This window comes from Streptomyces sp. NPDC046887 (genome assembly GCF_040644755.1).
GTDB classification, from domain to species: Bacteria; Actinomycetota; Actinomycetes; order Streptomycetales; family Streptomycetaceae; genus Streptomyces; species Streptomyces lichenis.
This window is the reverse complement of sequence record NZ_JBEYXH010000008.1, coordinates 56,327-113,997: the sequence shown is the minus strand read 5'-3', so window position 1 is coordinate 113,997 and position 57,671 is coordinate 56,327. Positions and strand designations below refer to the sequence as shown.

General features: G+C 72.5%; 42 protein-coding genes, 1 tRNA gene and 1 pseudogene (2 of these 44 running past the window's edge). 15 read left to right on the top strand and 29 right to left on the bottom strand.

Going from position 1 to position 57,671, the window contains the following annotated elements; all coding sequences use genetic code 11:
* Nucleotides 1-1,925 carry the 3' portion of a DEAD/DEAH box helicase family protein gene (locus ABZ945_RS11040; protein WP_361266935.1) on the top strand. The gene continues 1,219 nt to the left of window position 1, outside the view, so only the last 1,925 of its 3,144 coding nucleotides appear in the window; its start codon lies off the left edge, out of view; its stop codon occupies nucleotides 1,923-1,925.
* Between the two features lie 71 nt (nucleotides 1,926-1,996).
* Entirely contained in the window at nucleotides 1,997-3,598 is a 1,602-nt protein-coding gene (locus ABZ945_RS11035) for a serine/threonine-protein kinase (RefSeq protein ID WP_361266933.1), read from the top strand.
* Nucleotides 3,599-4,228: 630 nt separating this feature from the next.
* On the opposite strand, the gene ABZ945_RS11030 is transcribed toward ABZ945_RS11035, so the two are convergent.
* The 11 genes from ABZ945_RS11030 to ABZ945_RS10980 form a co-directional block, all read right to left on the bottom strand.
* A tRNA-Thr gene (locus ABZ945_RS11030) sits at nucleotides 4,229-4,302 on the bottom strand.
* 105 nt (nucleotides 4,303-4,407) lie between these two features.
* Nucleotides 4,408-5,955, bottom strand: a complete 1,548-nt coding sequence (locus tag ABZ945_RS11025; protein WP_361266931.1) for an alpha/beta hydrolase — start codon at nucleotides 5,953-5,955, stop codon at nucleotides 4,408-4,410.
* Between the two features lie 161 nt (nucleotides 5,956-6,116).
* A complete protein-coding gene (locus tag ABZ945_RS11020; protein ID WP_361266929.1) occupies nucleotides 6,117-7,322 on the bottom strand; it encodes a DNA polymerase III subunit delta' in 1,206 nt (401 codons plus the stop codon).
* A gap of 108 nt (nucleotides 7,323-7,430) precedes the next feature.
* The gene (tmk, locus tag ABZ945_RS11015) at nucleotides 7,431-10,919 is read right to left on the bottom strand and encodes a dTMP kinase (protein ID WP_361266927.1); all 3,489 of its coding nucleotides are present in this window, start codon (nucleotides 10,917-10,919) and stop codon (nucleotides 7,431-7,433) included.
* A 225-nt stretch (nucleotides 10,920-11,144) separates the two neighbouring features.
* On the bottom strand, nucleotides 11,145-14,027 hold the full coding sequence (gene topA / locus ABZ945_RS11010; RefSeq protein WP_361266925.1) for a type I DNA topoisomerase: 2,883 nt from the start codon (nucleotides 14,025-14,027) through the stop codon (nucleotides 11,145-11,147).
* A 627-nt stretch (nucleotides 14,028-14,654) separates the two neighbouring features.
* Nucleotides 14,655-14,852 carry a hypothetical protein gene (locus tag ABZ945_RS11005; RefSeq protein WP_361266923.1) on the bottom strand — a complete coding sequence of 66 codons (198 nt, stop codon included), beginning with the start codon at nucleotides 14,850-14,852 and terminating at the stop codon, nucleotides 14,655-14,657.
* 218 nt (nucleotides 14,853-15,070) lie between these two features.
* Nucleotides 15,071-16,624, bottom strand: coding sequence for a methyltransferase (locus ABZ945_RS11000; protein ID WP_361266921.1), 1,554 nt, complete (start codon nucleotides 16,622-16,624; stop codon nucleotides 15,071-15,073).
* Nucleotides 16,625-16,960: 336 nt separating this feature from the next.
* Nucleotides 16,961-17,638, bottom strand: a complete 678-nt coding sequence (locus tag ABZ945_RS10995) for a small secreted protein (protein WP_361266919.1) — start codon at nucleotides 17,636-17,638, stop codon at nucleotides 16,961-16,963.
* Between the two features lie 118 nt (nucleotides 17,639-17,756).
* Nucleotides 17,757-20,213, bottom strand: a complete 2,457-nt coding sequence (locus ABZ945_RS10990) for a sodium-translocating pyrophosphatase (RefSeq protein ID WP_361266917.1) — start codon at nucleotides 20,211-20,213, stop codon at nucleotides 17,757-17,759.
* Nucleotides 20,214-20,547: 334 nt separating this feature from the next.
* On the bottom strand, nucleotides 20,548-21,054 hold the full coding sequence (locus ABZ945_RS10985; protein ID WP_361266915.1) for an ATP-binding protein: 507 nt from the start codon (nucleotides 21,052-21,054) through the stop codon (nucleotides 20,548-20,550).
* A gap of 324 nt (nucleotides 21,055-21,378) precedes the next feature.
* A complete protein-coding gene (locus ABZ945_RS10980) occupies nucleotides 21,379-21,732 on the bottom strand; it encodes an STAS domain-containing protein (protein ID WP_003967428.1) in 354 nt (117 codons plus the stop codon).
* Nucleotides 21,733-21,812: 80 nt separating this feature from the next.
* Here ABZ945_RS10980 and ABZ945_RS10975 point away from each other — a divergent pair, with 80 nt between their 5' ends.
* Nucleotides 21,813-24,278, top strand: coding sequence for a DEAD/DEAH box helicase (locus tag ABZ945_RS10975; protein ID WP_361266912.1), 2,466 nt, complete (start codon nucleotides 21,813-21,815; stop codon nucleotides 24,276-24,278).
* A 102-nt stretch (nucleotides 24,279-24,380) separates the two neighbouring features.
* Here the strand turns inward: ABZ945_RS10975 and ABZ945_RS10970 are convergent.
* The 7 genes and pseudogenes from ABZ945_RS10970 to ssd all read right to left on the bottom strand — a co-directional run.
* Nucleotides 24,381-24,716 (bottom strand): annotated as a pseudogene (locus tag ABZ945_RS10970) (Rv3654c family TadE-like protein); the annotation flags it as partial.
* A complete protein-coding gene (locus tag ABZ945_RS10965; RefSeq protein WP_361266910.1) occupies nucleotides 24,713-25,066 on the bottom strand; it encodes a TadE family type IV pilus minor pilin in 354 nt (117 codons plus the stop codon). The pseudogene ABZ945_RS10970 and the gene ABZ945_RS10965, both read right to left, overlap by 4 nt.
* A complete protein-coding gene (locus ABZ945_RS10960; RefSeq protein WP_361267135.1) occupies nucleotides 25,053-25,295 on the bottom strand; it encodes a DUF4244 domain-containing protein in 243 nt (80 codons plus the stop codon). The genes ABZ945_RS10965 and ABZ945_RS10960 overlap by 14 nt, the downstream gene beginning before the upstream one ends.
* Before the next feature lie 92 nt (nucleotides 25,296-25,387).
* Entirely contained in the window at nucleotides 25,388-26,170 is a 783-nt protein-coding gene (locus tag ABZ945_RS10955) for a type II secretion system F family protein (protein WP_361266908.1), read from the bottom strand.
* A complete protein-coding gene (locus tag ABZ945_RS10950) occupies nucleotides 26,167-27,015 on the bottom strand; it encodes a type II secretion system F family protein (RefSeq protein WP_361266906.1) in 849 nt (282 codons plus the stop codon). Before ABZ945_RS10950 ends, ABZ945_RS10955 begins: the two co-directional genes overlap by 4 nt.
* 83 nt (nucleotides 27,016-27,098) lie before the next feature.
* Entirely contained in the window at nucleotides 27,099-28,250 is a 1,152-nt protein-coding gene (locus ABZ945_RS10945) for a TadA family conjugal transfer-associated ATPase (RefSeq protein WP_361266904.1), read from the bottom strand.
* Entirely contained in the window at nucleotides 28,247-29,356 is a 1,110-nt protein-coding gene (ssd, locus tag ABZ945_RS10940) for a septum site-determining protein Ssd (RefSeq protein WP_361266902.1), read from the bottom strand. Before ssd ends, ABZ945_RS10945 begins: the two co-directional genes overlap by 4 nt.
* Before the next feature lie 623 nt (nucleotides 29,357-29,979).
* Here ssd and ABZ945_RS10935 point away from each other — a divergent pair.
* On the top strand, nucleotides 29,980-30,810 hold the full coding sequence (locus ABZ945_RS10935) for an HAD family hydrolase (RefSeq protein WP_361266900.1): 831 nt from the start codon (nucleotides 29,980-29,982) through the stop codon (nucleotides 30,808-30,810).
* 451 nt (nucleotides 30,811-31,261) lie between these two features.
* On the opposite strand, the gene ABZ945_RS10930 is transcribed toward ABZ945_RS10935, so the two are convergent.
* The gene (locus ABZ945_RS10930) at nucleotides 31,262-32,137 is read right to left on the bottom strand and encodes an oxidoreductase (RefSeq protein ID WP_361266898.1); all 876 of its coding nucleotides are present in this window, start codon (nucleotides 32,135-32,137) and stop codon (nucleotides 31,262-31,264) included.
* 175 nt (nucleotides 32,138-32,312) lie between these two features.
* Here ABZ945_RS10930 and ABZ945_RS10925 point away from each other — a divergent pair, with 175 nt between their 5' ends.
* Entirely contained in the window at nucleotides 32,313-33,362 is a 1,050-nt protein-coding gene (locus ABZ945_RS10925; RefSeq protein WP_361266896.1) for an ATP-binding protein, read from the top strand.
* A 79-nt stretch (nucleotides 33,363-33,441) separates the two neighbouring features.
* On the opposite strand, the gene ABZ945_RS10920 is transcribed toward ABZ945_RS10925, so the two are convergent.
* Nucleotides 33,442-34,737, bottom strand: coding sequence for a hypothetical protein (locus ABZ945_RS10920; protein WP_361266894.1), 1,296 nt, complete (start codon nucleotides 34,735-34,737; stop codon nucleotides 33,442-33,444).
* A gap of 515 nt (nucleotides 34,738-35,252) precedes the next feature.
* Between ABZ945_RS10920 and ABZ945_RS10915 the strand changes: the two genes are divergently transcribed.
* The 5 genes from ABZ945_RS10915 to ABZ945_RS10895 all read left to right on the top strand — a co-directional run bounded on the left by ABZ945_RS10915 (nucleotide 35,253) and on the right by ABZ945_RS10895 (nucleotide 43,615).
* Nucleotides 35,253-37,766, top strand: a complete 2,514-nt coding sequence (locus ABZ945_RS10915) for a SulP family inorganic anion transporter (RefSeq protein WP_361266892.1) — start codon at nucleotides 35,253-35,255, stop codon at nucleotides 37,764-37,766.
* A 249-nt stretch (nucleotides 37,767-38,015) separates the two neighbouring features.
* Entirely contained in the window at nucleotides 38,016-39,971 is a 1,956-nt protein-coding gene (acs, locus tag ABZ945_RS10910) for an acetate--CoA ligase (RefSeq protein ID WP_361266890.1), read from the top strand.
* Nucleotides 39,972-40,397: 426 nt separating this feature from the next.
* A complete protein-coding gene (nhaA, locus tag ABZ945_RS10905) occupies nucleotides 40,398-41,882 on the top strand; it encodes a Na+/H+ antiporter NhaA (protein WP_361267133.1) in 1,485 nt (494 codons plus the stop codon).
* Between the two features lie 150 nt (nucleotides 41,883-42,032).
* The gene (locus ABZ945_RS10900; protein ID WP_361266888.1) at nucleotides 42,033-42,647 is read left to right on the top strand and encodes a phage holin family protein; all 615 of its coding nucleotides are present in this window, start codon (nucleotides 42,033-42,035) and stop codon (nucleotides 42,645-42,647) included.
* Complete coding sequence (locus ABZ945_RS10895; RefSeq protein ID WP_361266886.1) at nucleotides 42,644-43,615, top strand: alpha/beta hydrolase; 972 nt, start codon at nucleotides 42,644-42,646, stop codon at nucleotides 43,613-43,615. The genes ABZ945_RS10900 and ABZ945_RS10895 overlap by 4 nt, the downstream gene beginning before the upstream one ends.
* A 353-nt stretch (nucleotides 43,616-43,968) precedes the next feature.
* Here the strand turns inward: ABZ945_RS10895 and ABZ945_RS10890 are convergent, their stop codons facing one another.
* The 3 genes from ABZ945_RS10890 to nth form a co-directional block, all read right to left on the bottom strand.
* Entirely contained in the window at nucleotides 43,969-45,168 is a 1,200-nt protein-coding gene (locus ABZ945_RS10890; protein WP_361266884.1) for a MarP family serine protease, read from the bottom strand.
* A gap of 84 nt (nucleotides 45,169-45,252) precedes the next feature.
* Nucleotides 45,253-45,930, bottom strand: coding sequence for a CoA pyrophosphatase (locus ABZ945_RS10885; RefSeq protein ID WP_361266882.1), 678 nt, complete (start codon nucleotides 45,928-45,930; stop codon nucleotides 45,253-45,255).
* 356 nt (nucleotides 45,931-46,286) lie between these two features.
* Nucleotides 46,287-47,276 (bottom strand): endonuclease III, encoded by a 990-nt coding sequence (gene nth, locus ABZ945_RS10880; protein ID WP_361267131.1) that lies wholly within the window; start codon nucleotides 47,274-47,276, stop codon nucleotides 46,287-46,289.
* Between the two features lie 625 nt (nucleotides 47,277-47,901).
* On the opposite strand from nth, the gene ABZ945_RS10875 reads away from it, so the two are divergent.
* Entirely contained in the window at nucleotides 47,902-48,576 is a 675-nt protein-coding gene (locus ABZ945_RS10875; protein ID WP_248633424.1) for a Crp/Fnr family transcriptional regulator, read from the top strand.
* A 122-nt stretch (nucleotides 48,577-48,698) separates the two neighbouring features.
* Here ABZ945_RS10875 and ABZ945_RS10870 read toward each other — a convergent pair whose 3' ends face one another.
* The 4 genes from ABZ945_RS10870 to ABZ945_RS10855 all read right to left on the bottom strand — a co-directional run bounded on the left by ABZ945_RS10870 (nucleotide 48,699) and on the right by ABZ945_RS10855 (nucleotide 51,200).
* Nucleotides 48,699-49,529, bottom strand: coding sequence for an MBL fold metallo-hydrolase (locus tag ABZ945_RS10870; RefSeq protein ID WP_361266880.1), 831 nt, complete (start codon nucleotides 49,527-49,529; stop codon nucleotides 48,699-48,701).
* A complete protein-coding gene (locus tag ABZ945_RS10865) occupies nucleotides 49,526-50,431 on the bottom strand; it encodes an NUDIX hydrolase (protein ID WP_361266878.1) in 906 nt (301 codons plus the stop codon). Before ABZ945_RS10865 ends, ABZ945_RS10870 begins: the two co-directional genes overlap by 4 nt.
* A gap of 143 nt (nucleotides 50,432-50,574) precedes the next feature.
* Nucleotides 50,575-51,045: a RidA family protein gene (locus tag ABZ945_RS10860; protein WP_361266876.1), complete on the bottom strand. Its 471-nt coding sequence runs from the start codon at nucleotides 51,043-51,045 to the stop codon at nucleotides 50,575-50,577.
* Nucleotides 51,042-51,200 (bottom strand): DUF4177 domain-containing protein, encoded by a 159-nt coding sequence (locus ABZ945_RS10855; RefSeq protein ID WP_003967454.1) that lies wholly within the window; start codon nucleotides 51,198-51,200, stop codon nucleotides 51,042-51,044. The genes ABZ945_RS10860 and ABZ945_RS10855 overlap by 4 nt, the downstream gene beginning before the upstream one ends.
* Nucleotides 51,201-51,323: 123 nt before the next feature.
* Between ABZ945_RS10855 and ABZ945_RS10850 the strand changes: the two genes are divergently transcribed.
* On the top strand, nucleotides 51,324-52,289 hold the full coding sequence (locus ABZ945_RS10850) for an ArsA-related P-loop ATPase (protein ID WP_361266874.1): 966 nt from the start codon (nucleotides 51,324-51,326) through the stop codon (nucleotides 52,287-52,289).
* A 5-nt stretch (nucleotides 52,290-52,294) separates the two neighbouring features.
* Nucleotides 52,295-53,503 carry an ArsA family ATPase gene (locus ABZ945_RS10845; RefSeq protein ID WP_361267129.1) on the top strand — a complete coding sequence of 403 codons (1,209 nt, stop codon included), beginning with the start codon at nucleotides 52,295-52,297 and terminating at the stop codon, nucleotides 53,501-53,503.
* A gap of 17 nt (nucleotides 53,504-53,520) precedes the next feature.
* On the opposite strand, the gene ABZ945_RS10840 is transcribed toward ABZ945_RS10845, so the two are convergent.
* Complete coding sequence (locus tag ABZ945_RS10840; protein ID WP_181160367.1) at nucleotides 53,521-53,865, bottom strand: WhiB family transcriptional regulator; 345 nt, start codon at nucleotides 53,863-53,865, stop codon at nucleotides 53,521-53,523.
* 777 nt (nucleotides 53,866-54,642) lie between these two features.
* Here ABZ945_RS10840 and ABZ945_RS10835 point away from each other — a divergent pair.
* The gene (locus tag ABZ945_RS10835) at nucleotides 54,643-56,988 is read left to right on the top strand and encodes a transglycosylase domain-containing protein (RefSeq protein WP_361266872.1); all 2,346 of its coding nucleotides are present in this window, start codon (nucleotides 54,643-54,645) and stop codon (nucleotides 56,986-56,988) included.
* Between the two features lie 96 nt (nucleotides 56,989-57,084).
* On the opposite strand, the gene ABZ945_RS10830 is transcribed toward ABZ945_RS10835, so the two are convergent.
* Complete coding sequence (locus tag ABZ945_RS10830) at nucleotides 57,085-57,549, bottom strand: GatB/YqeY domain-containing protein (RefSeq protein WP_361266870.1); 465 nt, start codon at nucleotides 57,547-57,549, stop codon at nucleotides 57,085-57,087.
* A 78-nt stretch (nucleotides 57,550-57,627) separates the two neighbouring features.
* Between ABZ945_RS10830 and ABZ945_RS10825 the strand changes: the two genes are divergently transcribed.
* Nucleotides 57,628-57,671 carry the beginning of a metallophosphoesterase gene (locus ABZ945_RS10825; RefSeq protein WP_361266868.1) on the top strand. Its footprint extends 898 nt past the window's final position, so the window shows 44 of its 942 coding nt (coding positions 1-44); its start codon is at nucleotides 57,628-57,630; its stop codon lies beyond the right edge, outside the window.

The window sequence follows — 57,671 nt, the reverse complement described above, 5'->3', positions numbered from 1 at the left end:
CCGACATGGGCCTGTCCGGCAAGCGCTACGCAGTCCTCATCGATGAGGCTCACTCCTCACAGGGCAGCGAATCGGCGATCAGAATCAAGCAGGCGCTCGGTTCCAATGTTCCCGCTCGCGAGGAGAACGAGGACCCCGTGGAGTACATGACACGGGTACGCGGCAAGCAGCCAAACCTGTCCTACTTCGCCTTCACCGCCACCCCGAAGTCGCCCACCCTCAAGCTTTTCGGCACCTTCGACCCGGACCGCGTGAATCAGCGCACCGGCGAGCAGGGCATGTACGTGCCGTTCCACATCTACTCGATGCGACAGGCGATCGACGAGGGCTATATCCTCGACGTGCTCGCCAACTACATCACATACAACACAAAGTGGCGCCTGCGTAACGCCGCCGTCGAGCAGGCCGAGTCGGCCATCTCGAATCCTGATGTCGACGAGAGGAAAGCCACGGCCAAACTCGTCCGCTACGCAGAGCAGCACCCAAAGTCCCTGGAACAGAAGGCGCGACTGATCGTCGACGATTTCCGGGAGAACATCACCGGGCGGCTCGGTGGCCGGGCCAAGGCGATGGTCGTCACCAGCAGCCGTCAGCACGCACTCGACCTATACCAGGCGATCCGCGCATACGTCACCCTGCGCGGGTACAAGGACTGCGGCGCTCTCGTCGCGTTCTCCGGGCAGCTCAAGGACGACGCCGGCCTTGAGTTCACGGAGGCCCAACTCAACGGCTTCCCCGAGGGACAGTTGCCGGACAGGTTCGGCTACACCAAGGCGGACGATCCGCAGGCAGTCGCGCGCGCGCGGGAGGAGTACCGGCTTCTGGTCGTCGCAGAGAAGTACCAGACCGGCTTCGACCAGCCGCTGTTGTGCGCAATGTACGTCGACAAGCCGCTGACCGGTGTCGCGGCCGTGCAGACACTGTCCCGGCTCAACCGCATCCAACCGCTCAAGTCGCAGGATGACGTGCATATCCTCGACTTCGTCAACGAGGCCGCCGACATCCAGGCCGCCTTTGAGGACTGGTTCGAGACGACCATCACCGAGCCGAGTGACCCGAACCTCCTTTACACCAAGCAGCACGAGGTGATGGGGTACGGCCTCCTCGCCGCATCGGAGATGGAAGCCTTCATCCGCGTATTGTCCGCAGCAGGCCCCGGCCGAATGCCGGACGCCGCCGAGCGCAGGCTCCACGCCGAACTCCACGAATACCTCAAGCCCGCCTTGGACCGTTTCAACGCCCTGGAAACAGACAACGAACGCGAAGGCTTCCGGGGGGCGCTGCAGGACTACGTACGCGCCTACAGCCTCATCGCCCAGATCGTCGACTGGGGCGACCGGGATCTGGAACGCCTGTACCAGTACGGCAGGATCCTGCTCATCCGCCTGCCGGGACGCCCTTCCACGTCGGTCGACATAGGTGACGCCGACCTGAGCCACTTCCGCCTGGAGTTCACCGGACGGCACAACGTATCACTCTCCACCGTTGGCGATCGCGACGTCCGGGGGCACGCCTCCGACGGCGGGGGCTATCGGGAACCTGAGGTGAAGCCCCTCTCCGAGGTCATCGAGCAGCTCAACGAACGTTTCGGACTCGACCTAAGCACCTCTGATCAGATTCTTGTCTACCAGCAGGTCGTCGGCCTGGTCGAGGACACCTCGATGCAGCAGATCGCGCTCATGAACGACGAGGCCCGCTTCGGACAGGTCGCCGATGACCGCCTCGACGACATCGTCGCGGAGAACGCCGAACGCAACACCGACTTCATGAAGTTGTACTTCGACAACAACGAGTTCCAAAAGGCGATCAAGGAAGCGGCGCGCAAGCGCGCCTACCGGATCATCACCGAACCGGCACGGGATGAAGCCCTCGCGAAACTTCGCAGTGAGATGCGTCGTGAAACCGGAGGCCGGGCGATCGAGTAGTAATCGCTGTAACAGACAGGCAGCGGGGCAGGCTGAGCCGTAAGCTCCGAACTCAGTGGCAGGAGTGGGGCATGACGGACGGTACAGAGCAGCCAGCCGAAAGACCTCTGCTCGCAGGACGCTACCGCGTGGACGGTTCGATCGGCCGCGGGGGCATGAGCGAGGTCTTCCACGGCTATGACGAACGGCTGGACCGGCGCGTCGCCATCAAGGTGCTCCGCCCGTCGTCGCCGGCTGCGATCCCGGCTTCGCCGGACAGTCCAGAAGCAGCAGAGATCCTTGACGGTCTGGAACGCGACCGTAAGCGGTTCCTACGCGAGATCCGCACCACGGCGCAGCTGGAGCATCCCGGGATCCCAGCGGTCTACGACACAGGGGTTGAAACCGTCCCGGATGGCAGCGCGCAGCTGTGGCTCGTCATGCAGTTGTTGCGCGGCTCGACACTGGAATCGGTACTCGACCGAACGGATTACGACACCGCAGCGCCGAACGTGGCATGGGCAGCGTCAATCGCGGCCCAGATTGCAGCAGTACTGGCCGATGTCCACCGAGTTGACATCGTTCACCGCGACATCAAGCCCTCCAACGTGATCCTCGTCAACGGCGGCCTGGTCAAGGTCCTAGACTTCGGCATTGCCATCCTGCGCGGCGCCGGCGCGCTGCCACGTCTGACTCAGATCGACAAGACCGTCGGGACCCCGCCCTACATGTCGCCTGAGCAGTGTCTCGGCAAGGCGGTGACCTTCGCCTCGGACATCTACTCGCTCGGCTGCTTGCTCTACGAGCTGCTCACTGGCGACGTGCCCTTTCATGGGACCGACAGCATGCCGCTGCGGGCCCATCACCTGCAGACACCCGCCCCCTCCGTCCAGAGCCGACGGGCCGACATACCAGGTGCTCTTAGCGCGCTCCTGTCGTCAATGCTCGCGAAGGAACCACGTGAGAGGCCCCCCGCGGAGGCGGTCTACGAGGCGCTGCTGCCCCTAGCATCGACTCCGAGCGATTCCCCTACAGGCGGCGACGAGAATCAGGATCCGACGCGTCCATTCCGTCGCCCCCTCCTCGCCCCGGCCAGGCAGCGGGAGCAGCCCACGAGCCGAGGAAAGCTCAGCGACGCCGAGGCCGAGGAACTGCAGGCGAACGTGAGGGTGCTGCTGGACAACGATCATCCCTCCGAGGCCATCCGGCTGCTCGAGGACGGTGTCGCCCGCGCCGCCCACGATCCGTTCCTGGACCTGCGCCTGCGGCACTTCCTCGCCGCCGCACTTTTCTACGCCGGCGAGTACACCCGTGCCGCCACACTTTTCGAGGTCGTCGGTCGTGCCTACCGCAAGCATCTGACCTCGACCGACTCATACGTCCTTGACTGCGCCTACCACGCAGGCCACGCGTATGCGGAGGTCGACAAACCGGATAAGTCGCTGCCCCAACTCCGCTTCTACGTGCAGAACGCCGACGCCTCAGCGAGCCGCGATACGGCAGACCAAATCCGCGAGTCGCGCTTCGTCATCGCCCAGATGCTCGCCGCCTCGGAACACCTAGACGAAGCTCTTGCGGAACTCGAAGCCGTTCGCCCACTTCTGACCGCCGCCTTCGGTAGCGACTCGACCCAGGTACGTAACCTAGATAAACAAATCCACCGGCTGTCGGAACACATGCAGAGGGGACACTGAACCGCCCCAAACAGTGAGCCGTTTCCAAGCTGGCCTGGCGGGCCCAGAGTTGGACAGTTCTGTATAAGGACGAAACGCCTGGTAGACAGGCTCTCAACCGAGATCACCGTGTCCACCAAGAGCACGACTGAACGTGAGGCTGCAGGAGATCGGGACGCAGTGGCGACACTTTGCCGCCGCACGTCGGACATGGCTCACTCTCGTTCATCTACGGTGCTGTGACTCCTACGCCCAGCTCGCCGCGGGTATCGCAACCGTCTCTCGCTGCATAACCGCCTCCGGGGTAGGCCAGCTCTTGAGGCTTGTGAGAACTGGCCAGTCTCGACGCCGCCGATTCCCCAGCGGAGGAGAGACGCACTTCACCATCATCAGGACGGCAGCGGTAGACCTTGGCGGAGCGCCAAGCGCGCCTGTCCGCCGGTTGTCCACCGCGACCCACTGCACGACCCGACCAACTGTCCTAGACAGAGAAACAGCAGGCCAGAGGCCACTTCGTCCGCAGGGTCGAGAAAGCGTCACCTGCGACCTACGCATTGAAATGCGTAGGTCGCAGGTGACCGATTGGCCCGGTTTTCAAGACTCACGAATACAAGAAACCCCAGGTCAGAAACCTGACCTGGGGTTAATCTGAGCCGCCTTCGGGATTCGAACCCGAGACCTACGCATTACGAGTGCGTTGCTCTGGCCAACTGAGCTAAGGCGGCATGCCGCGCGGACCGCGTTGCGGCGCAGCAGCCTGGCCAAGTTTACACACGTCCGGAGGGTGGTCCGTACGCCCTCCGGACGGGGTGGCCGGGCGGTGAGGTGGGTCAGGTGCAGCGCTTGCCGGAGGTGGGGGCGGTGCCGTCGAGGAGGTAGGTGTTGATCGCTGTGTCGATGCAGTCGCTGCCGCGGCCGTAGGCGGTGTGGCCGTCGCCGTCGTAGGTGAGAAGGGTGCCGGAGGAGAGCTGGGAGGCGAGGGAGCGGGCCCACTTGTAGGGGGTCGCGGGGTCGCGGGTGGTGCCGACCACGACGATCGGGGGTGCGCCCTCGGCGGTGATGCGGTGGGGGGAGCCGGTGGCCTTGACCGGCCAGTAGGCGCAGCTCAGTGAGGCCCAGGCCAGGCCCTTGCCGAAGACCGGGGAGGCCTTCTCGAAGGAGGGCGCGGCCTTGGTGACGGCCTCGGTGGTGCGGTACGCGGGGGGCTGGTCGAGGCAGTTCACGGCGGCGTTGGCGTACATCAGGTTGGAGTAGGAGCCGTCCGCGTCGCGCTCGTAGTAGGAGTCGGCGAGGCCGAGGAGGGCGGCGCCGTCGCCGCGCATGGCCTGGCCGAGGGCGTCGCGGAGCTGGGGCCAGGCGCCCTCGTCGTACATGGCGGCCAGCACACCGGTGGTGGCGAGGGCCTCGCCGAGCGGGCGGGCCTCGCCGGTGGCGACGGGGCGGCGGTCGAGTTCGGCGAAGAAGCTCTTGAGGCGGGTGGCGGCCTGGGCGGGCGTGCCGGTGCCGAGGGGGCAGTCGGGGCGGGCGACGCAGTCCGCGGCGAAGGCCTGGAAGGCGGTCTCGAAGCCGGCGGTCTGGTCGCGGTTGAGCTCGGCGGTGGGGAGTGAGGGGTCCATGGCACCGTCGAGGACGAGCCGGCCCGCCCGGTCGGGGAACAGCTCGGCGTAGGTCGCGCCGAGGAAGGTGCCGTAGGAGGCGCCCACGTAGTTCAGCCGACGGTCGCCGAGGACACCGCGCAGGATGTCCATGTCCCGGGCGGTCTCGACGGTGGAGACATGGGGGAGGACGCGGGCGGAGCGGGTCTTGCAGCCTGCGGCGAAGTCCTTGAAGGCGGTGGTGAGGCGGTCGGTCTCGCGGGAGTCGTCCGGGGTCTGGTCGACCTGGGTGTACGTGTCCATCTGCGGCCCGGTGAGGCACTGCACCGGCTCGCTGCGGGCCACCCCGCGGGGGTCGACGGCCACCATGTCGTAGCGGGCCCGCACCGGGGCGGGGTAGCCGATCCCCGCGTACTGCTGGAGGTAGCCGACCGCCGATCCGCCCGGCCCGCCGGGGTTGACCAGCAGCGAGCCGAGCCGCTTGCCGGGGCCGGTGGCCTTGACTCTGGAGACCGCCAGTTTGATCTGCTCGCCGCCCGGCTCGGCGTAGTCGAGCGGCGCCCGCAGGGTGGCGCACTCGAAGCCGGGCACTCCGCAGGCCCGCCAGGAGAGCCGCTGGCCGTAGTAGGGCTTCATCTCCTTTGCCGAGGGCGACGACGCGGAGGAGCCGGACGCGGCGGCGGACGCCATGGAGGACGCCCCTCCGTCCGTGCATCCGGAGACGAGGAGTCCGAGGGTCGCGAGCGCGACGGCGGACGGCTGGAGGAGACGCCTGGGGTCCATCCCCGGAGCGTATCCGCGTCTTGTCGGTTTGTTCCTCTTCGTACTCGTTCGGGTGAGTGGTGGGGTGATTGTCCGTTGATGGGATGAGTGATGGGATGAGTGATGGGGTGAGTAGTCCGGTGGGGACCCGGGCGCCCGGGTCCGGCTGGAGGCGACGCTGGTCAGCCGGCGCGCAGGGCCATGGTCATCGCCTCCACCGCGAGCAGCGGGGCCACGTTCCGGTCGAGGGCGTCCCGGCAGGCGAGAATGGCCTCGATCCGGCGGAGGGTCTGCTCGGGGGCGGAGTCCCGGGCGGTCCGGTCGATGGCGTCGTGGAGGTCGACATTGGCGAGGGCGCCGTGGGAACCGAATTGGAGGGTGAGCACGTCGCGGTAGAAGCCGGTCAGGTCGCTGAGCGCGAGGTCGAGGCTGTCGCGCTGGGTACGGGCCTTGCGGCGCTTCTGCTTCTCCTCCAGCTCCTTCATCACGCCGGCCGTACCGCGCGGCATCCGGCCGCCCTGGGCCGCGCCGAGGGCCGCCTTCAGCTCCTCGGTCTCCTTGGCGTCGACCTCCTCGGCGGCCTGCTGGGCGTCCTCGGCCGCCGCGTCGACCAGCTCCTGGGCCGCCCTGAGCGCCGCCCCGACGTCCGCCACCCGGAGCGGCAGCTTCAGCACGGTGGCCCGGCGGGCGCGGGCCCGCTCGTCGGTGGCCAGCTTGCGGGCCCGGCCGATGTGGCCCTGGGTGGCCCGGGCCGCGAAGTGCGCCGCCTCCGGCTCCACCCCGTCCCGCCGGACCAGCATGTCCGCGACCGCGTCCATGGACGGCGTGCGCAGGGTGAGCGCCCGGCAGCGGGATCGGATCGTCGGCAGTACGTCCTCGATGGACGGGGCGCAGAGGAGCCAGACCGTACGGGGGGCCGGCTCCTCCACCGCCTTCAGCACCGCGTTGGCCGACTTCTCGTTCAGCCGCTCGGCGTCCTCGACCAGGATGATCTGCCAGCGCCCGTTGGCGGGTGAGGTGAACGACTTGCGGACGGTGTCCCGCATGGCGTCGACCAGGATCTGCGAGCCGACCGCCGCCACCGTGCTGACATCGGCATGGGTGCCGACCACCGCCGTGTGGCAGCCCTCGCAGAAGCCGCAGCCCGGCTCCCCGCCGAGCGCCCGGTCGGGGCTGACGCACTGCAGCGCCGCGGCGAACGCCCGGGCGGCAGTGGTCCGCCCGGCGCCCGGCGGCCCGGTGAACAGCCAGGCGTGCGTCATCTTCGATGCCTCGGGCGGCTCCTCGCCCCGGGACTCGGCGGTGACGAGCGCGTCGGCGTCGCGCGCGGCAGCGCCGAGCTGGGCCCGGACGTGGTCCTGGCCGATCAGGTCGTCCCACACGGTCATGGGTCACCGCCTCGCGGAATGGTGGTGGATGGCGGCTTCCATTGTGCGGGAGGGGTCTGACAGCGGGGGACGGCCGGGATCGGGCGGGTGAGCGGAGGAGGTCCGGGCTCAGTGGGCGCGGCCGCCTTGGCCCTTCTCCTCGTCCTCGTCGTGGGGGCCGAGCAGCTCGTCGGCGAGGGTCGGAAGGTCGTCCAGCGGGGTCTCCTCGGCCCAGTCCGAGCGCCGCCGCGGCCGCCCCTGCTCGTCCAGCTGGGGAAGCTCCCGGGTGCGCTCGTTGCCGGCGGGGTCGGGGGAGCCCGGACGGCCACCGGTGCTCGTACCGCTGGAGGGTCGGGCGGAGGTGCCCGACGCGCCGCGGGTGCCCTTGCGGGCGGAACCCGGGCCTCCGGTGCCGGGGGGCGGGTCCTTGCGGAAGAAGTCCTGGGGGACCCGGTCGGCCGGGTCGCCGCCGGACGGCTCCCCGCCCGGTCGGCGGCGCGGCTCCTCACGGCGTACCGGAGCCGCGTCCTCGGTGACCGGGGGCAGCACCGCGGTCTCGTCCACGTCCCGGGCGTCCGCGCCCCTGGTGGCCCAGCGGCCCCGCTCGTCGCGTACCCGCGGCAGCTTGGCGGTCTCGTCCACGGCGCCGCGACCGGTCTCCTCGTCACGGACCGGGCGGAGGATCGCCGTGTCGTCGTCGGAGCGGGAGGCGGTGGGGGTGTCGGTGTCGCGGATGGGGCGCAGGAGGGTCGTGTCGTCGTCGGCGCGCTGCTCGCCGGCGGGCGGGATGGCGTCTTCCTCGTCCTTGCGGAGGCTGTACGGGGGGACCGGCACCTCCTGGGTGACCTCGTTCGGCCGGACGACCGGCGTGGGCACCGTCAGCTCGGCGGCGGACGCCTCGGCCTCCTCCGCCTCGCGGCGGCGCCGCTCCTCCTCCGCCGCCCGGGCCTCGGCCTCCTCGGCCTCCCGGCGGCGGGCCTCCGCCTCGGCCTCCCGGCGGCGGGCCTCCGCCTCCGCCTCGCGGCGGGCCTCCTCGGCGCGGAGCAGCGCCTCCTCGGCCTTGCGCTGCTTCTCCAGGCGGCGCTCCTCGGCCTCAGCCCGCAGCCGCTCCTGCTCCTCCTTGAGGGCGCGCAGCCGCTCCTGCTCCTCCAGCCGGGCCTTCGCCTCGGCCTCCAGCCGGCGGCGCTCCTCCTCGGCGAGCCGGCGGGCCTCCTCCGCCTGGCGGGCGGCCTCGGCCTCGGCGCGCTGACGGGCCTCTTCCTCCTCGCGCCGCTTGCGCTCGGCCTCACGGCGGCGGGCCTCTTCCTCCTCGCGGCGCTTGCGCTCCTCCTCCTCGGCGCGCAGCTTCGCCAGCTGCTCCTGGCGCTCCCGCTCCAGCCGCTCCTCCTCGGCCTTGCGGGCGGCCTCCTCCTCGGCCTTGCGGCGGGCTTCCTCCTCCGCCTTGCGCCGGGCCTCCGCGATGGCCTCCTTCTCGGCCTCGGAGAGCGGAAGCATCCGGTCCAGCCGGTGGCGGACCACGGTGGTGACGGACTCCGGCTCCTGGCCGGCGTCCACCACCAGATAGCGGCCGGGGTCGGCGGCGGCCAGGGTCAGGAAGCCGGAGCGCACCCGGCGGTGGAACTCGGCCGGCTCGGACTCCAGCCGGTCCGGCGCCTCGGTGAACCGCTCGCGGGCCGTCTCCGGGGAGACGTCCAGCAGGACGGTGAGGTGCGGGACCAGGCCGCCGGTGGCCCAGCGGGAGATGCGGGCGATCTCGGTCGGCGACAGATCGCGGCCGGCGCCCTGGTAGGCGACGGAGGAGTCGATGTACCGGTCGGAGATGACGATCGCGCCGCGCTCCAGGGCCGGGCGGACCAGCGAGTCCACGTGCTCGGCGCGGTCGGCGGCGTACAGCAGGGCCTCGGCGCGGTGCGAGAGGCCGGCGGAGGAGACGTCCAGCAGGATCGAGCGGAGCCGCTTGCCGATGGGCGTGGCGCCCGGCTCGCGGGTGACCACCACCTCGTGGCCCTTGCCCCGGATCCACTCGGCCAGCGCCTCGACCTGGGTGGACTTGCCCGCTCCGTCGCCGCCCTCCAGGGCGATGAAGAAGCCGGTCGTGGCCGTGGCCTGGACCGGGTCGGCGCCGCGCAGGGCGTCCCGCAGGTCGTGCCGCAGCGGTACGCCGGAACGGTCGTCGGTCTTGGCCAGCAGGAGCGCCGCCAGCGGCAGCAGCAGCGCGCCGACCAGCATCAGGGTGAACCCGGCCCCGCCGTGAGCGAAGACGAAGTCGCCGTTGGCCAGCCGGTGCGGCCCGATCGCGGCGGCCAGCAGCGGGGCGGCGATCGCGCCGAGGGCGACGGCCACCCGGACCACCGCCTGGAGGTGCTCGGTCAGCCGCGGCCGGCGGAAGTCCTCGGCCTCCTGGTCCAGCAGGGTGTGCCCGGTGTTGGCGGCCACCCCGGCCGCGAACCCGGCGGCCAGCGCCAGGAACAGCACCGTCGCCAGGTCCGGCACCAGGCCCATGGCCAGCAGCGCCACCCCGGTGGCGGCGAGCGCCAGGGCCAGCAGCCGGCGGCGGGACAGCGCCGGGACGATCTCGGGGGCGCGGCGGATGCCCAGCCCCGTACCGCCGGTCAGGGCGAGCACCAGCAAGGCGTAGGCGACCGGGCCGCCGCCGAGGTCGCCGCCGTGCAGCGCGGCGACGGCCGCCGCGGCGGCGATGGCGCCGGCCACCGCGCCGCAGGCCAGGACGAGCAGGGGTATGGCCCCGGTGCGCCCGCGGTCGGCGCCGCCGCCCGACGACGGGCGGCGCAGCCCCTCCAGCGGGGAGCGCGGCCGGGGCGTCTGGATGCCGGGCAGCTGGAGGAAGTAGAGGACGGAGACCGAGGCCGCGAAGAGCCCGGCCGCCACATACGAGCCCAGGGCCGCCTGGTGGCTGGTGAACCACTCGACGCCGGTGCCCAGCAGATTGCCGATCAGGGTGGCGAGCAGCAGGGCGAGGGCCGCGGCGGGCACCACCGCGAAGCCGGTGCGCAGCGACAGCCGGCGCAGGGCGTCCAGATGGTCGGGCAGTGGGCGCACCGCGGCGCCCTCCAGCGGCGGGGCGGGCAGCAGTGCGGGCGCGGCGCTCTCCCGGGCGACCGTCCACACCCGCTCGGCGGCTCCGGCGACGAAGACGGTGGCCAGGAGGTAGACCATCGCGGTGTCACCGACCCAGTCGGTCCACAGCGGGGCGATGATCAGCAGCGCCACGCGCAGTCCGTCCGCGCCGATCATGGTCCAGCGCCGGTCCAGCGGTCCGCCGGGCGCGGTGAAGGTCGTCAGCGGACCGAGCAGCACCGCGCCGAACAGCACGGTGGCGACCACCCGGGCCCCGAAGACCGCCGCCACGGCGAAGGCGGCGCCCCGGTAGCCGCCGCCGAAGGTGCCCGCGGCACCGGTCGCCTGGAGCGCCAGCAGGACCAGGACGAGCATGGCGAGGGCGTCGCCGATGCCGCCGACGAGCTGCGCGCTCCACAACCGCCGGATCGGCGGGGTGCGCAACAGGGCCCGTACGGCGCGCTCGCGGGAGTCCGCGGCAAGTGCGGCGTCGGAGTCTGAGGTGGGGCTCAAGACCGTTGGCTGCTCGGCTCGCGTCATCCCATCAGCCTATCCGGGACGGCTGACAGCCAGTCCTCCCCATCCGGATCGTTCGAACGAACGCCCGGGGAGCCAACCTCGGCAGGGCATACGGGGCCGTACGCGGGCCCCGCGCCTCCGGAGCCGACCGTACGCGGAAGGGGCGGTACGCGGAGGCCGTACGCGGAAGGGGCGGCCCCGTTTCCGGAGCCGCCCCTTCCGCGCGTACGAGACTGAGACCGGTGGTCAGTCCTCCGAGGAGGCCGTCTTCGCGGTGGCGGTCTTCGCGGCGGTGGTCTTCGCGGTGGCGGTCTTCTTCGCCGCCGTGGTCTTCTTGGCCGCCGTCGTCGTCTTCTTGGCGGCGGTCTTCTTGGTCGCGGCGGTCTTGGCCGCCGTGGCCGTCTTCTTCGCGGGCGCCTTCTTGGCCGGCGCCTTCTTCGCCGCCTTCTTGGCGGTCTTCTTCGCGGGGCCCTTGGCCCGCTTCTCCGCCAGCAGCTCGAAGCCGCGCTCGGGCGTCAGCGTCTCCACGCTGTCGCCGGTCCGCAGAGTGGCGTTGGTCTCGCCGTCGGTGACATACGGGCCGAAGCGGCCGTCCTTGACCACCACCGGCTTCTCGCTGACCGGGTCGTTGCCCAGCTCCTTCAGCGGCGGCTTGGCGGCGGCCCGGCCGCGCTGCTTGGGCTGGGCGTAGATCGCCAGCGCCTCGTCCAGGGTGATGGTGAAGAGCTGGCTCTCCTCGGTCAGGGACCGGGAGTCGGTGCCCTTCTTGAGGTACGGGCCGTAGCGGCCGTTCTGCGCGGTGATCTCCACGCCCTCGGCGTCGGTGCCGACCACCCGCGGCAGCGACATCAGCCGCAGCGCGTCGTCCAGGGTCACCGTGTCCAGGGACATCGACTTGAAGAGCGAGGCGGTGCGCGGCTTGACCGCGTTCTTGCCGGTCTTCGGGGTGCCCTCGGGCAGGATCTCGGTGACGTACGGGCCGTAGCGGCCGTCCTTGGCGACGATCTGGTGGCCGCTGACCGGGTCGGTGCCCAGCTCGAAGTCGCCGCTCGGCTTGGCGAGCAGCTCCTCCGCGTAGGCCACGGTCAGCTCGTCGGGCGCCAGGTCCTCCGGGACGTCGGCGCGCTGGTGGCCCTCGGAGTCCTTCTCACCGCGCTCGACATACGGGCCGTAGCGGCCGACCCGCAGCATGATGCCCTCGCCGACCGGGAAGGACGAGATCTCCCGGGCGTCGATCGCGCCCAGGTCGGTGACCAGCTCCTTCAGCCCGCCGAGGTGGTCGCCGTCGCCGTTCCCGGCGTCCGCGGCCGCGGCCCCGGCGACCGTCGCGGCGCCCTCGCCGAAGTAGAACCGCTTCAGCCACGGCACCGCCTGCGCCTCACCGCGGGCGATGCGGTCGAGGTCGTCCTCCATCCGGGCCGTGAAGTCGTAGTCGACGAGCCGGCCGAAGTGCTTCTCCAGCAGGTTGACCACGGCGAAGGAGAGGAAGGACGGGACCAGCGCGGTGCCCTTCTTGAAGACGTAGCCGCGCTCCAGGATGGTGCCGAGGATCGAGGCGTACGTGGAGGGGCGGCCGATCTCGCGCTCCTCCAGCTCCTTGACCAGCGAGGCCTCGGTGTAGCGGGCCGGCGGCTTGGTGGCGTGTCCGTCCACGGTGATCTGCTCGGCCGACAGCGGGTCGCCCTCGGCGACCTGCGGCAGCCGGCGCTCGCGGTCGTCCAGCTCCGCGTTGGGGTCGTCGGCCCCCTCCACGTACGCCTTCATGAAGCCGTGGAAGGTGATCGTCTTGCCGGAGGCGCTGAACTCGGCGTCCCGGCCGTCGGCGGCCCGGCCGCCGATCCGCACGGTGACCGAGTTGCCGACCGCGTCCTTCATCTGGGAGGCGACGGTCCGCTTCCAGATCAGCTCGTAGAGCCGGAACTGGTCGCCGGTCAGCCCGGTCTGGGCCGGGGTGCGGAAGCGGTCGCCGGACGGGCGGATCGCCTCGTGCGCCTCCTGCGCGTTCTTGACCTTGCCGGCGTAGACGCGCGGCGCGGAGGGCAGGTAGTCGGCCCCGTACAGCTGGGTGACCTGCGCGCGGGCGGCGGTGACCGCGGTGTCGGACAGCACGGTGGAGTCCGTACGCATATAGGTGATGAAGCCGTTCTCGTACAGCTTCTGCGCGATCTGCATGGTCGCCTTCGCCCCGAAGCCGAGCTTCCGGCTCGCCTCCTGCTGGAGCGTGGTGGTGCGGAACGGCGCGTACGGGGAGCGGCGGTACGGCTTGGACTCGACCGAGCGGACCGCGAAGGAGGTGTCGGCGAGCGCGGCGGCCAGCGCGCGGGCGTTCGCCTCGTCCAGGTGCAGCACCTGGTCGGACTTGAGCCGGCCGTCCGGGCCGAAGTCGCGGCCCTGGGCGATCCGCCGGCCGTCGACCGAGGCGAGGCGGGCGGTGAGGGTCGCCGGGTCGGTCGGGTCACCGGCGCGGCCGGTGCCAAAGGTGCCGGTGAGGTCCCAGTACTCGGCGGAGCGGAACGCGATCCGCTCGCGCTCCCGCTCGACCACCAGCCGGGTGGCGACGGACTGCACCCGGCCGGCCGACAGCCGGGGCATGACCTTCTTCCAGAGCACCGGCGAGACCTCGTAGCCGTAGAGGCGGTCGAGGATGCGGCGGGTCTCCTGGGCGTCGACCATCCGCTTGTTCAGCTCGCGCGGGTTGGCGACGGCGGCCTGGATCGCGTCCTTGGTGATCTCGTGGAAGACCATCCGGTGGACCGGGACCTTGGGCTTGAGGACCTCCAGCAGGTGCCAGGCGATCGCCTCGCCCTCGCGGTCCTCATCGGTGGCGAGGAAGAGCTCGTCGGACTCGGCCAGCTGCTCCTTGAGCTTGCGGACCTGGGCCTTCTTGTCGGAGTTGACGACATACACCGGCTGGAAGTCGTGCTCGACGTCCACCCCGAGCCGCCGAACCTCCCCGGTGTACTTCTCGGGCACCTCGGCGGCACCGTTCGGGAGGTCGCGGATGTGTCCGACGCTCGCTTCGACGACATAGCCGGGCCCGAGATAGCCCTTGATCGTCTTCGCCTTGGCAGGCGACTCGACGATGACGAGTCGGCGGCCGCCGTTCGCGGTCTCGCTGGTCGGGGACAACTTCGCTCTTCTCTCCGGTCGACACTCTGGGGCACGTGCGGCGCGGTGCGATCACCTCAGCGGTGCGCTCACCTCACCGCACTGCTGGCCGCACGGCTGCGGCGCTGTGCGGTGGCGCCGCCGCGTACGGCTCCGTGCGGTGGCGCCGCCCGCGTACGGCTCCTGCTGTGCGCGGGCACTGCCGTCGGCTCACGGTGGTCAAGCCGTACGCCGACGCGGCTGTCGCTGCGGAGTGTGACGGTACAACCCGCCCCCGTGTCAAACGGCAAAAGCCCGCAACGGCCACTCGAACGGTAACCCGACTCCGGGCATTCCTGCCGCCCGGACTCCCTTCTCGTCACCTTCCGACCGGCCTCGGATCGCCCTCGGGCGGTCTCTGGACTGCGGATCCGATCATTTTGGCCGCCTCGGGCCGGTGGCTCGGGTAGTGTCCCGGGTCCGTCCGCCACCCGGGCCGATGGGAGCCGGTGGGGGTCGCTGGGAGCTGCCGGGAGCGGGGCCGGGCGTGCGAGCTGGTCGGAGAGGGGCGAGCTGGTCAGGGAGGGGCGGGCGCGGGCCGGCGGTAGCCGGTGAGTGCTGATGCGGTGTACGGGGTGGTGGGGCGAAGGGTACTGGTGGCGGCCGCGGTCAGATCCGGCCGAAGCACCAGACGCCGAGGATCATGAAGGCCGCGCCGAGACTGGCCGCGAAGGTGGCGGCGGCGGCCGGCCGCACCCCGTAGACGACCGGGGCGCGGTGCAGTACCCGGGCGCCCGTCCACAGCAGCAGACCCGCCCCGAAGAGGCTGAACGCCGTGCCGGCGAAGATGGCCGGTCCGCTCTCCATGCCGTACCCCGTTCCTCGATGACCCTAGGGTTGCCCCGAGGGCGAGGCTGACACCTCAGGGCGTCGAGGGCGCGAATTGCGCGTGAACGGCACGGGGGTCCCGGCCGGACTTCACCCGCCCGGAGCCGGGAGCGACGGGGCGCCGGTGGGGTGAAACCCGATGGCCTGAGGCCCGGTCAGGGCGCGGTGGTGGTGCGGGCGGCGGCAGCCGGCGGCGGTCAGGGCGCTGGGGTGGTCGCGGCCGGTTCCAGGAAGCCCTCCTCCACCAGCAGCCGGATCGCCTGGGGCGTACGGTCGCGGAGCAGCACCGGGTCCTCGCCCATCAGCTGGGCGATCGCGTCCAGGATGCGGCCCGCACTCAGCGTCCCGTCGCACACGCCCGCGAAGCCCGCGCCCACCGCGTCCACCCTGGTGGCGCGCCGCATACCGCGGTTCTGACGGAGTAGTACATGCTCCGGATCCTCCGCGCCGGGCAGCCCGACCTGCTCCTGCACCACCTCGGCGGCCAGCACGAAGTGGTCGCCGAGCAGGGCGGCGTCGTCCTGGGTGCGCAGATAGTCCTGGCGGGCGAAGTGCGCCCGCACCACCTCGCCGAGCGGCTGCTCCACCGGGTGCGGCCACTCCTCGATGGTGATCGAGGGCTGCTCGGCGGCCGCCGCGCTCCGGCGCAGGGTGATCCAGCCGAAGCCGACGGCCCTGGTCCCGCGCGCCTCGAACTCGTCCAGCCACTCCTCGTACCGCGCGGTGTACCGCTCCGGATCGCCCTGGTGGTCCCCGGCGTCCCGCAGCCACAGCTCGGCGTACTGCGTGACGTCCTGCACCTCGCGCTGGACGATCCAGGCGTCGCAGCCGCGCGGCACCCAGGAGCGCAGCCGCTCCTGCCAGTCCTCGCCCGCCACATGCTGCCAGTTGGCCAGGAAGTGGGCGTACCCCCCTTCGTTGAGCCGGTCGCCGGCCTGCTGGACCAGGGTCCGGCACAGCTCGTCGCCGCCCATGCCGCCGTCCCGGTAGGTGAGCCGGGCGCCGGGCGAGATCACGAACGGCGGGTTGGAGACGATCAGGTCGTATGTCTCGGACTCCACCGGCTCGAAGAGGGAGCCGGTGCGCAGCTCGGCCTCGGGTGCGCCGGAGAGCGCGAGGGTGAGCCGGGTGAAGGCGAGCGCGCGGGGGTTCAGATCGGTGGCCGTGACCCGGGTGGCGTGCTGGGCGGCGTGCAGGGCCTGGATGCCGGAGCCGGCGCCCAGGTCGAGCGCGGAGCCGACCGGCGTACGGACGGTGATGCCGGCGAGCGTGGTGGACGCGCCGCCGACGCCGAGGACCACGCCCTCGTCGCGGCCGTTCGCCCCGCCGGCGCCGCCCACCGCGCAGCCGAGGTCGGAGACGACGAACCAGTCCTGGCCCTCCGGGCCGCCGTAGGGACGGATGTCCACGGTGGCCCGGATCTCGTCGCCCTCCTCGCGGAGCCAGCTGTCGGCGAGCGCCTCGTCCAGCGGCAGTACGGCCGCGGCACGGGCCCGGCCGACCGGGCGCTGGAGCAGGAAGAGCCGCACCAGCGCGGCCAGCGGGCCGTCCTCCCGGGTGGCGCGCAGGGCCGGGACCGTCTCGCTGCGGGCCAGCGCGGCGTACGCGGACGCGCCGAGCAGCTCCAGCAGCCCGTCGGCGGTGAAGCCCGCCGCGAGCAGGGCCTCGCGGAGCCGGGCGGCGTGGTCGGGCACCGGCAGACCGGCGGCGGGGCTCTCGGCGGAAGGACTCGTCGTACTCACGGGATTCATTGTGACCGCAGCCACTGACAATCCGCCCGGCCCCCTCCTCCGTACGACGGCCCGCTCATCCCGTACGACGGCACACTCATCCCGTACGACGGCACACTCATCCCGTACGAGCGGCACACTCATCCCGTACGAGCGGCACACTCATCCGGTACGGCGGCACACTCATCCCGTATGACGGCATGCGAACACCCCGGCGCCCGGCGGCGGAAGACCGTCGGGTGCCGGGGCCGGGGGGTGCCCTGGGGCGGGGCGGGCCGGGGCCTGGCGGGGCCGGGGCCTGGCGGGGCGGGCCGGGGCCTGGCGGGGCCGGGGCGCGCTCCGGGTCGGCGGCGGCACCTACTCCTGGTCGGAGCTGTCCTTCTCGCCGTCCTTAGCGGAGGGCGCGGTGGACGGGCCCTTGGACGGGTCCGCGTCGGTCGAGGCCGACCCTCCCGGCTTGGCGGACTGCGGGGTGGGGGCGATGGAGGCCTTGGCCTTCTGGCAGCCGGGCTGCTTGGCCATCGCCTGGCCCAGTCGGCCGGACTGGAGCTTGGACAGGGCGTCCTGGTCCATCTTCTCGATCTTCTGCAGACCGGCGGCGACCGTCTGGAGGCCGTCCGCGAACCGCTGCTGGTTCTTCGGGTCCAGCGCGTCCACCTGCTTCTTCAGGCCGTCGTACGCGGTCGCGGTGGCGTTGAGCTCCTTCACCGCGTCCTGCTGGACCGTGTCACCCTGGTCGACAGGCGGGACTCCGGCGGCCTCGATGCCCTTGGCCAGCGAGCGGTTGGCGTCGGCGATGTCCTGGAAGGCCTTCGAGTCGGCGGTCTGCACGTCGGCGGGCTTGCCGTCGGCGGCCGTGGAGATGATGGCCTGCTGGGCGTTGGCGCGCTTCTGGATCTGCGGCTGGGCGGTGTCGCACACCTTCTGCGCCCAGGCGTTCACCTTCCCGTCGCCGTTGTCCTCGTCGCTGCAGCCCGCCAGCGTGAGCACCAGTACCGCACCGCCGGACAGCGCGGCCACAAGCTTCTTGTTCACCGGATTGGTCCCTTCGAAGGCTCTCGGCCCGGGAACTTACACGCCGGATGGGCGGCACCCGGCGGCACATGACCCTTCCGTACGCCTTTCCCACCATTTGCACCAAGGGAGAGAAGCCTCACGGCCGGGGGGCGGACGCAGGCGGCTGTCGGCGGGCCGCCGTACCGGAGTCGTCCACGGCCACCGACCGCCGCTTGGAGACCCACACCGCGCCGACGATCACGGCCAGCGCGAGCGCCGCGACCACCGCCCGGACGACCGGGCTGGCGTCATCCCCGTAGGCGTACCGTACGACAGCCGGGGCGATCAGCAGCGCGACCAGGTTCATCACCTTCAGCAGCGGGTTGATCGCGGGGCCCGCGGTGTCCTTGAACGGGTCGCCCACGGTGTCCCCGATGACGGTGGCCGCGTGCGCCTCGCTGCCCTTGCCACCGTGGTGGCCGTCCTCGACCAGCTTCTTCGCGTTGTCCCAGGCGCCCCCGGAGTTGGCCAGGAAGACCGCCATCAGGGTGCCTGCGCCGATCGCGCCCGCGAGATACGCGCCCAGCGCGCCGACGCCGAGGGCGAAGCCGACCGCGATCGGCGCCATCACGGCGAGCAGGCCCGGGGTGGCCAGCTCGCGCAGGGCGTCCCGGGTGCAGATGTCCACGACCCGTCCGTACTCCGGCTTCTCGCTGAAGTCCATGATCCCGGGGCGCTCCCGGAACTGCCGGCGCACCTCGAAGACCACCGAGCCGGCCGACCGCGAGACCGCGTTGATGGCCAGTCCGGAGAAGAGGAAGACGACCGCCGCGCCGAGGATCAGCCCCACCAGGTTGTTGGGCTGGGAGATGTCCATGGAGAGCGTCAGCCGGTCCGCCCGGGACACCGCGTCCGTGCCGACGTCGGCCACGGCGGTGGCGATGGCGTCGCGGTACGAGCCGAAGAGCGCGGACGCGGCCAGGACGGCGGTGGCGATGGCGATGCCCTTGGTGATCGCCTTGGTGCTGTTGCCGACGGCGTCCAGGTCGGTGAGCACCCGGGCGCCCGGCCCCTCCACGTCACCGGACATCTCGGCGATGCCCTGGGCGTTGTCGGAGACCGGCCCGAAGGTGTCCATGGCGACGATGACGCCGACCGTGGTCAGCAGCCCCGTCCCGGCCAGCGCCACGGCGAAGAGGGCCAGGATGATCGAGGACCCGCCGATCAGGAACGCCCCGTACACCGACAGCGCGATCAGCAGCGCCGTGTAGACGGCCGATTCGAGCCCCAGCGAGACGCCCGCGAGGACGACCGTGGCGGGGCCGGTGAGCGAGGAGCGGCCGACGTCCCGGACCGGGCGGCGGCTGGTCTCGGTGAAGTAGCCGGTCAGCCGCTGGATGAGGGCGGCGAGCACGATGCCGATGGCCACCGAGACCAGGGCCAGGACTCGCGGGTCGCCGCCATGGCGGCGGACCGCGCCCTCGGTCACCCCGGCCAGCTCGGCGTAGGAGTCGGGCAGATAGACGAAGGCGGCCACCGCCACCAGGGCGAGCGAGACCACCGCGGAGACGGCGAAGCCGCGGTCGATCGCGGACATCGCGCCCCGGGCCCGGCCTCGGCCGGATCGCCTCGGGGTGACGGCGAGGATGCCGATCACCGCCGTCACCACCCCGATCGCGGGCACCATCAGCGGGAACGCCAGTCCGTGGTCGCCGAACGCCGCCGAGCCGAGGATCAGCGCCGCCACCAGCGTCACGGCGTACGACTCGAAGAGGTCGGCGGCCATGCCCGCGCAGTCCCCGACGTTGTCGCCCACGTTGTCGGCGATGGTGGCGGCGTTGCGCGGGTCGTCCTCCGGAATGCCCTGCTCCACCTTGCCGACCAGGTCGGCGCCGACATCGGCGGCCTTGGTGAAGATCCCGCCGCCCACCCTCATGAACATGGCGATCAGGGCGGCGCCGAGGCCGAAGCCCTCCAGCACCTTGGGCGCGTCGGCGGCGTAGACCAGGACCACACAGGCCGCGCCGAGCAGGCCGAGGCCCACGGTGCACATCCCGACCGCGCCACCGGTACGGAAGGCGATCCGGGTCGCCCGGTGCGCGGCCGTGGAGGGGTCGCCGGGCCCCGCCTCCCGCGCGGCGGCCGCCACCCGTACGTTGCTGCGCACCGCCAGCCGCATCCCGAGGTACCCGGTGGTCGCCGAGAACAACGCGCCGACCAGGAAGAACAGCGAACGCCCGGCCCGCTGCGGCCAGTCGTCCGCGGGCAGCAGCAGAAGCAGGAAGAACACGGCGGCGGCGAAGACGGCGAGGGTGCGGAGCTGGCGGGCGAGATAGGCGTTGGCGCCCTCCTGCACGGCCTCCGCGATCCGCCGCATGGCCTCGGTGCCGGTGGCCGCCGCCAGCACCTGCCGGGCGAAGAGCCAGGCGACGAGCAGTGCGGCCAGGGCGACGGCACCGACGACGATCACGATCAGCCGGTTGCCCTCGGTCAGCACCGCCGCGGCGAGCGGTACGGGAACCTCAGCGCCGACGAAGTGTGTGGTGGCGAAGTCTGTGGCGACGGAGTCTGTGGCGGCGAACTGGGCGACGGACGGTGTGGACGGCCCCGCCATACGTCCTCCTCCTCGACGTCGGAAACGATCACGACGTCGGAGGCGAGCACGGCGCATGACGGACGTGACGGATCAGAACAGGACTGACCGCCGATGACCGTTCCGTACGACTTTCCGGCCGTTAATTCACTCGGAAGTGCCAAGACGGGGCGGCGACCGGGATACGGAGACCCGCCACCGCACACAAAAGCGGCACCCCGACGAGGGGTGCCGCTGGATACCGCCCGGGATACCGCGCCCGGAAGCCCGCTCCGGATACCGCGCTCGGAAGCCCGCTTTCGGATACCGCGCTCGGAGGCCCGCTTTCGGATATCGCCCCGGGAAGCCAGGCAGCTCAGAGCACCGGGCCCGCGGTGCCGCCCATCCCGGCCGCCCCCGCCGCGCCAGGAACTCCCGCACCCGGGCTGACCGGCCAGGTCATCCGGATCACGCCCCCGCCCTCACCGGCGGAGACCTCCACGTCGTCCACCAGTCCGCTGATCACGGCGAGGCCCATCTCGTCCCGGCCCTCGGCGTCGTCGAACCCGGTATCCGGGGCCGCCGTACGCGTCCCGGGCACCCCGGCGGCGTCGGCGGCCGCGACACCCGCGCCCGGCACCCCGTCGCCGACCTCGATGGAGAAGGTCTTCTCCTCCTCGGTGAGAACCACCCGAACGGGTTCCGTCACCTGGTTGCTGCGGTGCAGTCCGACCGCGCGCGAGCAGGCCTCGCCGACGGCGAGACGGACCTCGTCGAGTACGGCTTCGTCGACCCCTGCCCGGCGCGCCACCGCGGCCGCGACCAGACGGGCGGTCCTGACGTGTTCCGGTTGAGCGCTGAAGCGGAGTTCAACGGTGGCCATACGGTCCCCCTCGGGCGTGCGAGTGTGCGTCTCAGCGGACCGGACTGGATGTCCGGTACCCCTGCCCCTTCCCAGAATCCCGGCCGGTTGTGCAGCGACGCGGCTGCTCCGGCTCCGGCCGCCCCCACGAAATCGTTTCCCCAGACCGCGTACCGGCCCCGGTCTGGGCATGACCGGGCCGCGGACGACCCGTGCCCGGGACTGGACACCAGTACGAGCAGCAAGTGCCGCGCCGGTGCCCGCCCGGGCGCCGGGCGGAACGGACGCCGGGACCGGCCGGGGCCGTAAACCCGGCCCGGACCGGTCCCGCCGAGCCGCTGAGGATCAGTCCGTCGCCGCGACCGCTTCGTCGACCGTGGTGTGGATCGGGAAGACCTTGGTCAGACCGGTGATCCGGAAGATCTTGAGAATGCGCTCCTGGTTGCAGACCAGACGCAGCGAGCCCTCATGCGCGCGCACGCGCTTCAGGCCACCCACCAGTACGCCGAGACCGGTCGAGTCGAGGAAGTCCACGCCCTCCATGTCGACAACCAGGTGGTAGCTGCCGTCATTCACCAACTCGACCAACTGCTCGCGCAGCTTCGGCGCGGTATACACATCAATCTCGCCACCGACCTCGACGACCGTACGGTCGCCACCAGGGCCGGACACATTGCGAGTCGACAGGGACAGGTCCACGAGTCCTCCAGCACCTTGCTATCGAGCGGTCGGCCCCTCGGATCTCCGGGACGGAGCCGGAGGGCGGATCGCCAGCCGCGATGGCATTCAATCACTTACCAACAGGCATGCACGACGCCTTGGGCCCATTGTCCGTCACGCCGGTGACACACTCGGTGCCGATGGCCATGAATCACCGCCCCAGTCGACCCGCCGGGACCCAGGACCTTCGTCCCTCCCCCGGCGAGGTCCTCGACCGGCTCACCGCAGGGGTGAACCGGGCTACGCGCATCACTCATACGGAGCACCTGCCCCCGCGAACGGGTAGGCATGCCGTGTGGCCGGACCGCATCCGGGCCGAGGTGATCTCCGCCATCCGGGAGTGCGGGATCGAACACCCGTGGGCCCACCAGGCGGAAGCCGCCGAGCTCGCCCTGGACGGGCGGTCCGTGGTCATCGCGACCGGCACCGCCTCCGGCAAGTCCCTGGCGTATCTGGCGCCCGTCCTCTCCACGCTGCTGGACGGGTCCGAGGCGGCCAACGGCCGGGGCGCCACCGCGCTGTACCTGTCCCCCACCAAGGCGCTCGCCGCCGACCAGCGCCGCTCGGTGCGCTCGCTGACCGCCCCGCTGGGCAACCGGATCCGGCCCGCGGTGTACGACGGGGACACGCCAGTGGAGGAGCGGGAGTGGGTCCGCCAGTACGCGAACTACGTGCTCACCAACCCCGACATGCTCCACCGGGGCATACTCCCGGCCCATCCCCGCTGGTCCTCCTTCCTGCGCGCCCTGCGCTATGTGGTCGTCGACGAGTGCCACACCTACCGGGGTGTCTTCGGCTCGCATGTCGCCCAGGTGCTGCGGCGGCTGCGCCGGGTGTGCGAGCGGTACGGCTCCTCTCCGGTCTTCCTGCTGGCCTCCGCCACCTCGGCCGAGCCGGGCGCCTCCGCCGGGCGGCTGACCGGGCTGCCGGTGACCGAGGTCGCCGACGACGCCTCCCCGCGCGGCGAGCTGGTCTTCGCCCTCTGGGAGCCCCCGCTCACCGAACTGGAGGGCGAGCAGGGGGCGCCGGTACGGCGGACCGCCACCGCCGAGACCGCCGACCTGCTCACCGACCTGACCGTCCAGGGCGTGCGCTCGGTGGCGTTCGTCCGCTCCCGGCGCGGCGCCGAGCTGATCTCGGTGATCGCCAAGGAGCGGCTGGCCGAGGTGGACCGCTCGCTGCCGCCGCGGGTGGCCGCCTACCGGGGCGGCTATCTCCCCGAGGAGCGCCGGGCCCTGGAGCGCGCCCTGCACTCCGGCGAACTGCTGGGCCTGGCCGCCACCACGGCCCTGGAGCTGGGCATCGACGTGTCGGGCCTGGACGCCGTGGTGATCGCCGGCTATCCCGGCACCCGCGCCTCGCTGTGGCAGCAGGCCGGCCGGGCCGGGCGCGCCGGGCAGGGCGCCCTGGCGGTGCTGGTGGCCCGGGACGACCCGCTGGACACCTTCCTGGTGCACCACCCCGAGGCGCTGTTCCGCCGCCCCGTGGAGTCGACGGTGCTGGATCCGGACAACCCCTACGTCCTCGCCCCGCATCTGTGCGCGGCCGCCGCCGAGCTGCCGCTCACCGAGGCCGACCTGGCCCTCTTCGGCCGGGAGGCCAAGGCCCTGCTGCCGCAGCTGGAGTCGGCCGGTCTGCTGCGGCGGCGGTCCTCCGGCTGGTACTGGACCCGCCGGGAGCGCGCCGCCGACCTGGCCGACATCCGCGGCGCGGGCGGCAGCCCGGTGCAGATCGTCGAGTCCGGTACGGGACGGCTGCTCGGCACGGTGGACGAGGCCGCCTCGCACGCCGCGGTCCACGAGGGAGCCGTCCACCTGCACATGGGGCGCAGCTATCTGGTGCGGCGGCTGGACCTCAAGGAGTCCGTCGCGCTGGTGGAGGAGGCCAGTCCGCCGTACTCCACCACCGCCCGGGACACCACGGCCATCTCGGTGCTGGAGACCGACACCGAGGTCCCCTGGGGGGCCGGCCGGCTCTGCTACGGCTCGGTCGAGGTGACCAACCAGGTCGTCTCCTTCCTCCGCCGCCGGCTGATCACGGGTGAGGTGCTGGGCGAGACCAAGCTCGACCTGCCGCCCCGGACCCTGCGCACCCGCGCGGTGTGGTGGACCGTCACCGAGGACCAGCTCGACGCCGCCCGGGTGAACCCGGAGCAGCTCGGCGGGGCCCTGCACGCCGCCGAACACGCCTCCATCGGCCTCCTTCCGCTCTTCGCCACCTGCGATCGCTGGGACATCGGCGGGGTCTCGGTGCCGCTGCACCCGGACACCCTGCTGCCGACGGTCTTCGTGTACGACGGCCACCCGGGCGGCGCCGGGTTCGCCGAGCGGGCCTTCCACACCGCCCGCGAGTGGCTGACCGCGACCCGCGACGCCATCGCCTCCTGCGAGTGCGAGGCCGGCTGCCCCTCCTGCATCCAGTCGCCCAAGTGCGGCAACGGCAACGAACCCCTGCACAAGCGCGGTGCCGTCCGGCTCCTCACCGAACTCCTCCGGGAGGCTCCCGAGGCCCCGCCCGGAAGCTGACGGCCGGAGGCCCTGGTCGAGAGCTAGCTGTCGAGGTCCCGCGCGGGAGGTGACGGCCGGAGGCCCGGGGCCTCGGGAGCCGGTCGCCGAAGGCCCCGCCCGGGAGGTGACGGCTGTGGCGTACGGTCCCAAGCGGACCCGGGCCGCCACCTCGGCGACCTCACCGCTCAGGGCGCACCGGACCAGCTCCGCCTCCTGGGCCGCCGCCACCCGCGCAGCGGCCGCGCAGGCGTCCGTACGGCCCCGCAGCGCCCGGTCCGCCGCCGCCAGGGCGGCCAGATCCGCCGCCCCACCGGCCCGGTGCCGAGCGGCGACCACCTGCCCCAGGGCCAGCACGGCGGCGAAGACCGCGCAGAGCACCACGGCCGCGAACGCCGTCCACACGGTCGCCGCACCACGGTCCGCCCCGGGGCCGCCGGCCGGCCCCCGCACGCTCATGGCATCACCGCCCCGGTGTCCTCCGCCGCGGCAACGGCTTCCGCGCTCAGCCGCAGTGACGTCAGGTCCGGCCCGGGAGCGGGCGCCGACACCCGTACCCGCCACAGATCACCGCTACGGCCCACCGCCACCCGGGCGCCCTTCGGTGCCGCGGACCGGGCGGCGGCCACCACCGCCACCGAGGGCTCCGACCTGGCCGCAGCCCTCGCTCCCGCCCTGGCCGCGTCCACACACTGGATCTGCGCCGCCACCGCGGTGAGCGTCCACACCAGGGCCAAGGTGAAGAACACCAGTGCCGGCAGGGCGACGGCCGCCTCGGCCGTGACATAGCCACGATCAGAACGAGGCATCGAGCGCCCTGCCGATCACCGAGCTCAGCGCCTGCGACACCATGTCACTGGTGACGATCTTGTAGAGCACCGCCGCGAAGGCGCAGGCGGCGATCGTGCCCATGGCATATTCCGATGTCGTCATGCCCCTGTCTCCGTGACCTCCGCCGACTCCGCTGACTGCGCGCACCCGTGCCACCAGGGCCCGGCCCCCGTGCACCGCAACCATCCACATCGCGCCCACCTCCATGGGTCGTACCGCCGTTTCGCTATCCATGTCGCTGTCCATGTCGTCGTTGTCCGCCTCGCCGGCCATGCCTTGGCCACCCGCCCCACGGGGGCTCACATCAGGGAGCTCGCCAGCCCGATGACGACGGGGGCCACTCCGATGGCCAGGAACGCGGGCAGGAAGCACAGGCCCACCGGGGCTGTGATCAGCACCTGCGCCCGCTGTCCACGGGCCGCCGCGGCCCGGGCCTGCTCCGCCCGCAGTCCGGCCGCCAGCCGGGCGACCGTGTCGGCGGCGGGCGCTCCCGAGGCACCGGCCCGTTCCAGGGAGCGGGCGAGTGGTCGTGCGCCGGGCAGTTCACCGAAGCGCCCCCACACCTCGGCTGGTTCGCCGCCCAGCCGGAGCTCGGCCGCCGCATGGGCGAGCCGGTCGCCGACCGGGCCGCCCAGCGACCCGCCGACCGCCGCTGCGGCCTCCCGTGGCCCCGCCCCGGCGGCGAGGCAGGCCGCGAGGAGGTCCGCCACCAGGGGAAGCCCACGAGCCACCGCCGCCTGGTCCTTCGCGTCACCGTCCGCCCGCGGCCGCCGCTGCCAGCGCCGTATCCCGTACGCGGCCGCCACCCCGACCACACAGCCCGGCACTCCGCCGACCAGCGCCCAGGCGGCCACCCCCGCCCCCAGCGGCGCCGCCCGATGCACAGCCCCGCGCAGGCGTCCCGACCACCATCCGCCCGAGGGCCGCCCACTTCCCGGCCCCGAGGCGGCCCCGCCGAGACGGGCGAGCCGCCGCCGGACCTGGCGGCGGCGCCGGTGCGCGGTGATGCTCCACCAGCCGCAGGCCGCCGCGGACAGCAACGCCACCGCCGTCAGCAGGCCGGACACCCGGTCGCCGCTCATGGCCCCACCGCCGCGCGCACCAGCCGCGCCGCCCAGTACAGTCCGGCGGCTTCCAGCAGACCTCCGACGACCAGGCAACCGAGGCCCGCGGGGGTGTGGAGCAGGACCTCCAGCGGGTCCGCGCCCAGTGCCCAGCCCATCACCAGGCCGACCACCGGCAGCAGCGCCAGCAGGGTGGCCGTCGCCCAGGCCCCGGCAAGCTGGGCACGCAATCGCTCCCGTTGGTCCCGGTGCTCCCGCAGAGCGGCCTCCAGACGGTCCAGCCCGCCGGCGAGTCCGGCGCCGCCGTCCACCGCCACCTGCCAGCAGGCGGCCAGCCCGGCCAGTCCGTCGGCTCCCTCCCGGCGGGCGGCCTGCCGCAGGGTCTCGGGGACATCGCCGCCGAACCGTGCGGCCGCGAGCACCGCCGCCTCGTCGGGTCCCAATGCCTCGGTCGCCCCGGCCGCCCAGCGCAGGGCGGCGGCCGGCTGCGCTCCCGCCCGTAGCTCGCCCGCGATCGCCCCGCACAGCGCCACCACCGCGTCCGCCCGCCGGTCCCGCATCCGGGCCCGGGCCCTGGCCCGCAGCCGCCGCCCCACCAGCGGGACCGCGGCGGCACCGGCCAGGAGCGGGATCACGGACTCACCCGCCAACCCCAGGGCCGCGCCCAGGAGCAGGCACAGCCACTCCGGACGGGCCCGCAGCACCGACCACCAGCGTTGCCAGGCGCCGGGCCAGGTGACAGCCGGAGGCGCTCCCGGTCCGGCGAACAGCAGCCCGGCCCGCCTCCGGGCCCGGCCGCGGTCGAGCAGCAGCCAGGCGGCCGCCCCGGCGCACACCGCCGCGTACACCGATCGGTCCGGCACTCCGGTCCCGGACGCCGCCCACGGGAGCCACCCGGCGGGAGGCCCCACTCCTCCCATCCCGCTCAGCCCCAGCGCCGGTCCGCTCACCATGTGCCCTCACCCCCGAACAGCGACCGCAGCCGCTCCCAGCCGCGCTCCCGGCGGAACCCCTCGGCCGCCCAGCTCAGCGCCGGGACGGTGGCCACCAACCCGTACCGGTCGCGCTCCAGGACGTGCAGCTCGGCCACCCGCCGCCGCCCGTCCCGGCCGCGGACCATGTGCACCACCACCGCGAGTCCGGCCGCCAGCTGGCTGTGCAGCGCCGCGCGGTCCAGGCCGGCCGCCATGCCCAGGGCCTCTAGACGGGCCGGCACATCGGCGGCGGTGTTGGCGTGCACCGTGCCGCAGCCGTCATGGCCGGTGTTCAGCGCGGCCAGCAGGTCAGCCGCCTCGGATCCACGGACCTCGCCGACCACCAGCCGGTCGGGCCGCATCCGCAGCGCCTGGCGCACCAGGTCCCGGAGCGTGATCTGTCCGGCGCCCTCCTGGTTCGGCGGGCGGGCCTCCAGGCGTACGACATGCGGGTGGGCGGGGCGCAGCTCGGCGGAGTCCTCGGCCAACACGATCCGCTCCCCCTCCCCCGCCAGTCCGAGCAGCGAGGCCAGCAGGGTCGTCTTGCCTGAGCCGGTGCCGCCGCTGACCAGATACGAGACCCGGGCGTCGACCATTGCCCGCAGACAGCGCTCGCCGCCCGGTGGCACCGTCCCGGCGGCGGACAGCTCCGCCAGGGTGAACGCCCTGGGGCGGACCACCCGGAGGGACAGGCAGGTGCAGTCCGCCGCCACCGGGGGCAGCACCGCGTGCATCCGAGTGCCGTCCGGCAGCCGGGCGTCCACCCATGGCCGGGCGTCGTCCAGTCGCCGGCCCGCCGCACCGGCCAGCCGCCGGGCCAGACCGCGTACCGCCGCCGCGTCCCGGAAGACCACCGCCGACAGCTCCAGTCCGGCGCCCCGGTCCACCCAGACCCGGTCCGGCGCCGACACCAGCACATCGGTCACCGCCGGATCGGCGAGCAGCGCCTCCAGCGGGCCGGTACCGACCAGCTCGCACCGCAGTTCCGCCGCGGCGCCGAGCACCTCGGCGTCGCCCAGCAGCCGGCCCTGGGCCCGGAGCGCGGCCGCCACACCCGCCGGTGTGGGGTCCGCCCCGCTCTCCACCAGCCGCTGCCGTACGGCGTCCAGCAGCGCGGCCGTCATGACCGGTCCTCCGCCGTGACGGCCCCGAGGGCGCGCTCCCAGAAGGCCGAGCAGAACCGCCCCAGTGGGCTGCGGGCGCTGCCGCCCGGAGCCTCCCCCGCGTCCAGCGCGGCCCGCAGACCGGGCTCGACGGGCAGCTCACCGGCGAGCGGCAGCCCGAGGGCGCCCGCGACCCACTCCTCGTCCACCCCGGCGGCGTACGGCCCGCGCACCACCAGCCGCAGATCGCGCACCACCATTCCGGCCAGGGAAGCCACCCGCCGGGCACCCGCCACGGCCCTCAGCCCGGCCGGGACCACGAGCAGCCCCAGATCGACCTGGGCCAGCGCCTCCGCCACCGTGTCGTCGATCCGGCGCGGCAAATCCACGACCACCACGCCACCGCGTCTGCGCGCCGCCGCCAGCACCGAGCGCATCGCCTCCGGCACGACGGCCACCGTCTCGCCCCGGTCCCAGCTGAGCACCCTCAGCCCGTGCAGCGCGGGCAGCGACTCCTCCAGGGCGCCGCCGGCCACCCGGCCCTTCGAGGCGGCGAAGTCGGGCCAGCGCATGCCCTGCGCCTGCTCCCCGCCGAGCAGCACATCCAGCCCGCCGCCCAGCGGATCGGCGTCCACCAGCATGGTGCGCCTGCCCTCGCGGGCCGCCGTGACCGCCAGGGCGCAGGCGAGGGTGGACGCCCCCGCACCGCCGCTGCCGCCGATCACCCCGATGGTCAGGGCCTGGCGCCCCACGCCCTCCACGCCGTCGGCGATCCGGTCGACCAGCCAGCTCTCGGCGTCGGGCAGCCGCAGTACGCAGTCCGCGCCGATCTCGACCGCGCGGCGCCACACTCCCGGGTCGTCCTGGTCCCGTCCGACGAGCAGCACCCCGCTGCGCCGGGCCGCGCCCCGGCAGCGGTCCGCCGCGTCGTCGCCCACCAGCACCAGCGGCGCCGCGTCCCAGCTCGCCCGCCGCTCGGGGACCGAGTGGTACACCTCCGGATGGGCACCGGCGGCCGCGCACAGCCGCAGCAGATCGTCCAGCAGTTCGGCGTCCTCGGTCACGATCAGCGGTCCGGCCCGCCGCCGGTCGGCCGCGTCCCCGCCGTCCGCCATGGTTCCGGCCATGGTCTCTCCCCCTTCGTCCGGCGCCGTCCTCGTCCGACGTCGCCTTCGTCCTGCCTGCCTGTGTCCTGTGTGCCTGCGTCCTGCGGCGTTGTGGCGCGCTCGGGAACGGCGCGCTCGGACTCCCTCGGCAGCGGCGGAGGGGCCCGAGATCCGGAAGGAGAGCGTCATTCCGCGCGACACTCCTCCGGACACCGCGGATGCCGCGGACTTCGCTGCCGGAATCAGCGTGGGCGTCCACCGGAAATAAAGTGGATCTTGGTCGATATCTGTGGACGACTCGACCGTTGTGAATATCCCGCTCACCCATACCAGGGACTTCCCCAGCGCAGCCCGACGACTACACTGAGTGACGATGTTGAGGGATGGGGCCGGTCGGCCCAGCAGCACGAGAGGGGGCCCGGAATGAACGATCCAGAGCGGCGCCGGAGGGCGTACATGCGCCCGGACATGCGACGACCCCCGCCGGGGGGGAGAGCGGGGGTCGTCCTCTCCGGACCGACTCGGGGGGGGAGGAGCCGGACCGGGTTAGCACGGTCGCGAACGATCCGTGACTTCCATGGTGTACCCGAGACCCTTCTCAGGCAAACCCACACGCCCCAGCGTACGCCGAATGGCGGCCACCTATGCTCGGGCCCGTGGAAAACCACTCCTCACCGCGCACCGCGGCCTTCTTCGACCTGGACAAGACGGTCATTGCGAAGTCATCGACGCTGACCTTCAGCAAGTCCTTCTACCAAGGCGGCCTGATCAACCGCCGAGCCGTACTGCGGACCGCCTATATCCAGTTCGTCTTCCTGGCCGGAGGCGCCGACCACGAGCAGATGGAGCGGATGCGCGCGTACCTCTCCGCGCTCTGCAAAGGGTGGGACGTCCAGCAGGTGCGGGAGCTGGTCGCCGAGACGCTGCACGACCTCATCGACCCGATCATCTACGACGAGGCCGCCTCCCTCATCGAGGAGCACCACACCGCCGGCCGGGACGTGGTGATCGTCTCCACCTCGGGGGCCGAGGTGGTGGAGCCCATCGGTGAACTCCTCGGCGCCGACCGGGTCGTGGCCACCCGGATGGTCGTCGGCGAGGACGGCTGCTTCACCGGGGAGGTGGAGTACTACGCCTACGGCCCGACGAAGGCGGAGGCCATCAGGGAGCTGGCCGAGGCGGAGGGGTACGACCTGGACCGCTGCTACGCCTACAGCGACTCGGCCACCGACCTGCCGATGCTGGAGGCCGTCGGCCATCCGTACGCGGTCAACCCCGACCGCGCCCTGCGCCGGGCCGCGACCGCACGGGACTGGCCGGTCCTGGTGTTCAACCGCCCGGTGCGCCTCAAGCAGCGGCTGCCCGCCTTCCGGCTGCCGCCGCGCCCGGCGCTGGTGGCCGCGGCGGCGGTCGGCGCCGCGGCCGCGACCGCCGGCCTGGTCTGGTACGCCGCCCGTAAGCGGACAGCCGTCTGACGTCGGGGCCGGACGGATACCGGTCCGGGTGGCCGCCGGGTCCGGCCGCCACCCGGGTCGCCAAGCCATCGCCGTCAAGGCGCCCGCCCATGCCCGCCCCCAGGGTCGGAATCCACCCGCTCCGGACCAGATCGCCCAAAACCGGAGCCAGGGGTTTCGCATCGGGCGGGACGGTAGTACAAAGGAATTAACGGCCCGCGAGACCGAGGACATCCGAGAGGATCACCTGTTGAGCAAGAAGGCCCCACGGACCGAACAGCACGGAAACTGAGCACCCACGCGACGTCGACCCGTCGATTACGGGCCAGCCGCACCAGGCTACGGGCGAAGTACCCGGCCTGATGGGCACATATCGAGGACGCTTGGTAACTCGGCAGACGTGCCAGCGGCGGTACCGATCCCGGTACCGCCGCACCTCTGTCCGCAGACAGCCCCCCGGGCGCAGATCCGCTCAGGCGGCGCCGCGTTGCAGCGCCTCGCAGACCGCGGTGGACTCCCGAACCCCCAGCTCCACCGCCCGCCCGCAGTGCGTGATCCAGGCGCCCATCCCCTCCGGCGTACCCGAGAGATAGCCCTCCAGCGCCGCCAGGTACGCGGCCCGGCCCTGCTCCGCGTGGCCGACCTCGGCCGGGCAGATGGCCTTCGGGTCGAGGCCGCTGCCGATCAGCACGATCCGCTCGGCGGCCCGCGCCACCAGACCGCTGTAGCTGGTGAAGGGGCGCAGCGCCAGGAGTTCGCCATGCACCACGGCGGCGGTGACCAGCGCCGGAGCCTCTCCGCCGGCGACGATCAGCCCGGCCAGGCCCTCCAGCCGGCCGGCCACCTCGGCGGCATCCGGCAGCGGGGCCTCGATCAGCGGCTCGTCGACCGCCTCCCCGGCCTGGCGCGGACGACCCACCGAGCCCGCCGCAGGGGCGTCCGGCAGCACGGCCGTACCGCCGAGCGGCCCGCCCGGCCCGGTCGCCGAGTCGGCGGCCGCCACCAGATGCAGACGCGCCAGCACCCGCATCGGGGACTGCCGCCAGATGGACAGCAACTGCCCGGCCTCGGCGCTCAGCCGCAGCGCGGCGCCGACGGTACGCGCCTCCGGGTCACCGCCGAAGTCGGTGCGCCGGCGCACCTCCTCCAGCGCCCAGTCCGCACCGGACAGCGCCGCCGAGGCGCGGGCGCCTCGAAGGGCCGCCTCGGAGGTGACCTCGTTGCTGCGGCGGCGCATCACCCGGTGCCCGTACACCCGGTCCACGGCCTTGCGGACCGAGTCGACGGCCTCCGGAACCCCGGGCAGCGAGGCCAGAGCGGCCAGCGGATCAGCGGCGTTGGTACTCATAGGCAGCGAGGCTACGCGCCCGCCGACCAGGCCTCTCATCGCCCTGCCAGACAGTGGTGATCGTCATACCGGCCACCGCCGGCCGTCGGGATCCGGCGGCGTGATCCAGGCAGATTTCCCGCAAATCGACCGCACAGTGCGCCTGCCGCGCTACGGAGCGCTACGCTATTTGAACATGAAGATCGCTTTCGTTGGGAAGGGCGGCAGCGGCAAGACCACGCTGTCCTCGCTCTTCATCCGCCATCTCGCAGCCAAGGGCGCGCCGGTCATCGCGGTAGACGCCGACATCAACCAGCACCTGGGCGTCGCGCTCGGACTCGACGAGTCCGCGGCGGCGGCCGTACCGCCGATGGGGGCGCAGCTGCCGCTCATCAAGGACTATCTGCGGGGTTCCAACCCGCGGATCGCCTCCGCCGAGGCGATGATCAAGACCACTCCGCCCGGCGAGGGCTCCCGGCTGCTGCGGGTACGGGAGGAGAACCCGGTCTACACGGCCTGCGCGCGGCCCGTGCGCCTGGACGACGGCGAGGTCACCCTGATGGCGACCGGGCCGTTCACCGAGTCGGACCTCGGGGTGGCCTGCTACCACTCCAAGGTCGGCGCGGTCGAACTCTGCCTGAACCACCTGGTCGACGGGGCGGACGAGTACGTGGTGGTCGACATGACGGCGGGCTCGGACTCGTTCGCGTCCGGGATGTTCACCCGCTTCGACATGACCTTCCTGGTCGCCGAGCCGACCCGCAAGGGGGTCTCGGTCTACCGCCAGTACAAGGAGTACGCCCGGGACTACGGCGTCGCGCTGCGGGTGGTGGGCAACAAGGTGCAGGGCGGGGACGACGTGGAGTTCCTGCGTGCGGAGGTGGGCGACGACCTGCTGGTCACGGTCGGCCACTCGGACTGGGTACGGGCCATGGAGAAGGGCCGCCCCACACCGTTCGACCGGCTGGCGGAGGCGGACCGGCGGGCACTGGGCGCACTCCAGGAGGCGGCGGACGCCTCGTACCACTCCCGGGACTGGGAGCGGTACACCCGGCAGATGGTCCACTTCCACCTGCGGAACGCGGAGAGCTGGGGCAACGCCAGGACCGGGACCGATCTGGCGGCGCAGGTCGATCCCGGCTTCGTCCTCCATGAAGGGCTGGCGACGGGCCCGGGGCAGCCGGCCGGCGGGCAGCGGGAAGGCGCCGTTCCGGCGGGAGCGACCGCCGCCGCCCAATCCGACTGAATTCCCGCTTCCCTGACAGGCCGCCGGCTCGGTGGCCTGTCAGGGTGCGCGCCGGGGTCAGCCCTCCTGGCGGGGCGGGTCAGCCCTCCTGACGGGCGGGCTGGGCTTGTCCGGCCGGGCGGGCGGCGGTAGACGGTGCCGCGCCGGACGGCCGGGCGGAAGCCGGCGGCTGGGCGGCCAGGAACGCCGGCCAGCCGCTCTTGGGAGCCTCGCCGACCTTGAGGGTCCGCATCTTCGCCAGTACCGCCGGGTCCTGGGCGTCCAGCCAGTCGGCCAGCTGACGGAACGACACGCAGCGCACCTCGCTCTTGCCACACACCTTGGCGATGGTCTCCTCGATCGCCCGCATATACGTCTGGCCGTTCCACGACTCGAAGTGGTTGCCGATCACCAGGGGCGCCCGGTTGCCGTCGTAGGCGCGGTCGAAGGCCTCCAGCATGCCGTCCCGGAACTGGTTGCCCCACTCCTGGTGCATCGAGGGGTCGCCCTTGGTCGTGCCGGACTGGTTCACCATGAAGTTGTAGTCCATGGAGAGCGTCTCGAAGGCGCGCCCGGGGACCGGGATCATCTGGAGCGACAGGTCCCACAGGCCGTGGTCCTTGCCCGGCCAGACCTGGTTGTTGACGCCGCTGGTGTCATAGCGCCAGCCCAGGTCGCTCGCGGCGCGGACGAAGTTGGTGCGGCCCTCCAGGCAGGGGGTGCGGGCCCCGATCAGCTCCTTCTCGTAGTCGAAGGGCAGCGGGTTCTCGGCGTTCAGGCCGGAGTTGGTCTTCCACTTCTTCACGAACGCCTTGGCCTGCGCGATCTCGCTCTTCCAGTCCTCGACGGACCAGGTGCCGACACCGCTCTCCGGGCCGCAGAAGTGGCCGTTGAAGTGGGTGCCGATCTCGTTGCCCTCCTGCCAGGCGCCGCGCAGCTCCCGCACGGTGGCCCGGATGCCCTCGGTGTCGTTGAAGCCGATGTCGGAGCGGCCGGGCGAGTGGCCGGGCGCGTCGTAGAGGGTGGACTTGTCCTCCGGCAGCAGATAGACGCCGCTGAGGAAGTAGGTCATGGTCGCACCGTGCTTCCGGCCGACCTGACGGAAGTGCGAGAAGAGCTTCTGGCTGTCCTCTCCGGCCCCGTCCCAGGAGAAGACGACGAACTGGGGCGGCTTCTGACCCGGCTTCAGGCGCTCGGGCCTGCGCAGCCCGGGCTGGATGCCGGTGAACGCGGTCGAGCCGTCGCCGATCAGCCGGACGACGCTCTTGGGGGGCGCGGCCTTCTTGGGGCCGGCCGCGCCCTCGGTGGCGGCGCCACCGAGGGCGCTGCAGCCGGCCAGGCCTGCGGTCAGCGCCACGGCGATCGCGCCGGCAGTGATCCTCTTCGTGGCGGCCATGATCCGCCCACCCTTCTTGGTCCTGGGGATCCCCCCGAGCGCCGCCACCGTCACACCCGAAACGAAGAGAAGAAAATATGACAAGCCGTACTAGACGTACCAATCACCGCATGGGGTGAAAGTGACCCCCAAACGCCTCGAAAAAATTGTCGGAGTCTTTACTCTCCATTACTGTCTGTTTACGCAGAGTTTGAAGTCGGGCCCGTAACCGCAGCGAATCAGCGGACCGGGGCGGCTCCCGCACTGCGCTCCCCCACACCCGAGCCGACCCGGAGGAGACGGAAGCCATGACCGTCTGCACCTCGGCACGGACCGACCGCACCGGACGGTCCGAGCCCGCCTCTCCCCCTTCCCGCGGCACCCGTTTCCGACGGACCCACCGCCGTTCGGGCCCGGGGGAGGAAGGCGGTTCCGGTCGGCGGCGCGACGGCCGGTCCGGCGGGGGCGGCGGCCTACGGGCGCGATACGGCCGTCCCGGCGGCGATGGCCGGCGCTTCCGCGTCCGGGGCGTCGATGTGTCCGCCTCCATCGCCGTCTTCCTGATCGCGCTGCCGCTCTCCCTCGGTATCGCGCTCGCCACCAGCGCCCCGCTCCAGGCCGGCCTGGTGGCGGCGGCCGTGGGCGGTCTGGTGGCCGGGCGGCTCGGCGGGTCACCGCTCCAGGTCAGCGGGCCGGCGGCCGGACTGACCCTGGTCACGGCCGAGCTGATCCAGAAGTTCGGCTGGCGCACCACCTGCGCCATCACCGTGCTCGCCGGTCTCGCCCAGCTCGGACTGTCCCTGCTGCGGGTGGCCCGGTCGGCCCTCGCCGTCTCCCCGGCGATCGTGCACGGCATGCTGGCCGGGATCGGGGTCACCATCGCCCTGGCCCAGCTGCATGTGGTGCTCGGCGGCACCCCGCAGAGCTCGGCCGTGGCCAATGTCCTGGGCCTGCCCGCCCAGCTGGCCGACCTGCATCCGGCGGCCCTCTCCGTCAGCCTGGTCACCATCGCCGTGCTGCTGCTGTGGCCACGGCTCGGTGGCCGGATCGGGCACGCCCTGCGCAAGGCACCGGCCGCGCTGGCCGCCGTCGGCGCCGCCACCCTGCTCGCCGTGCTCGGCGGGATCGCCGTCCCCCGGGTGGAGCTGCCGTCCTGGTCCAGCCACGCCCTGCCCGGGTTGCCCGAGGGCCCGGTGCTCGGCATCGCCACGGGCGTGCTGACCATCACCCTGGTCACCAGCGTCCAGTCGCTGCTGTCGGCGGTCGCCGTCGACAAGCTGGTCGCCGCCCGGCCGGACCCGGCCACCCATGTCCCGCGCTCCGACCTCGACCGGGAGCTGGCCGGCCAGGGCGCGGCCAACATCGTCTCCGGCGCCCTCGGAGGCCTGCCCGTCGCCGGGGTCGCCGTGCGCAGCGTGGCCAATGTGTCGGCGGGGGCGATGAGCCGCCACTCCACGATGCTCCACGGGCTGTGGATCGTGCTGGCCGCCCTCGTCCTCGTCCCCGTGCTGGATCTGATCCCGCTGCCGGCGCTCGCCGCGCTCGTCATGGTCATCGGCGTGCAGATGGTCAGCATCACCCGGATCCGCACCGTCACCCGCCACCGCGAGGCGCTGGTGTACGCGGTGACGGTGAGCGGGGTCGTGCTCATCGGCATCCTGGAGGGTGTGGCCCTCGGCATCCTGGTCGCCGGGGGCACCGCGATGCACCGGCTCACCCACACCCGGATCACCCGGGAGACGGAGGACGGCCTCCAGCGGGTACGGGTGCGGGGCCAGCTGACCTTCCTGGCCGTGCCCCGGTTGAGCCGCGCCCTGCACCAGATCCCGCACGGGGCGCGGGTGGTGGTCGAGCTGGACGGGTCCTTCATGGACCACGCCGCCTACGAGGCCCTCCAGGACTGGCAGACCGCCCACATCGCCCGGGGCGGTCTGGTGGAGATGACGGGCCGGGCGGGGGTACGGATCGGCGAGCGGTCCGCCCGGTCCGCCCGGTCCGCCCGGTCCACCTGCTGCCGACCCTGGACACCCTGGCGCAACCACCACTGCGGCACCCACCCGGCCTCCGCGCCCGAGGAGACCGACGGCGGTGGCCGGGCCACCGGGCAGACCGGCGGCGGTGGCTACCAACTCGCCAGCGGAATCAGCTCGTTCCAGCGTGACACGGCCCCGCTGGTACGCGAGGAGCTGGCCCGGCTGGCCCGGGAGGGGCAGCGGCCCTCACAGCTCTTCCTCACCTGCTCCGACTCCCGGGTGGTGACCAGCATGATCACCGCGAGCGGCCCGGGCGACCTGTTCACCGTGCGCAATGTGGGCAACCTGGTCCCACCGCCCGGCCGCGCGAGCGGTGACGAGAGCGGCGACGACTCGGTCGCCGCCGCCATCGAGTACGCGGTGGATGTGCTGCACGTCCAGTCGATCACCGTCTGCGGCCACTCGGGCTGCGGCGCCATGCAGGCCCTGCTCGACTCGGACGGCGCCCCGGCGGCGGACGGCACCCGGGGAGGGGAAGGCGCCCCGGCGGACGGCACCCGGGCAGGGGACGGCGCCCCGGACGGCGCCCAGGCGGGGGACGGCGCCCAGGCGGTGGTCACGACGCCGCTGCGCCGCTGGCTGCGGCACGGGAAGCCCAGCCTGCTCCGGCTGAGGGACGGCGAGCGCGCCGGAGTCCGGCTCGCGGGCCGGCGACCGGCCGACGCGGTCGAGCAGCTCTGCCTGACCAATGTGGTGCAGCAACTGGAGCATCTACGGGCCCACCCCTCGGTGGCCCGGGGTCTGGCCCTGGGCACGCTGGAGCTGCACGGGATGTACTTCCACGTGGGCGAGGCCCAGGCCTACCTCCTGACGGGTGACCAGGTCGGCGGCGGGGACATGCGGGGCGAGGACATGTGGCCCCTGGACCGGGGGCCGGACCGGGCGCCGGACCGGGGGCATCTGTTCGACCGGGTCACCGCCTCCTCCCCGCCCGCCGCCCAGCCTCCCTCCCTGCCCCCCTCTCCGCCCACCATCCAGCCCTCCTCTCCGCGAGGGCGGGTGATGCCCTCGAAGTGAGCTCTCCGTGAACCTGGGTCCGGTGGGCCCCGTGAACAGGGGAGGCGGCCTCCTCCGTCCACCGCCCGGGAGGAGGGGGTCGCCGTCCGGTCGCACGGGTCACCCATGGGGGTGGCGGACCGCACGGGCGTCCCCTTACCGGCCTCAAAAAGGTCTAAACCAATATGCGGGGGGCTCTTGTCACCCGGGGCTTTCGGCTGATGAGGTATGGGCTGGGACACATAGGACGCCCTGAGAACGGGAGATGTCGTGAGCAACGAAAGCCTGGCCAACCTCCTCAAGGAGGAGCGGCGGTTCGCGCCGCCCGCCGAGCTGGCCGCGCACGCCAATGTGACGGCGGACGCGTACGAGCAGGCCACGGCGGACCGGCTCGGCTTCTGGGCCGAGCAGGCGCGTCGCCTCAGCTGGGACACCGAGCCGACCGAGACCCTCGACTGGTCGAACCCGCCGTTCGCCAAGTGGTTCGCCGACGGCCGGCTGAACGTGGCGTACAACTGCGTAGACCGGCACGTCGAAGCCGGTCACGGCGACCGGGTCGCCATCCACTTCGAGGGCGAGCCGGGAGACAGCCGGGCCCTCACCTACGCCGAACTGAAGGACGAGGTCTCCCGGGCGGCCAACGCGCTGACCGAGCTCGGCGTCCGCAAGGGCGACCGGGTCGCGGTGTATCTGCCGATGATCCCGGAGGCCGCCGTCGCCATGCTGGCCTGCGCCCGCATCGGCGCGGCGCACTCGGTGGTCTTCGGCGGCTTCTCCGCCGACGCCGTCGCCTCCCGCATCCAGGACGCGGACGCCAAGCTGGTCATCACCGCCGACGGCGGCTACCGGCGCAACAAGCCGACCGCGCTCAAGCCCGCCATCGACGAGGCCGTGGCCAAGTGCCCGCAGGTCGAGCACGTGCTGGTGGTGCGCCGCACCGGGCAGGACACCGCGTTCACCGAGGGCCGGGACGTGTGGTGGCACGAGGTCGTGGGCCGCCAGTCCGCCGAGCACACCCCGGAGGCGTTCGAGGCCGAGCACCCGCTGTTCATCCTCTACACCTCCGGCACCACCGGGAAGCCCAAGGGCATCCTGCACACCTCCGGCGGCTACCTCACCCAGGCCGCCTACACCCACCACGCGGTGTTCGACCTCAAGCCGGAGACCGACGTCTACTGGTGCACCGCCGACATCGGCTGGGTCACCGGCCACTCGTACATCGTGTACGGGCCGCTGGCCAACGGCGCCACCCAGGTGATGTACGAGGGCACCCCGGACACCCCGCACCAGGGCCGGTTCTGGGAGATCGTGCAGAAGTACGGCGTCACCATCCTCTACACCGCGCCGACCGCGATCCGCACCTTCATGAAGTGGGGCGACGACATCCCGGCCACGTTCGACCTGTCCAGCCTCCGGGTGCTGGGCTCGGTCGGCGAGCCGATCAACCCCGAGGCCTGGATCTGGTACCGGGAGAACATCGGCGCCGGAAAGACCCCGATCGTGGACACCTGGTGGCAGACCGAGACCGGCGCGATGATGATCTCGCCGCTGCCGGGGGTCACCGAGACCAAGCCGGGCTCCGCCCAGCGCGCGCTGCCGGGCATCGCGGCCACCGTCGTGGACGACGACGCCAACGAGGTGCCCGATGGAGGCGGCGGCTACCTGGTCCTCACCGAGCCGTGGCCGTCCATGCTCCGCACCATCTGGGGCGACGACCAGCGGTTCATCGACACCTACTGGTCGCGCTTCGAGGGCAAGTACTTCGCCGGTGACGGTGCCAAGAAGGACGAGGACGGCGACATCTGGCTGCTCGGCCGGGTGGACGACGTGATGCTGGTCTCCGGCCACAACATCTCCACCACCGAGGTCGAGTCCGCGCTCGTCTCGCACCCCAAGGTCGCCGAGGCGGCGGTCGTCGGCGCCGAGGACGAGACCACCGGCCAGGCGATCGTGGCCTTCGTCATCCTGCGCGGCACGGCCAGCGAGGACGAGTCCCTGGTGGCCGAGCTGCGCAACCACGTGGGCGCCACCCTGGGCCCCATCGCCAAGCCCAAGCGGGTCCTGCCGGTCGCCGAGCTGCCCAAGACCCGCTCCGGCAAGATCATGCGCCGACTGCTGCGGGACGTGGCGGAGAACCGCCAGCTCGGTGACGTCACCACGCTCACCGACTCCTCCGTGATGGACCTCATCCAGTCCAAGCTGCCGAGCGCCTCCAGCGAGGACTGACGGACGAGGACCGCCTGCACCCGGGCCGCCCAGCCCACCGTGACCTCACGGTGGGCTGGGCGCCCTCGTACGTGCGGCGCAGGGCCGGAGCACACCGATCGAGCGCCTTTCCCGGCCACCCGGTACGGTGAGAGGCGACAAGGGTCCGTCAAGATCGGCGGCGCGGTATCACCGGAAGCGGTGACACCGGCTTCCGCCCTGACGCCCGCACAGGTGCGCCGGGAAGTCTGGTCGGCAGGTGTTCAGCCCTGCCCGCACGCCCAGCGACCGGAGGTCCTCCCCGTGGCCGCGCCCACCCCCCGTAAGCCCGACTCCGGCCGGCCCGGCCCCGGCGAGTCCGCCTCCCCGGAGACCGGCTCCCCGGGGACCGCCTCCCTGGAGAACAGCTCCCGCAAGCCCGTCCCCCGCAGCGGTGCGGCGGCGTCCCTGTTCGGGAGGCTGCCGCTGCCGGAGCGCACGTACCTCACCGACGCGCTGCGGACCGAGACGGTCGGCGGACTGCTGCTGCTGGTCGCCGCCATCGCGGCGCTGGTCTGGGCGAACACCCCGCTCGCCGACAGCTACGAGACCGTCCGCGACGCCCATCTGGGGCCCTCCGCGCTCGGGCTCGACCTGTCCGTCCAGCACTGGGCCGCCGACGGGCTGCTCACCGTCTTCTTCTTCGTCGCGGGCATCGAGCTCAAGCGCGAGCTGGTCGCCGGGGAACTGCGCGACCCCCGGGCCGCCGCCCTCCCGGTGGTCGCCGCCGTGTGCGGGATGGCCGTACCCGCCCTCGTCTACGTCCTGACCAACACCCTCGGCGGCGGGGCGCTCGGCGGCTGGGCGGTGCCCACCGCCACCGACATCGCCTTCGCGCTCGCCGTGCTCGCCGTGATCGGGACCTCGCTGCCGTCCGCGCTGCGCGCGTTCCTGCTGACCCTGGCCGTGGTGGACGACCTCTTCGCCATCCTGATCATCGCGGTGTTCTTCACCAGCGGGCTGAACTTCGCCGCGCTCGGCGGCGCGGTCGCCGGACTGGTGCTCTTCCGGCTGCTGCTGCGCGCGGGGGTGCGCGGCTGGTACGTCTACGTTCCGCTGGCCCTGGTCAACTGGGCGCTGATGTACAACAGCGGCGTCCACGCCACCATCGCCGGGGTCACCATGGGCCTGATGCTGCGCTGCCACCGCCGGGACGGCGAGAGCCACTCCCCCGGTGAGCGCGTCGAGCACCTGGTCCGGCCGTTCTCCGCCGGACTGGCCGTACCGCTGTTCGCGCTCTTCTCGGCCGGGGTGCCGGTCACCGGCGGCGCCCTCGCCGAGGTCTTCACCGAGCCGGAGACCCTGGGCGTGGTCCTCGGCCTGGTGGTCGGCAAGACCGTGGGCGTCTTCGGCGGCACCTGGCTGGCGGCGCGCTTCACCCGGGCCTCCCTCAACGAGGACCTGGACTGGGGCGATGTCCTGGCGCTGGCCGCCCTCGCCGGAATCGGCTTCACCGTCTCGCTGCTCATCGGTGAACTCGCCTTCGCGGCCGACCCGGGGACGACCGCCGAGGTCAAGGCGGCGGTGCTGACCGGTTCGCTGATCGCCGCCGTGATCGCCACCGTGCTGCTCAGGCTCCGGGTCCGCAAATACCGGGCGCTGTACGAGGAGGAGGAGCGCGACGAGGACCACAGCGGCGTGCCCGACGTCTACGAGCAGGACGACCCGGCCCACCACCGGCGGATGGCGGCGCTGTACGAGGCGAAGGCCGCCGCGCACCGGAAGCTGGCCGAGGCCGCCGAACGCGGCAGCCCCTCGGAGGCCGCCGAGGTGACGGAGGCAGCCCAGGCGGCCAAGGCCACAGAGGCGGCCGAGCGGGCGGAAGGAGCCGGGCGGGCGGAAGGGGCCGAAGCGGCGGGGGCGCCGCACGACGACGGCGGCCGTCCGGCATGATCTGAGGTCGGACCACACCCTCGACGACCGGGATCCGGTGGATTCCGGGAAACCGGGGCAGCAGCCGTACGGACCCGTCCGACCGCCATAGGGTTCCACCACCGACCACCGCGCTTCAGGAGAGAAGTCCGGGGAGAAGAGGGAGCGACGATGAGCCACCCCGTCGGCAACGAGGCCAACAGCGCCGAGCGCAGCCTCGGCCAGCTGGTCGCGTCGGCCACCGCCGAGATGTCCGCGCTCGTGCACGACGAGATCGCCCTGGCCAAGGCCGAGCTGCGGCAGGACGTCAAGCGCGGCGCGACGGGCGGGGCGGCGGTCAGCGTCGCGGGCGTGTTCGCCCTGTTCTCGCTGCCCGTGCTGAGCTTCGCCGCCGCGTACGGCATCCACAACCTGGGCCTCGGTCTGGCCTGGTCCTTCCTGATCGTCGGCGGCGCGTACCTGGTGCTGGCCGGGCTGCTGGCGCTGCTGGCGGTGACCAAGTTCAAGAAGGTCAAGCCGCCGGAGCGGTCGATCGCCTCGGCGAAGCAGACGGCCGCGATCCTCGGCAACGCCAAGCCGCACCCGCGCCCGGCCCCGCTGGCGGGGGTGGCCGCCGATATGAAGCCGCTCACCGCCGTACCCGCCGACGCCCGCCCGCTCCCCGCCTCCGCCGTATCCGTGTCCGTATCGGAGGCGTCCGTATCGGAGGCGTCCGTATCGGAGGCGTCCGTATCGGAGAAGAGCGGCGAAAGCGGCACCGGGACTGTGGGACGCTCGTCTGCATGACGGTCCCCGAGAGCAGCAGCGGCAGCGGCAACGGCGGAGCCGGCGGCAACGGCAACGGTGGCGGCGGTCCGGTACGTATCGACGGGCCGTGGACCCACCGCGACGTGGCCGCCAACGGAGCGCGCTTCCATATCGCCGAGATGGGCGAGGGTCCCCTCGTCCTGCTGCTGCACGGCTTCCCGCAGTTCTGGTGGACCTGGCGGCACCAGCTTCCGGCGCTCGCCGAGGCCGGGTTCCGGGCCGTGGCCATGGATCTGCGGGGGGTCGGCGGCAGCGACCGCACCCCGCGCGGTTACGACCCGGCCAACCTCGCCCTCGACATCACCGGCGTGGTCCGGTCCCTGGGCGAGCCCGACGCGGCCCTGGTCGGCCATGACCTCGGCGGCTATCTGGCCTGGACGGCGGCGGTGATGCGGCCGAAGCTGGTGCGGCGGCTCGCGGTGTCCTCGATGCCGCACCCCCGGCGCTGGCGCTCCTCGATGCTGTCGGACTTCGCCCAGTCCCGCGCCGGGTCGTATGTCTGGGGGTTCCAGCGTCCCTGGCTGCCCGAGCGTCAGCTGACCGCCGACGACGGCCGGTTGGTCGGCGAGCTGATCCGCGACTGGTCCGGCCCCCGGCTGCCCGACGAGGAGGCGGTCGAGACCTACCGCCGGGCGATGCTGATCCCCTCCACGGCCCACTGCTCGATCGAGCCGTACCGGTGGATGGTGCGTTCGCTGGCCCGCCCGGACGGCTTCCAGTTCAACCGCCGGATGAAGCGGCCGGTGCGGGTGCCGACCCTGCATCTGCACGGTTCGCTGGATCCGGCGATGCGGACCCGCAGCGCGGCCGGTTCGGGCGAGTACGTGGAAGCGCCGTACCGCTGGCGGCTGTTCGACGGACTCGGCCATTTTCCGCACGAGGAGGACCCTGCGGCGTTCTCCACCGAACTGGTCAACTGGCTGAAGGACCCCGAGCCCGACCGGTAGCGACCTTCCGCCGCCCGCCCGCCGACCGCCCGCCACCGAGCGCCGGGAAGCGGCCACTTGCCGGGCGCATACGCCAATTCGGCGCTGCCCAGGCGGTTATGGACCATGGGGGCCGGGCACACGTCGGGGTATGGGCTGGACGCACGACCACGCTGACGTAGTACGCAACCGCCGCTCGGCCTCCGAGCCGCTTCCCCCGAGGGGCGGTCGCCCGGGCCAGGGCCCCGATCCCCGCCTCGGGATCTCCCGCATCCTCCGCCGCCGGGCCCGCTGGGTCTCCGCCCGACTGCGTCACACCCGGAGCTAGGGCCCGGGGCTCAAGAGAACCCCGGGGGCTCAAGAGAACCAGAGGGTCAGAGGGCGCAGCCCTGGCTGTCCACCTGCTGGCCCGCCGTGCTGCCCAGCCGGATGTCCTCGCGGATCTCGTCCACCGTCAGCGCGTAACCGGTGTTCGCGTCGTCCAGCGAGCGGGCGAAGATCACCCCGTACACCTTGCCGTCGGGGGTGAGCAGCGGGCCGCCGGAGTTGCCCTGGCGGACCGTGGCGTACAGCGAGTAGACATCGCGGCGGACCTGGCCCCGGTGGTAGATGTCGGGGCCGTTGGCGTTGATCCGGCCCCGGACGCGTGCCGAGCGCACATCGTAGGCGCCGTTCTCCGGGAAGCCGGCGACGATGGCGCTGTCGCCGCTGCGGGCGTCGGTCTCGGTGAACTGCAGCGGGGTGGCGTCCAGGTCCGGTACGTCGAGTACGGCGATGTCGCGCTCCCAGTCGTAGAGCACCACCCTCGCGTCGTACCGCCGGCCCTCGCCGCCGATCTGGACGGTCGGCTCGTCCACACCGCCGACGACATGGGCGTTGGTCATCACCCGGCGCTCGGCGAAGACGAAGCCGGTGCCTTCCAGGACCTTGCCGCAGCTCGGGGCGGTGCCGACCACCTTGACGATGGAGCGCTTGGCGCGGGCGGCCACCGGGCTGCCGACCAGCGCCGGGTCGGGCGGGCGGACCTCGGTGATGGGCTCGTTGGCGAACGGGCTGAAGACCTGCGGGAAGCCGTTCTGCGCCAGTACGGAGGTGAAGTCGGTGAACCAGGTCGAGGCCTCGGTCGGCATCACCCGGGACACCCCGAGCAGCACCTTGGAGTTGCGGACCTCCTTGCCGAGCGTGGGCAGTGAGGTCCCGGCGAGCGCCGAGCCGATCAGCCAGGCGACCAGGAGCATCGCCACCACGTTCACCAGCGCGCCGCCGGTGGCGTCCAGCGCCCGGGCCGGCGACCAGGTGATGTGGCGGCGCAGCTTGTTGCCGAGGTGGGTGGTGAGGGCCTGGCCGACCGAGGCGACCACGATCACCACCACGACGGCGACGATCGCGGCGGTGGTGGACACCTTGGCGTCCCCGGTGAGGGGGCCCCAGACCAGCGGCAGCAGATAGACGGCGACGAGGCCGCCGCCGAGGAAGCCGATCACCGAGAGGATGCCGACCACGAACCCCTGTCGGTACCCCACGATCGCGAACCACACGGCGGCGACCAGCAGCAGAATGTCGAGCACGTTCACCGTCATTAGCCTCGCAGATTCGTCTCCGGCCGCCCCGATCGGCCCCCGGAGCACAGCTGTCACCCTGTCACGCGCGACAGCCTGTCATGCACGCCAGTCGAGCGGGACGCTCTTCTCCCGGTCCCAGGGCCGCTCCCAGCCGGCGAAGTGCAGGATGCGGTCGATCACCCCGGCCGTGAACCCCCAGACCAGGGTCGACTCCACCGCGAAGGCGGGACCCCGGAAGCCGCTGGGATGGACGGCGGTCGCCCGGTGGGCCGGGTCCGTGAGATCGGCCACCGGCACGGTGAAGACCCGGGCGGTCTCGGCCGGATCGACGGCCCGGAACGGACTGGGGCTGCGCCACCAGCCGAGCACCGGAGTCACCACGAAGGCGCTGACCGGGATGTAGAGGCGGGGCAGCACCCCGAAGACCTGGACGCCGGCCGGGTCGAGCCCGGTCTCCTCCTCGGCCTCCCGCAGCGCGGCGCGCAGCGGCCCGCCGTCCTCCGGATCACCGTCCTCCGGGTCCAGCGCCCCGCCCGGAAAGGACGGCTGCCCGGCGTGCGAGCGGAGGCTGCCGGCCCGCTCCATCAGCAGCAGTTCGGGCCCCCGGGCCCCCTCGCCGAACAGCACCAGCACGGCCGCCTGGCGCCCACCGGTCTCCGGCGGCAGAAAGCGGCTCAGCTGCTCGGGCGCCACACTCCGCGCGGCCCGGGCCACCGGCTCCAGCCACCCGGGCAGCCCCTGCTCCGTCACCGGTACGGGAGGAAGCACCGGCACGGCAGGCGCCTCCGACACGGCAGGCGCCTCCGACACGGCAGTGGGCTCCGGTACGGGAGCGGGCTCCGGTACGGCAGGGGGCAGCGTTACGGGAGCGGGCGCCGCCCCGGCGGGAGACGCCCCGCGCGCGCGGTCACGGGGGTGGTCGCGAACGGGCTCACGAGCCGGTTCACGAGCCGGTTCATGGGCGTGCTCACGGGGAGGGTCGTAGGCGCGGCGGCCGCCGTACCGCCCCGGCTCGGCATGGTCGTACGACCGGTCATCGCGTCTCATCGACACCTCCGGCCTGCCCAACGCCTCGCGGCTGCCATCCGGTTCCCCTCTTCTCCCCTGCTCGTCCCCTGCCCCCGCTCGCCTCACTGCACGGACTCGCCGAGCGGCGGGGCCGGCTTGCCGGGGTAGTCGGGCGGCGGGGAGAGCCGCTGGCCGGGGAAGCCGCCCTTCTCGTACTTGAGCAGCTTGGCCGCCTTCTCGGGGTCCGTTTCCCCCTCCCCGTACGAGGGGCAGAGCGGCGCGATCGGGCAGCAGCCGCAGGCCGGCTTGCGGGCGTGGCAGATCCGGCGGCCGTGGAAGATCACCCGGTGCGAGAGGTCCGTCCACTCCGACTTGGGGAAGATCGCGGCCACGTCCGCCTCCACCTTCTCCGGGTCGTCCTGCTCGGTCCACTTCCAGCGCCGGACGAGCCGGCCGAAGTGCGTGTCGACCGTGATCCCCGGGACCCCGAAGGCGTTGCCCAGCACCACGTTCGCCGTCTTGCGCCCGACGCCCGGCAGGGTGACCAGGTCCTCAAGACGGCCCGGCACCTCGCCGTCGAACCGGTCCCGGAGCGCCGCGGAGAGCCCGAGCAGCGACTTCGTCTTGGCCCGGAAGAAGCCGGTGGGCCGGATCAGCTCCTCCAGCTCCTCGGGTGCCGCGGCGGCCATGTCCTCGGGCGTCGGGTACGCGGCGAAGAGGCGGGGCGTGGTCTGGTTGACCCGTAGATCGGTGGTCTGGGCGGACAGCACCGTGGCGACCAGCAGTTCGAAGGGGTTGCGGAAGTCGAGCTCCGGATGCGCGTACGGGTAGACCTCGCCGAGCTCGCGGTAGATCCGCCGGGCGCGGCGCACCATGGCCAGATGCGACTCCGGCTTGCGGGAGGCCCCAGCCCCGCGTCCGGCACCCGCCGATCCCCCGGCCGGGGCGTTCTCGACGGTCTTCCGGGCCCCGGCCGCCGTCTTCTTGGCCGCGGCGGCCTTCCCGGCCCCGGCAGCCTTTCCATCGGCGGTGGCCTTCTTCGCCGTTACCTTTTTCGCCGTGGCCGTCTTCTTGGCTCCGGTCGCCTTCCTGGCCGTGGCCGTCTTCTTCACCGCGGCCGTCTTCTTCGCCGGCCCCGCAGGCTTCGCCGACCCCTCAGGCCTCGCCGTCTGGTGGTCGCCCCCGTCGGCGGTCACCGGCTGCTCCGCGGCCGTCTCGGCCTCGACCGCCGCCGTCTCGGCCTCAGCGGAACCCTTTGCCACGATCGTCTCCTCCGCGTATCCCGTCGATCCCGTCGATCCCGTCGCCCTCGACCTCTTCCGGACCGTCTTCCCCGTCGCCGCTCGCTGTCCCCGCCTGCCGACCCCCGCCCGCCCACCGGAGACCACCGCACCGTCCTGGACCGGCTTCGGCCGCCTTCCGACCCTCTAGGCAACTTGTCTGATTTGTATGCTTATCATCGAATGGCCGATGCCTGTTCGCCCACAGCGGAATTCCCTTCGGGCGGCCGCGCCCGTATCCCCGCGACCCGTGTTCCCACCGGCGGGTTGGGCACCCGGCCAGCCTAAGCGTCGGCACCCTCATCCGCCCCGGGCACCGACGATCACGACCCAATCGGGGCCCTGCCGTACGGACACGCGTACCAGTGCGTCAAACTTGTTGTGATTGATCGCACTGTTTTACCGTCCGGCATCATGGGATCCGACGTCCCTGAGCAGGTCGACATAGGAGAGATTCGTGGACGACGTTCTGCGGCGCGCCCCGCTCTTCGCGGCGCTCGATGACGAGCAGGCCGCGGAGCTCCGCGCCTCGATGAGTGAGGCAACGCTCGCCCGTGGCGACGCCCTCTTCCACGAGGGCGACCCGGGCGACCGGCTGTACGTGGTGACCGACGGCAAGGTGAAGCTGCACCGCACCTCGCCGGACGGCCGGGAGAACATGCTGGCCGTCCTCGGCCCCGGCGAGCTGATCGGCGAGCTGTCGCTGTTCGACCCGGGCCCGCGTACCGCCACCGCCACCGCGCTGACCGAGGTCAAGCTGCTGGGCCTCGGCCACAACGACCTCCAGCCCTGGCTGAACGCCCGCCCGGAGGTCGCCAGCGCCCTGCTGCGCGCCGTGGCCCGGCGGCTGCGCAAGACCAACGACCAGATGTCCGACCTGGTCTTCTCCGATGTGCCGGGCCGGGTCGCCCGTGCGCTGCTCGACCTCTCGCGCCGCTTCGGTGTGCAGTCGGAGGAGGGCATCCACGTGGTGCACGACCTCACCCAGGAGGAGCTGGCCCAGCTGGTCGGCGCCTCCCGTGAGACGGTCAACAAGGCCCTCGCCGACTTCGCCGGCCGCGGCTGGCTGCGGCTGGAGGCGCGCGCGGTGATCCTGCTGGACGTCGAGCGGCTCGCCAAGCGCTCGCGCTGATCCCCCGCGCCATACGGCTGTACGCAGGGATCCCCCAGACGCCATACGGCTGTACGCAAGGAGGGCCGCCCCGGAAGCTCGGGGCGGCCCTCCTCCGTACCTCTCCGTACTCCCGCCGGAGCTCAGATCAGCCCGTGCTCGCCGAGGTACTCCAGCTGGGCGCGGACCGACAGCTCGGCCGCCGGCCACAGGTTCCGGTCGACGTCCGCGTACACATGCGCCACCACCTCCGAGGCGGTCCGGTAGCCGTCCTCGACCGCCGTCTCCACCTGGGCGAGCCGGCTGGCCCGGTGCGCGAGATAGAACTCGACCGCCCCCTGGGCGTCCTCCAGCACCGGACCGTGCCCGGGCAGCACGGTGTGCACCCCGTCGTCCACGGTCAGCGAGCGCAGCCGGCGCAGCGAGTCCAGGTAGTCGCCCAGCCGCCCGTCCGGATGCGCCACCATCGTCGTACCGCGGCCCAGGATGGTGTCCCCCGTGAGCACCGCCCGGTCGGCCGGGAGGTGGAAGCTCAGCGAGTCGGCGGTGTGCCCGGGCGTGGGCACCACCCGCAGCTCCAGCCCGCCGACCCGTACCGCCTGGCCGGCCCGCAGCCCCTCGTCGCCCAGCCGCAGCGCCGGGTCCAGGGCGCGCACCGTGGTCCCGGTCAGCTCGGCGAACCGCCCGGCGCCCTCGGCGTGGTCGGCGTGGCCGTGGGTGAGCAGGGTGAGCGCGATCCGCTTGCCGAGCCGCTCCGCGGTCTCCACCACGGCCCGCAGATGGCCCTCGTCCAGCGGCCCGGGGTCGACCACGACCGCGAGCTCGGAGCCCGGCTCGGAGAGCAGCCAGGTGTTGGTGCCGTCCAGCGTCATCGGGGACGGGTTGGGCGCCAGGATGTTGACGGCCCGCTCGGTGGCCGGGCCGCTCACCACGGCACCGCGCGGCTGCCCGGGCAGGGCGGCGGCCTCGGTCATCCGTTCTTCCCCCCGTTCGCCGGGGCGCCCTCGGCCGCCACCAGCTTGGTGAACTCCTCGTGCCCCGGCCAGCTCAGCACCACCTGGTCCCCTTCCAGCCGGGCCCGCGCCAGTACGGGGGCGAGGTCCCGCCCGCCGGCCGCGGCCAGCGCCTCGGCGGGTGACCCGTACGGCAGCAGCGAGCGCAGAGTGGCGATGGTCGGGGGCATCATCAGCAGCTCGCCCCGGTCGTAGCCGGCGGCCGCCTGGTCGGGCCCGATCCACACCGTGCGGTCGGCCTCCGTGGAGGAGTCGGCGGCATCGGCGTCCCGGGTGCGCTGCCCGGACGGCAGCGCGGCGACGAAGAACCAGGTGTCATAGCGGCGGGGCTCGAACTCGGGGGTGATCCAGCGCGCCCAGGCGCCGAGCAGATCGGAGCGGAGGACCAGCCCGCGGCGGTCCAGGAAGTCGGCGAAGCCCAGCTCCCGGGCGATCAGGGCGGCCCGGTCCGCCTCCCAGTCGTCCCCGGTGGTGTCCTCGACCACGCTCGCCGCGGTGGGTCCGGCGAGCAGGACGCCGGCCTCCTCGAAGGTCTCCCGGACCGCGGCGCACACGATGGCCTGCGCCTCGGCGGCCCCGGGCACCCCGAGCCGGCCGGCCCACTCGGCGGGCGCCGGACCGGCCCAGCGCACCGGCTGCTCGTCCCGCGGGTCGACCCCGCCGCCCGGATAGGCGTACGCACCGCCGGCGAAGGCCATGCTGGTGCGGCGCCGGAGCATATGGACCTCGGGCCGCCCGCGTCCGGCGTCGCGCAGCAGCAGTACGGTCGCGGCCCGCCGGGGCTCGGCGACCGCCAGCTCGCCGGCGGCCAGGGCACGGATGCGGTCAGGCCATTCGGGCGGATACCACTGACCATTGGACATGGCCGGAGCCTATGCGCAACGGCCCTGATGTTCGAGAGGGGATCTCGCGGACCCCGGCTCCCCCGAGACTCCGGCCGCCGGGGTACGGGGCACCGGCGGCCCCGTACCCATCCGCCTCCGGGCGTCCCGCCCGTCGCGGCGGCTCAGTCCTCGACCAGCTCGACCTGGATCTCGACCTCGACCGGGGCATCCAGCGGCAGCACCGTGACGCCCACCGCGCTGCGCGCGTGCACGCCCTTGTCACCGAGGACCTGGCCGAGCAGTTCGCTGGCCCCGTTGAGGACCGCGGGCTGACCGGTGAAGTCGGGCGCCGAGGCGACGAAGCCGACGACCTTCACCACCCGGGCGATCCGGTCCAGGTCCCCGGCCACCGACTTCACGGCGGCCAGCGCGTTCAGCGCGCAGATCCGGGCAAGCTTGTGGGCCTCCTCCGGGGTGACCTCACCGCCCACCTTGCCGGTGAGCGGAAGCTTGCCGTCCACGATGGGGAGCTGGCCGGCGGTGTACACGTACACCCCGGTCCGTACCGCCGGCTGGTACGCGGCGAGCGGCGGCACCACGTCCGGCAGGGTCAGGCCCAGCTCGGCCAGCGCCGACTCGACCCGCCCGGTCACGCCTTCTCCCGCTTGAGGTAGGCCACCAGCTGCTCGGGGTTGTTCGGCCCGGGCACGACCTGGACGAGCTCCCAGCCGTCCTCGCCCCAGGTGTCCAGGATCTGCTTGGTCGCGTGCACGAGAAGGGGCACGGTCGCGTATTCCCACTTGGTCATGGGGGCGACTGTATCGGCTGCCACCGGCGCCCCCCGCACCCCGACCCCGGCACCCGGGCCGCCCGCAGCCGAATCGGTCGGGCTGCTGATTGCGCCGGGACCGGACTGGTTAGGCTCGATGACGTGAGCAGGCTCCAGGTCGTCAGCGGCAAGGGCGGTACCGGTAAGACGACGGTCGCCGCCGCCCTCGCGCTCGCCCTCGCCACCGAGGGCAAGCGGACCCTCCTGGTGGAGGTCGAAGGCAGGCAGGGCATCGCCCAGCTCTTCGGGACGGAGGCGCTTCCGTACGAGGAGCGCAAGATCGCCGTCGCTCCGGGCGGCGGGGAGGTGTACGCGCTCGCCATCGACGCCGAGCGGGCGCTGCTCGACTACCTCCAGATGTTCTACAAGCTCGGCTCGGCGGGCCGGGCCCTGAAGAAGCTCGGCGCGATCGACTTCGCGACCACCGTCGCCCCAGGCGTGCGGGATGTGCTGCTGACCGGGAAGGCGTGCGAGGCGGTACGCCGCCGGGACCGGCGTACCGGGGAGCCCGCGTACCACCATGTGGTCATGGACGCCCCGCCCACCGGGCGGATCACCCGGTTCCTCAACGTCAACGACGAGGTGGCCGGGCTGGCCAGGATCGGCCCGATACACAACCAGGCGCAGGCGGTGATGCGGGTGCTGAAGTCCCCGCAGACCGCCGTCCACCTGGTGACCCTGCTGGAGGAGATGCCGGTCCAGGAGACCGCGGACGGCATCGCCGAGCTGCGCGAGGCCGACCTGCCGGTGGGCGGCGTGCTGGTCAACATGGTCCGTCCGCACGTCCTGGACGAGGACGCGGTACGCGCGGCCGGCGGCGACCACCGCGAGGAGATCACCCGGGCGCTGACCGCCGCCGGGCTCGGTGGGGCGGAGGCGCTGGTCGGCCCGCTGCTGGACGAGGCCGCCGAGCACGCCGAGCGGGTGGCCCTGGAGCGGGAGCAGCGCGAGACCCTGGCGAAGCTGAGGGTGCCCACCTGCGAACTGCCCTTCCTCGGGGAGGGCGCGGACATCGCCGGCGTCTACCGGCTGGCGCGGGAACTGCGGAAGCTCGGGGTGGGCGCGTGAGTGGCGTGAGCACGGAGCCGGTGGCGGGGGCCGATCTCGGCACCGCCCTCGAAGGGGTGCCCGGCCTGGAGGTCGACGCGCTGCTGGACGACCCGGGGACCCGCATCGTGGTGTGCTGCGGCGCGGGCGGGGTCGGCAAGACGACGACCGCGGCGGCCCTCGGCGTACGGGCGGCGGAGCGCGGCCGACGGGTGGTGGTGCTGACCATCGACCCGGCCCGCCGGCTCGCCCAGTCCATGGGCATCGACCAGCTCGACAACGTGCCGCGCCGGGTGGACGGCATCCACCCCGGCGCCGACGGCGAACTGCACGCCATGATGCTGGACATGAAGCGGACCTTCGACGAGATCGTCGAGGCGCACGCCGACCCGGCCCGGGCCGCCGCCATCCTGGGCAACCCCTTCTACCAGTCCCTGTCGGCCGGCTTCGCGGGCACGCAGGAGTACATGGCGATGGAGAAGCTGGGCCAGCTGCGGGCCCGGGACGAGTGGGACCTGATCATCGTGGACACCCCGCCGTCCCGCTCGGCGCTGGACTTCCTGGACGCGCCGAAGCGCCTGGGCTCCTTCCTCGACGGGCGGTTCATCAAGCTGCTGATGGCCCCGGCGAAGGCGGGCGGCCGGGCCGGGATGCGCATCCTCAACGCCAGCATGTCCATGATGACCGGGACGCTGGGGAAGCTGCTGGGGGGTCAGTTCCTCCAGGACATCCAGACCTTCGTGGCCGCGATGGACACCATGTTCGGCGGCTTCCGCACCCGGGCGGACGCCACGTACCGGCTGCTCCAGGCCCCCGGCACCGCCTTCCTGGTGGTGGCGGCGCCCGAACCGGACGCGCTGCGGGAGGCCGCGTACTTCGTGGAGCGGCTGGGGGCGGAGCGCATGCCGCTGGCCGGACTGGTGCTCAACCGCGTCCACGGCACCGGCGCGACCGGGCTCTCCGCGGAGCGCGCCCTGGCGGCCGCCGAGACCCTCGAACAGGAACCGGGGGACGCCTCGGCCTCCGACCTGGCGGCCGGTCTGCTCCACCTCCATGCCGAGCGGATGCAGGTGATGGCCCGTGAGCAGCGGACGCGGGATCGTTTCACCTCGCTCCACCCGGAGGTCCCGGTGACAGCGGTGCCCGCGCTGCCGGGCGATGTGCACGACCTCTCCGGCCTGCGCGCCATCGGCGACCGGCTGGCGGCGGGTCATGCGGCGGGCCACGGCGGCTGAGCGCCCACCTCCGTGGTTCAGCCGACCGCCGCGTACTCCTCGTAGGTCTCGTCGTCCTCCAGCGCGACCGGCAGGATGCCGGCGCTCCGCTCGTACTCCGTCCGCGCGGTCTCCAGCAGACGGCGCCACGAGGTGACGGTGGGCCGTCTGCGCAGCAGCGCCCGGCGCTCACGCTCCGTCATACCGCCCCACACCCCGAACTCGACACGGTTGTCGAGGGCGTCCGCGAGGCACTCCGTGCGCACCGGGCAGCCGGTGCAGACCGCTTTGGCCCGATTCTGCGCCGCTCCCTGCACGAACAGTTCGTCCGGATCGGTGGTGCGGCAGGCGGCCTGCGCACTCCAGTCAGCTACCCAGCCCATACCGGCGCCGTCCTCTCCCGAATCGAGGCTCCCCCACGGCGGTTGCGGCATATTCACCGCTACCAGTTGAGGACGTTACGGAAGGTGGGCAGAGCGCAACACCCCCGTGGGGCCCAATCTTGAATGGCCCGATCGGACTATGTGTGCGCGAGAGATCACCCAGGGGAGTGAGCGGGTTCCATAACTGACGCTTCCTCGCCTAAGCTCCTCCGAACCTGCGCCTTCACGCCCCCGGGACGTTCCGGGCTTGGCCGGGCAGGGCCGTGTGCGGCGGGCGGCGGGCGGCGGCGGTGATCGGTACGGCGTACGGGCGCGGTGTGCGGTACCCGGCCGCGGGGGTGGGGGAGCGGCGGGGAACGGGTCCGATGGACGGGCCGAGCGCGGTGGGGGTGGGGGGTCGGGGCGGTCCAGACCACCTTAGGCCAAGGCATTGCCCGCTGTCCGGCGATTCCCCGGATCCCCGCCTTCTTCCCTCTCTGCGCCCCCTCCGCTCCCCCGCCGCCTTTCTCCCCTCTCTCCCTCTCTCCGCCCCCTTCCCCCTCCTCCCCCTCTCTCCGCCCCCTTCCCCCCTCCCCCGCCTCCTCCCCCTCTCGCCCCTTCCCCCCTCCCTTCTTCGCTCCCCCGCTTCCCTTTCCTCCCGATTCCCCTCCCTCTCTTCTTCCTTTCCCTCCCTCTCCGGGCCCCCGGATGTTCCGATCCGGTACCTATCCGTACGCGAAGCCCCCGAAAGGCCCGTCCTCCCTCGGAACGGCGCGGACGACGGATTAGGCTTCGGGCATGCCAAAGAAGCGCTCGGGCGGGGGTCTGACCGGGACCCAGCAGGCCGCCAAGTTCCTCGGGGTCAGCGTGCTGTCCGGAGCCGTCCTGGCCGGACTCGCACTCCCCGCAGCCGGTGTGCTGGGCCTCGCGGCGAAGGGCACGGTCCAGGGGTTCGACGAGATCCCGGCCAATATGAAGCGCCCCCCGCTGAGCCAGCGCACCACCATCCTCGATGCCAACGGCGGACAGATCGCCACCGTCTACTCCCGCGACCGCACGGTGGTGGATCTCAAGGGCATCTCCCCGTATATGCAGAAGGCGATCGTCGCGATCGAGGACTCGCGCTTCTACGAGCACGGGGCGATCGACCTCAAGGGCGTGCTGCGCGCGGTCAACCGGAACGCCCAGTCCGGCGGAGTGGCGCAGGGCGCCTCGACCCTGACCCAGCAGTACGTGAAGAACGTCTTCGTGGAGGAGGCCGGCGACGACCCCGACAAGGTCGCCCAGGCCACCCAGCAGACCCTCGGCCGCAAGATCCAGGAGCTGAAGTACGCGATCCAGGTCGAGGAGGAGCTGGGCAAGAAGAAGATCCTGGAGAACTACCTCAACATCACCTTCTTCGGGCAGCAGGCCTACGGCGTCGAGGCGGCCGCCAAGCGGTACTTCTCCAAGTCGGCCAAGGACCTCACCCTCCCCGAGTCGGCGATGCTGGCCGGCCTGGTCCAGTCACCGAGCCGGTACGACCCGGTCAACGACGTCGAGGAGGCCACCAAGCGCCGCAACACGGTGCTGGCGCGGATGGCGGCCGTCGGCGACATCAGCGCCGCCGAGTCCAGGGAGGCTCAGGCGACGCCCATCAAGCTGGCGGTCAGCCGGCCCAAGAACGGCTGCATCACCGCGGTGGACGGCGCCGGCTTCTTCTGCGACTACGTGCGCGAGGTCTTCCTCTCCGACCCGGTCTTCGGCAAGACCCGGGAGGAGCGCGGCAAGGTCTGGAACCAGGGCGGTCTGACCATCCGGACCACCCTGGACCCGAAGGCCCAGAAGTCGGCCCAGGAGTCGATCAAGAACCACGTCTACCAGAACGACAAGGTCGCCACCGCGGTGACCATGGTCCAGCCGGGCACCGGCAAGGTGCTGGCGATGGGCCAGTCCAAGCCGTACGGCTTCGGGAAGAACGAGACCCAGATCAACTACTCGGTCAACCACTCCATGGGCGGGTCGAACTTCGGCTTCCCGGTCGGTTCGACCTTCAAGCCGTTCGTGGCGGCCGCGGCCCTGGAGCAGGGCAAGGCGGCGAACCAGGTGTACCCGGCCCCGTACGAGATGCCGTACCCGGACAACATCGCCAAGTGCGGCGGTGCCCCGTGGCGCAACTACGACAACTCCCAGAAGGTGGAGAACGAGAACGAGAAGGAGGTCGGCCCGTACCCGCTCCGTGAGGCCATGGAGATGTCGGTCAACACCTACTTCGTGCAGATGCTCGCCGACATCGGCATGTGCCCGGTCACGGAGATGACCGACAAGCTGGGCGTGGTGATGGGCAACGGGAAGAAGCTCCCCGAGAACCCCTCCTCCCTGACCCTCGGCTCGGACGGCATGTCCCCGCTGACCATGTCCACCGCCTACGCGGCCTTCGCCAACCGGGGCACGTACTGCACCCCGACCGCGATCGAGTCGATCAAGACGGCGGACGGCAAGAGCCTGGCGGTGCCGAAGACCCGGTGCAACCGGGCCATGTCGGAGAAGACCGCCGACACGATCAACCATCTGCTGGGCGGAGTGGTCGACTCCGGTACAGGTCAGGAGGCCGGTCTCACCGGCCGGGACAACGCGGGCAAGACCGGTACCACGGACTTCCGCAAGAACGCCTGGTTCGTCGGCTACACGCCGAACCTCTCGGGAGCGGTCTGGGTCGGCAGCCCGACGCAGACCGTGAAGATGGAGTACATCACCATCGGCGGGGAGTACCACGACAAGGTCTTCGGTGGCCGGGTGCCGGGACCGATCTGGCGGGACGCCATGACCGGTGCGCTGGACGGCGTGGCGGCCACGCCCTTCGCCAGTGTGACCATCCCGGAAGCTCCCAAGGAGAACCAGCCCGACCCCAGTACGAGCCCCTCGACCGGCACCGACGACGCCAAGCCCGGCGACGGCGGCACCTTCAACGGCGGGACCGGGGACGGGGACGGGGACCGTGGGAAAGGTGACGACGAGGGCGGCTGGTTCGACTGGGACAACGGCAACGACAACGGCGGCCGGGATGGGAACGACGACCCGCTGGGCGGCATCACCCTCCCGCCGGACGTGATCGGCGGCGCAGGCGGCCAGCGCGACGGCGGCACCGACGGCGGCTGGCGCTGACCCCGCCCCGTAGCACCTGATGCCAAAGGGGGCCTGCCACCGACCAACCGGTGACAGGCCCCCTTCGTCCTACGTCTTCGCCCTCGTGGGCTCCGCTCAGCCGGCGAGCAGCTGCTTGACGACCGCCGCGACCCGCCCGCCCTCGGCGCGGCCGGCCACCTTCGGGTTGACGATCTTCATCACGGCACCCATCGCGCGAGGGCCCTCGGCACCGGCGGCGCGGGCCTCCTGCACCGCCTGCGCGACGATCTCCCGCAGCTCGTCGTCGCCGAGTTGCTTCGGCAGGTACTCGTCGAGCACGACGCCCTCGGCCCGCTCCCGCTCGGCCTGCTCCGTACGACCGCCCTGGGCGAACGCCTCGGCCGCCTCGCGGCGCTTCTTCGCCTCCCGGGCGATCACCTTCTGCACCTCGTCGTCGGAGAGCTCGCGCGCCTCCTTGCCCGCGACCTCCTCCTTGCTGACGGCGGCGAGGGTGAGGCGGAGCGTCGAGGAGCGCAGCTCGTCCCGCGCCTTGATCGCCGTGGTGAGGTCTTCGTGGAGCTTGGCCTTGAGGGTGGTCATACGGACAAGTGTGTCAGGTGCGCCGCGCAGGCCGCCCACCCATTTTCCGCGACATTCCGAGTCTGGGACGATGGCGTCATGCGCGCGCGATACGGAGTCCCCCTGAAAGTCACCGCAGGAAT

Coding starts and splice junctions, on each gene's coding strand:
- ABZ945_RS11035 (WP_361266933.1), top strand. CDS start 1,997: ATGACGGACGGTACAGAGCAGCCAGCCGAAAGACCTCTGCTCGCAGGA.
- ABZ945_RS11025 (WP_361266931.1), bottom strand. CDS start 5,955: ATGGACCCCAGGCGTCTCCTCCAGCCGTCCGCCGTCGCGCTCGCGACC.
- ABZ945_RS11020 (WP_361266929.1), bottom strand. CDS start 7,322: ATGACCGTGTGGGACGACCTGATCGGCCAGGACCACGTCCGGGCCCAG.
- tmk (WP_361266927.1), bottom strand. CDS start 10,919: ATGACGCGAGCCGAGCAGCCAACGGTCTTGAGCCCCACCTCAGACTCC.
- ABZ945_RS11005 (WP_361266923.1), bottom strand. CDS start 14,852: ATGGAGAGCGGACCGGCCATCTTCGCCGGCACGGCGTTCAGCCTCTTC.
- ABZ945_RS11000 (WP_361266921.1), bottom strand. CDS start 16,624: ATGAATCCCGTGAGTACGACGAGTCCTTCCGCCGAGAGCCCCGCCGCC.
- ABZ945_RS10990 (WP_361266917.1), bottom strand. CDS start 20,213: ATGGCGGGGCCGTCCACACCGTCCGTCGCCCAGTTCGCCGCCACAGAC.
- ABZ945_RS10985 (WP_361266915.1), bottom strand. CDS start 21,054: ATGGCCACCGTTGAACTCCGCTTCAGCGCTCAACCGGAACACGTCAGG.
- ABZ945_RS10975 (WP_361266912.1), top strand. CDS start 21,813: ATGGCATTCAATCACTTACCAACAGGCATGCACGACGCCTTGGGCCCA.
- ABZ945_RS10965 (WP_361266910.1), bottom strand. CDS start 25,066: ATGCCTCGTTCTGATCGTGGCTATGTCACGGCCGAGGCGGCCGTCGCC.
- ABZ945_RS10960 (WP_361267135.1), bottom strand. CDS start 25,295: ATGGAGGTGGGCGCGATGTGGATGGTTGCGGTGCACGGGGGCCGGGCC.
- ABZ945_RS10955 (WP_361266908.1), bottom strand. CDS start 26,170: ATGAGCGGCGACCGGGTGTCCGGCCTGCTGACGGCGGTGGCGTTGCTG.
- ABZ945_RS10945 (WP_361266904.1), bottom strand. CDS start 28,250: ATGACGGCCGCGCTGCTGGACGCCGTACGGCAGCGGCTGGTGGAGAGC.
- ssd (WP_361266902.1), bottom strand. CDS start 29,356: ATGGCCGGAACCATGGCGGACGGCGGGGACGCGGCCGACCGGCGGCGG.
- ABZ945_RS10935 (WP_361266900.1), top strand. CDS start 29,980: ATGCTCGGGCCCGTGGAAAACCACTCCTCACCGCGCACCGCGGCCTTC.
- ABZ945_RS10930 (WP_361266898.1), bottom strand. CDS start 32,137: ATGAGTACCAACGCCGCTGATCCGCTGGCCGCTCTGGCCTCGCTGCCC.
- ABZ945_RS10925 (WP_361266896.1), top strand. CDS start 32,313: ATGAAGATCGCTTTCGTTGGGAAGGGCGGCAGCGGCAAGACCACGCTG.
- ABZ945_RS10920 (WP_361266894.1), bottom strand. CDS start 34,737: ATGGCCGCCACGAAGAGGATCACTGCCGGCGCGATCGCCGTGGCGCTG.
- ABZ945_RS10900 (WP_361266888.1), top strand. CDS start 42,033: ATGAGCCACCCCGTCGGCAACGAGGCCAACAGCGCCGAGCGCAGCCTC.
- ABZ945_RS10895 (WP_361266886.1), top strand. CDS start 42,644: ATGACGGTCCCCGAGAGCAGCAGCGGCAGCGGCAACGGCGGAGCCGGC.
- ABZ945_RS10870 (WP_361266880.1), bottom strand. CDS start 49,529: ATGACCGAGGCCGCCGCCCTGCCCGGGCAGCCGCGCGGTGCCGTGGTG.
- ABZ945_RS10865 (WP_361266878.1), bottom strand. CDS start 50,431: ATGTCCAATGGTCAGTGGTATCCGCCCGAATGGCCTGACCGCATCCGT.
- ABZ945_RS10855 (WP_003967454.1), bottom strand. CDS start 51,200: ATGACCAAGTGGGAATACGCGACCGTGCCCCTTCTCGTGCACGCGACC.
- ABZ945_RS10840 (WP_181160367.1), bottom strand. CDS start 53,865: ATGGGCTGGGTAGCTGACTGGAGTGCGCAGGCCGCCTGCCGCACCACC.
- ABZ945_RS10835 (WP_361266872.1), top strand. CDS start 54,643: ATGCCAAAGAAGCGCTCGGGCGGGGGTCTGACCGGGACCCAGCAGGCC.
- ABZ945_RS10830 (WP_361266870.1), bottom strand. CDS start 57,549: ATGACCACCCTCAAGGCCAAGCTCCACGAAGACCTCACCACGGCGATC.